The sequence below is a fragment of the Micromonospora sp. NPDC051227 genome (genome assembly GCF_044455385.1).
In the GTDB taxonomy this organism is placed as follows: domain Bacteria; phylum Actinomycetota; class Actinomycetes; order Mycobacteriales; family Micromonosporaceae; genus Micromonospora.
In genome coordinates, this window is sequence record NZ_JBITET010000003.1 from 235,409 (window position 1) to 291,415 (window position 56,007).

The window sequence follows — 56,007 nt, forward strand, 5'->3', positions numbered from 1 at the left end:
CGTCATCACGTCGCACACCGGCGTCACGGAGCAGGGTCGCCGCCATGATCAGCGGGGATCGCTCCGCCAGGCCCGGGTAGTCGGTCATCCGCCACCGGTCGACCACCCCGTCGCTGTGCATCACCAGCCGAGCACCGGGACCGAACGGGTAGTCGTACTCCCTGATCGTGGGCCGTTGGTGGCCGGCGATGCCGGGCAGCGACACCAGCCCTCGACGGCGGCCGTCACCCTCGACGACCACGCCGGAGATGTTGCCCAGGCCGGCGTAGTGCAGCACGCCGGCCTCCGGCATCAACTCGGCGACCGCGAGCGCGCTGCCACGGGTGTGCGACATGCTCCGGTGCAGGTGACCGACCACCACCGCCGGCGGGCCGGCCGGGGCGTCACGGAACGCGGCCAGCGCGGCTTCGGTGGCGGCGTTTGCCAGCGGGCCGTGCCCCAACCCGTCGCTGACCAGCACCTGGTGCCGCCCGTCGACGACCCGGACGCCGTAGCCGTCGCCGCTGACCGTCTCGCCGGTCAGCGGTCGGGTGAGAGCGCCGGCCCAGGACGGCCGAGCCGGCTCCGCCGGCCAGACCTGCACGGCGAGGACGGTGCCCCGGCCCGGCAGCGAATATCCGTCGAACCAGCTGGCCTGCCGGACTATGGCACCCAGACCGATGCCGAGGGTGCCGGTGGTGGAGTGCCCGTCCCGGGACGACACGGTCAGGTCGGCCATGCCGGGCCCGGAGTCGATGGCGATCAACTCCACGCCCGCCTGCCCGGCGCGGCGTACCGGCCGGAGCAGCAGGACACCCTCATCGGCGTGCTTGACCAGGTTGCTGGTCAGCTCGGCCGCCACGATGGCCAGGTCGGCGATGCGCGCCGCCCCCATCTCCACCTGCCTGCCGAGGCGTTCGGCGGCCCGCCGGACGGCGCTCGCCGCGCTGCTGGCCTCCACCCGGAACCAGATGCCACTGTCGGTGACCGCGTCGCCGTTCACCTGGACCACTTGGTGACCGTGATTTGCGTACCGCTCTCCGCCGACGTCTCGATCTCGAATTCGTCGACCAGCCGGCGGGACCCGCTGAGCCCGAGGCCGAGACCGCCGCCGCTGGTGTAGCCGTCGGTCATGGCCAGGTCGAGGTCGGCGATGCCCGGCCCGGAGTCGGCGAACACGATCTGCACGCCCTTGCGTCGGCCGTTGCTAACCACCGTCACCTCGACCGACCCGCCACCGCCGTACACCAGGGTGTTGCGGGCCAACTCGCTCGCCGCGGTGACCACCTTGGTCTGGTCGACGAGGGACAGCTTGACGGACACCGCCACGGCGCGGACCAGCTGCCGGACGCGCACCACGTCCTCATCGCTGCGAACCGACTGCGCCTGCGGCTGGCCCAGTTCGACGCCCGTGGTCACGGCGTGGCCGTCTCGGCGTCCGGTTCGTCGTCGAGCTGGTAGTCGAGCTCGTCGGCGTGGGCCGCCGCGATCAGCTCCATGCCGCGCTCCACGTTCAGCGCGGTACGGATGCCGTTCAGCGACAGCCCGAGTTCGACAAGGGTGATGGCGACGGCCGGGCGCATCCCGACCACCACCGTCTCCGCGTCGAGCACCTTGGAGATCGACGCGATGGTGGAGAGCATCCGCCCGACGAAGGAGTCGACGATGTCCAGCGCTGTGATGTCGATGATGACGCCGTGGCAGCCGGTGTCCACGATCCGCTCGGCCAGGTCGTCCTGGAGCTGCACGGCCGTCTGGTCGGACATGTCCAGCTGGATGGAGACGAGCAGTATGTCCCCGATCTTGAGGATCGGCACCCGCTCCATCAGACGTCCCGGCGCGGCTGGCGGCGGGCGGTCTCCACCCCGTTGAGCCGCAGCACGTGGCGCAGCGCGTCGGCGAGGCTCGCCTTGGTGGCGATGTCGCCGAACTCGATGCCGAGCGCCACGATGGTCTGCGCGATCTGCGGGCGGATGCCGGAGATGATGCAGTCGGCGCCCATCAGCCGGGCGGCCACCACGGTCTTCAGGATGTGCTGGGCAACCTGCGTGTCCACCGCCGGCACGCCGGTGATGTCGATGATCGCGTACGGCGAGCCGGTGTCGACCAGGGTCTGCAACAGCCGCTCCATGACGACCTGGGCCCGGGCCGAGTCCAGGGTGCCGACCAGCGGGACGGCGACGACACCCTCCCAGAGCTTGACCACCGGCGTGGAGAGTTCGAGCAGTTGCTCGGCCTGATCCGCGATCAGGCTCTCCCGGGTGCGGACGAAGCTCTCGAAGGTGAACAGGCCCATCTCGTCGATCAGCTTGGAGAAGGCGACGAAGTCGTGCAGCGCGGTGGCCCCGCCGGACTCCTGCACCAGCTCGGCCAGCACGTCCTTCAGGGCGAAGATGCTGATCGTGGTCTCGGTGGCGGAGAAGCCCTGCCGGGCTCGGCCACGGGACAGCTCGGAGAGCGCGGCGCGCAGTTCGGCGGCGCTTTCGGCGGACAGGTCGATGGCACCCTGCTCGCTGGTGCTGACGATGACGCTGTGCAGGTCCTGGACCTGTCGGCGCAGCTCCGCCTGGCTCAGCCGGCCCCGCAACGAACTGGTGACGATCTCAGTCCACCGAGTAGTGACCCGTTCGGCCTGCCCGATGAGCAGCGCGGCGAGCCGACCACTTTCTTCGGTGCTCAACGCCATTTCGAACCCCCTTGACCTGGACCGGGCGGACTCTATCACCGGGGTCTGACCAACTACTTGCCCCGTAGCAATGGAATGACGACGGTCACCGGATCAAGGCTCCGGTTCTACCTCCGACCATGGTCGTGGGATACCGTTCCCCCGATAACAGGAGGTCTGGCGAATGTCGTTGACGGTGCACACGGAACAACGCGGCGACGTGGTCGTCGTGGCGGTCGCGGGCGAGCTGGACATGGCCACCGCACCGCAGCTGCAGGACCAGATCACCGACCTGCTCGACAAGGGCCGCAACCGGCTGGTGTTCGACCTGGCGGACGTCTCGTTCTGCGACTCGACCGGTCTGTCGGTCTTCGTCCGCGCCAAGAACAGCTGCGACGAGGCCGGCGGCGTGGTCCGGCTGGCCGCCCCGCAGCGCGGTGTGCTGCGCATCCTTGAGGTGAGCGGGCTGGTCGAGGTGCTGCACACATACCCGACGGTGGATGAGGCAGTCGCCGGCGAACCGACGCCGGCTTCCTCCTGACCGTCAGCGTTTGTCACTCGTCCTCGACGTAACGGGGACGAGCGATCGCCATGCCCGCCGTCGTCTGCACGGCGAGGGCGCCCAGCAGGAACCCGATCGGCGCGGTCCAGCCGCCGGTGGCCTCGTAGAGGATGCCGACCATCAGCGGGCCGAGGGCGGCGATCACGTACCCGGTGCTCTGCGCGAACGCGGAGAGCGCGACAGTGCCCTCGGCGGTGCGGGCGCGTAGGCCGATGGCGGTCAGGATCATCGGGAACGCCCCCTGACCGATCGCCAGCAGGGCGACCCAGAGCAGCGCGGCCCCGTGCGGAGCGAGCGCCAACCCCAGGTAGGCCAGCGCCGACGCGGTGGTCAGCCCGAGCACCAGCGGCCGCAGGGTGCCCAACCGGCCGGCCAGGGTGGGCATCAGCAGTGCGATCGGCACACCGAGCGCGGTCACGCCGGCGAGCAGCAGCCCGGCCGACTCCGGCTGGTAACCGGCGTCGCGGAAGAGCTGGGCCAGCCAGCCCATGATCGCGTACCCGCTGAGCGACTGGGCCCCGAAGTAGACGGCCATCGCCCAGCCGAGCCGGGTCCGCGCCGGCCGGATCCGCACCGGCGTGGCGACGACCGCCGTCGGGGTCGCCCGCCGCGCCGCGGCGCGGGTCCGCAGTGCCAGCGGCACCCACGGGAGTACGGCCACCGCGGCCATCGCGGCCCAGACGCCGAGCCCGGCCCGCCACGACCCGAAGGCATGCGCGATCGGCACCGCGGAGGCGGCGGCCACCGTCGTGCCCACTGTCAACGCCATCGTGTACGCCCCGGTGACCAGGCCGGTGCGGTGCGGGAAGTGCTGCTTGACCAGCATCGGCAGCAGGATGTTGGCGACCGCGATGCCGGACAGCGCCAGCGCGCTGGTGAGCACGAAGATCAAGGCCGAGTCGGTGGCGACGCGGAGCACCTGGCCCACGGCGAGGGCGAACATGGCGACCACCAGCACCCGGGCCGGCGCCACCCGGCGGACCAGCCACGGGGTGAGCGCGCCGAGGCCGGCGAACGCGATGGTCGGCAGGGTGGTGACCAGACCGGCGGTGACGCCGGAGAGGCCCAGCCCGTCGCGAACCTCGTCGAGCAGCGCGCCGAGGCTCGTCACCACGGCGCGCAGGTTGAGCGCGACCAGCAGCATCCCGACCAGCACCAGCGCACCACCGGTCGCCGGGTGCGTCCGCCGGCCGACACCGGGGTCCCGCGTCGGGCGAGGGTCGACGGCGACGGGGGCGGGCAACGCCGGAGCGGCGGTTGGTGGCGGGGTCATGACCCTTAACCTACAATCATGGGATGAATTTGGGACCGGTGATGTAACCAGTGCCACCGTCGGTTGAATTCCCCTCCGCGCCGCCGGTGCCGCCCGGCGGCCAGCCCGCCGTGCCGCCCCGCGGTCACCGCGTCCGGCAGACCACCGAGCAACTCCGCGCCCGGATCCTCGGCGGCGAATGGCCCGTCGGCGGGCGCATCCCCACCGAGCCACAACTGGTCGCCGCGCTGGGCGTCGGGCGCAACACGGTCCGCGAGGCGGTCCGCGCCCTGGTGCACGCCGGGGTGCTGGAGTGCCGGCAGGGCTCCGGCACCTACGTGGTGTCCACCGACGAACTGGCACCCGTGGTCGCCCGCCGGCTCGGCGACGACCGGATGACCGAGGTCATCGAGGTACGCCGCGCCTTCGAGGTGGAGGCCGCCCGGCTCGCCGCGTTGAGGCGTACCCCGGAGGACCTGGCGGCGCTCGACGGCGCGCTCGCCCAGCGCGAGGCCGCCTGGCACGGCGGCCGGGTCGACGCGTTCGTCGAGGCCGACGCGGCACTGCACACGGCGGTGGTCGCCGCCGCGCACAACGCCATGCTCGCCGAGCTGTACGCCTCGGTGGGCACCGCCCTGCGCAGCACTGTCGCCCAGGCCATGGGCGGGGCACTCACTCCCGAGCGCTACGTCGACCACACCCGGCTGGTCGAGGCGATCCGGGCCGGCGATCCCGGCCGGGCGGCGCTCGAAGCCGGCGCTTTTCTGGAACCCGCCGAACGGGCATAGGTTGTGCCCGACAGAAAAGCGGACACCTCGGGAGTACGAATGCTCAAGGGCTTCAAAGACTTCATCATGCGCGGCAACGTCGTCGACCTGGCGGTCGGCATCGTGATCGGCGCCGCGTTCACCGGCGTGGTCACCCAACTCACCAAGTCGTTCCTCGAACCACTGATCCGGGTCATCGTGCTGGTCATCACGGGCAGCGACAAGGGCCTGGCCGGCACGGCGCCCGAGTTCCGTGGCATCCCGTTCGACTGGATCGCCTTCGTCAACGCGGTGATCACCTTCCTGCTCACCGCGGCAGCGCTCTACTTCCTGGTCGTCTTCCCGATGAACCGGCTGGCCGAGCGACGCAAGCGGGGCGAGGAGCCGCCGCCCTCGGCGCCGAGCGAGGAGGTCAAGCTGCTCACCGAGATCCGGGACGCCCTGGTCTCCGCCGGCCACACCACTTCCGGCCAGCAGCGTGGAGCGCTGGACGACGTGCTGGGCCGTCGCACCGAGCCGCCGACGCAGCGCTGACCCGAACGGATGCACATCGGCCCCTGTGGGATTCCCGCAGGGGCCGCACTTTCTCGTACGTGTGTTCGATAGAGTCCCGCCATGGAGCAGCGAAAGCACTGGTGGAACGGGAAGTGGGGGCGGCTGGCCCGGCGGGACGTCTTCCTACGGGTGGACGCCGACCGGTGGCACGTCGAGCAGCGGGCCGGCGGCGCCGAGGGCATCTCCCGTTTCTACGAGTACGGCAGTGCGGACGAGGCCGAGGACACCGTCCGGGCACTGCTCGACGGCCCGGACACCTGGCGGGAGCTGTCCCCCCGACCGCCCGGCGGCTGGGCCCTCCCGAACAGCTGAGTTGGGCGGGACGCCATGCGCGGGCGCGCGGGCAGCGGGCGGGCAGGCAGGCGGCGGCAGCGCGCGGGCGGGCAGCGGGCAGGCGGGCGGCGGGCAGGCGGGCAGCGGGCAGCGGGCAGCGGCGGCGTTTAGCGGCGCGCCGCCCTGGGAACCGCAGCGGGATGGACCAGCAGGACGAGCAGCAGGCGACCATCTCGCGGATCACCACCGGGATGCCGGTGATCGACTCAGCTGGCACCGAGGTCGGCACCGTGGACCTCGTCCAGCGGGGTGACCCGAACGCGGTGACCGTCCAGACACCGACCGCCGACCCGGGCAGCAGCCTGGACGAGCTGATCGAGGCGACCGCGGTCGAGGAACCGGACGTCCCGGCCGACCTGGCGGCGCGGCTGCTGCACAGCGGCTATCTGAAGGTGTCCACCGACCTGACCCGCACCGGCGCGGTCTACGTACCGGCCGACCGGATCGGGTCGGTGGCCGACGGCCGGGTCCTCCTGGCCGTCGGGGTGGCCGACCTGCCGCCCGAGGAGTGACCCCACCGCCCTGATCGACTCGGGTTCACGGAAGTCGGGGCATCCGGAGCCTCGGGACCGCCCGACTTCATGAAACCGGAGTGGATCTTCCCTGCGCGGCGGGGGTGGGCTGGTCGGGCGCGGTGGGCTGGTCGGGCGCGGCGGGTTGGTCGGGCGCGGCGGGTTGGTCGGGCGCGGCGGGTTGGTCGGGCGCGGCGGGTTGGTCGGGCGCGGCGGGTTGGTCGGGCGCGGCGGGTTGGCGGCGATGGAAGAACAGCAGCATCAGGCAGCCCGCGACCAGGCCCCAGAACGCGCCGCCCACGCCGATCAGCGTCACTCCGGACGCGGTGACCACGAAGGTGACCACGGCGGCCTCCCGGGTCGCCGGGTCGGTCACCGCCGAGGCGAGCGCGGTGGCGAGGGCGCCCAGTAGCGCCAGCCCGGCGACGGCTTCGATGAGGATCGGTGGGGCGACCGCCACCAGCGTGGTGGCCACGCCGGCGCCCAGGCCGAGCACGGCCAGCCCAGCGCCCGCGGTGACCGAGGCGATCCATCGGCGCTCCGGGTCGGGGTGCGCGTCGGGGCCGGCGGCCAACGCGGCGGTGATCGCCGCGAGGTTCACCGCGTGCCCGCCGGCCGGGGCGGCGAGCAGACTGGCCAGGCCGGTGGTCCGCAGCGCGGCGCCGAACGGCGGCCGGTAGCCGTAGCCGACCAGCACCGCCATGCCGGGCACGTTCTGCGCGGCCATGGTGACCAGGAACAGCGGCAGGGCCAACCCGACCAGTGCGGACGCGCTCCAGGCCGGCGCGGTGAGCATGACCGACGGGATCAGCGCGGCACCGGTCAGGCCGGTCGGCGGTGCGGTCAGTGCGATCGCCGCCACGGCCACCACCAGCGCACCGGGCACTGCCCAGCGTCGGGCGAACCGGTGCAGCAGCAGCCAACCGACCACCACCGAGCCGGCCACCACCGGCAGCTCGACCAGCGCGCGGACCGGGGCGGTGCACAGCGGCAGCAGCACCCCGGCGAGCATCGCGCCGGCCACCGGCTTGGGGATGGCGGCCACCGCACGGCCGAGCGGCGGGAACAACCCGGCCGCGACGATCAGCACACCGGAGACGAGGAAGGCCCCCACCGCTACCGGCCATCCGCCCGGCGGCGGCCCGGTCGCCACCAGCAGCGCCGCGCCCGGAGTGGACCAGGCCGCACTCATCGGTATCCGGTACCGCCAGCCCAGCCAGGCGGCGGCGAGCCCACTCCCCACGCAGAGAGCGAGCAGGCCGGAGGCGGCCTGTGCGTCCGACGCGCCCGCCGCTCGGAGCCCGGCCAGCACGACGGTGAAGGAGCTGGCGAAGCCCACCAGCGCTGTCACCACCCCCGCCAGCACCGGTTGCACGCGTCCGGCCACCCCACCCTCCCGACTGTTCCGTTTATGGAACGGAAGCGTGTAGCACGATAGCCGGGTGCCGCACCCACCACCAGCCCCGCGCCCGGGCCTCGACGTGGATCCCGCCGTGCTCGGGCGCCGGGTCCGTGCCCTGCGCGAGGAGCAGGGGATCTCGCTGTCCACACTCGCCCGGCTCGCCGGTGTCGGAAAGGCCACCCTCTCCGGTCTGGAGCACGGCACCCGCAACCCGACCCTGGAGACGCTCTGGGCGGTCACCGCGCAGCTCGGCGTACCACTGACGGCGGTGCTGACGGAGCCGGCCGCCGGGCCCACCGTGCACGGCACCGCGGTCACCGCCACCCTGCTGGAGGTCTTCACCGACACCGACGCGACCTATGAGCTGTACCGGATGCGGGTCGCGCCCGGCCCCGGGCAGCTCTCCCCCGCCCACCCGGCGGGAGTCACCGAGCACGTCACCGTCTTCGCCGGGGTGCTGCGCGCCGGGCCGGCCGACGCACCGCTGACCGCCCCGGCCGGCGGTCACCTCCGCTGGGTGTCGGACGTGCCACACAGCTACGCGGCGGTGGGCGATGAGGACGTCGCCGCGAGCCTGCTCCTGCGCTATCCGCGCCGCTGAGACCCCGCCGAACGGTCACGGACCGTCGGCCCCGTCGACGAAAATCGCAATCATTTCTCGACCTAGGTAGGAGGCGTAGAGACGAATGCGGGTTGTTCTTGGCAAGCTTGACCCCATGACGCTGATCCTCCGCTCGGTCATCCTCAACGACATCGGCTTGGTGCGCACCAACAACGAGGACTCCGCCCTCGCCGGTGACCGCCTGATCGCCGTCGCCGACGGCATGGGTGGGCTGCCTGCGGGCGAGGTGGCGAGCGAGATCGTGATCCGGATCCTGGACGAGCTGGCTCCGCCCACCGACCCCGACGGCGCCGCCGACGCGCTGCGTGCCGTGGTCAGCACCGCCAACCAGCGCATCCACGCCGCCATCACCGTCGACCCGAGCCGGGACGGCATGGGTACGACGCTCACCGCGGCGCTGCTGGCCGGGGAGACACTGGTGCTGGCCCAGGTGGGCGACTCCCGCTGCTACCTGCTGCGCGAGGGGGAGCTGACCCAGCTCACCCGTGACGACACGTTCGTGCAGGCGCTCGTCGATCAGGGCACCCTCTCTCCCGAGCAGGCCCGCCACCACCCGCAGCGGTCCCTGGTGACCCGGGCCGTGCAGGGCGCCGACACCCCACCCGCCGTCGGGGTGCTCACCGTGGTCCCCGGTGACCGGCTGCTGCTGTGCAGCGACGGGCTCTCCGACTACGTCGAGGACGAGGCCATCGCCGCGGCCCTGGGCATGTACGCCGACCGCCAGCAGTGCGGTGAGCAGTTGGTGAAGCTGGCCCACCACGCCGGCGCGCCGGACAACGTCACAGTCGTGGTCTCCGACGTCGTCGCCCGCTGACCCGTACGGCTCACTCGGCGGCTCACCCGAACCGACTGGTTCGGGTTCCGCTGCCACAGTAGGTGGTTGTGCCATCTAGCTTGCGCCGCTACTGTCCGACGCGTGGATTCCGACCGGCGCGGGCAGTGGCTGCGGGGGGTGCTCGACATCTGCGTCCTGGCCCTGCTGTCCAAAGGCGAGTCCTACGGCTACCAGCTCGCCCAAGCGCTCGACGCGGCGGGCGTCGGGCCCATCCAGGGCGGCACGCTCTATCCCGTGCTGCTGCGCCTACAGAAGACCGGCCTGGTGACCGCGCAGTGGCGCGAGGGCAGCGCCGGGCCGGCCCGCAAGTACTACCGGCTCACCGACGACGGGCACGCGGCGCTCCGCGCCGGCGGCAGCGCCTGGCTCACCTTCGTCCAGCCGGTGAACGACATCGTCACGAAGGGGGTCACCCGGTGAACGCCGACGATTGGCTGCGTACGCTCACAGCCGAGCTGCACCAGCGCCGGGTCGCGGCGGACGCCGCACGGCACGTGGTCGCCGAGGCCGCCACGCACCTACGCGAGGGCGGCGGCGACCCCTGGGTCGTCTTCGGCCCACCCCAGCAGTACGCGGCTGCGGTCGTGGAGAGCATCGGCGCGGCGCCCGGACCGCGCCCCGGGCCGGTCCGGCTGCACGCGGCGGGCATCACCAAGCGGTACGGGCGACGAACCGTGTTGCGCGACGCCACGCTGACCGTCCGGGCCGGACAGATCGCGGCCGTCGTCGGCGCGAACGGCTGCGGCAAGAGCACCTTCCTCCGGATCTGCGCCGGACTCATGTCACCGGACGCCGGTGAGGTGACCGTCTCCGGGCGGCTCGGCTACTGCCCGCAGTCCGGCGGCACCGCCGACTTCCTGCTCGCCGACGAGCACTTCGTGCTGGTCGGCGCCGGCCAGGGTGTGGCCCGCGGCCCGGCCCGCCGCGCCGGTCGGGCGGCGGCCCGGCAGCTCGGCTGGGAAGCGGGCGGCGACGTGCAGGCCCGCCACCTCTCCGGCGGCACCCGACAGAAGCTCAACCTGACCATGTCCACGCTCAGCGCCCCCGACGTGCTGCTGCTCGACGAGCCGTACCAGGGCTTCGACCAGGGCACGTACGTCAATTTCTGGGACCAGCTCAGCAGGTTGCGCGACGCCGGCACCGCCATCGTCGTGGTAACCCACCTGCTCAACCAACTCGACCGGGTGGACATCGTGCTCGACCTGACCCCGGCACACGAGACCGGGTGGCACGCACCCGGCATCCAGGGAGGCCGCCCGTGAACCGGCTCGTCACCGTCGCCGAGATGACAGTGCGGGAACTGCTGCGGCGTCGAGGCGTACTCCTGCTGTTGTTGTTGATGCCGTTGACCTTCTACCTGATCCGGCGGGACGCCTACCTCGGGCAGTCGGTTCGCTCGCTGCTGCTCGGCGTGGGCTGGGCGGTGAGCACAGCGGCGCTGTTCGCCACGACCGCGGCGCGCGAGTTGGAGCCGAGGCTGCGACTGGCCGGCTACCGCCCACACCACCTCTATCTCGGTCGGATGCTCGGTCTGTGGACGGTGGGGCTGGTCATCTCCGTACCGTTCTTCCTGCTCCCGATGGTCGACAGCGCGGACCTGCGGTACGGCGGCCTGGCGGCGGCGCTGCTCTGTTCCGTCGCGGTGGCGGCGCCGTTCGGGATGTTGATCGGTGCGCTGCTGCCCCGCGAGTTGGAGGGCACGCTGCTGCTGCTCACCGTGGTGACGGTGCAGATGCTGATCGACCCGGCCGGATCCGGGGCGAGGCTGACGCCGTTCTGGTCGAGCCGGGAGATCGCCACCTGGACTGTCGACAACACCGACCAGGGCTACCTCTCCCGTGGCCTGCTGCATGGGCTCGTCGTCACCGCCCTGCTGGTCCTGGGCGTGGCCGCGGTGGCCAGCGTCCGCCTGCGCCGCCGTCGCCACCTGCGGCACCTGCCGGTCGGCTGACCGCCGTGCCGGCCGCGGATCGGGCCAATCCGGTTGCTGCGACCCGCGCGGCGGGTTGAGATGGGCGAATGACCATCCGCCGGGTGACCGACGACGACCGTCTCACCACCAGCTTCCCGTTGGCCGCGTACGCCTTCGAGTCCTCGCCGCTCAGCGCCGCCCGGACCGCGGAGTTCCGCGACTACCTGCCCTACAACCAGGGCAACCGGACGCTGATCGCCGAGGAGGACGGCACCACGTTGGCCGCCGTCTCGGCCATCCCGATGCGACAGAACCTGCGCGGGGTGGTGCTGCCGATGGCCGGTGTCGCCGGGGTGGCGACCCATCCGCTGGCCCGCCGGCAGGGGCACGTCCGGACGTTGCTGCACCAACTCCTCGACGAGATGCGCGACGAGGGCCACCCGCTCAGTGCGCTCTATCCGTTCCGGCCCAGCTTCTACGCCCGGTTCGGCTACGTCGGGCTGCCCAAGCCGCGCCGGGCCACCTTCACTCCCGCCAACCTGGGTTCGCTGCTCCGGACGGACCTGCCCGGCGAGGTCGTGTGGGAACGCGTCGCCGCCGGCTATCCGACGTGGCGGGCGTTCACCGAGCGCAACCTCCAGGAACGACACGGCTTCGCGATCTTCCCGGACTACCGGGCGGTCGGAATGCGTGACCGTGACGAGTACTGGCTGCTCACCGCCCGGGTCGGCGGGGAGGTCACCGGCGCGGTGACGTACCGGATCGACGAACACGGCGGCACGTTGCACGGCAACGAGCTGTTGGTCACCGACCCGCTCGCGCGGGCACTGCTGTTGCAGTTCTTCGCCCGGCACGTCGACCAGATCGAACGGATCACCGTTCAGGTTCCCCCGGACGAGTTGCCCGAGCTGTGGCTGACCGACCTGGACGTGCACGTCGAGGCCCGTACGGCCGTGCCGGGTTCGTCCGCGCCGATGGCCCGGCTGCTGTCGCTGGACGCGTTGAGCGGGCTGCCCGCCGGCCCGGGCCGGGTGCGGATCGAGCTGACCGGGGACCGCTGGTTGGCCGGCACCCACCTGCTCGACGGCGCGACCGGCGCGCTGGAGTTGGTCGACGACACCACCGGCCGCGCGCCGACGGCCACGCTCACCGCCGCCGGGCTCTCCGCCCTCGCGTACGGGGTGCTGGACCCGACCGAGCTGCCGCTACGCGGCCTGGGTGAGGTGCCGGTGGACGCCGCCACGGAGCTGCGCGGCCTCTTCCCCCGCCGGGTGCCGTACCTCTTCGCCGACTTCTGAGCCCTCCTCACAATCGGGTTTGTCGCCTCGGCGACCGTGGGTACGGTCCCGCGAATGCCGGAGTGGTTACAGGCGGGTGGATGGGGGCTGCTGGCCGGGTCGGCTCTGCTGGTCGGGGCGGCGGTCGGCTGGTTCGCCCGGGTGCCGCAGCGCGTCATCGCGTCGATCATGGCGTTCGGCGCGGGGGTGCTGCTCTCCGCCGTGTCGTTCGAGTTGATCGCCGAGGCGCACGCGCAGGGCGGGCTGCTGCCCACCGCTCTTGGCGCTGCCGTCGGCGCACTGGTCTACACCCTGGCCAACGTGGCTCTCGCCCGGCGCGGCGCCCGGCACCGGAAGCGGTCCGGCGACCAGCAACCCTCCGAGAACGAGCAGCCTGGTTCCGGCTCGGCGCTCGCCGTCGGCGCGCTGCTCGACGGCGTACCGGAATCGGTAGTGATCGGCGCCAGCCTGCTCGGCGGCGGCACGGTCAGCCTGGTGACGGTGGCGGCCGTGTTCCTCAGCAACGTTCCGGAGGGGCTGTCCAGCGCGGCCGGCATGCGCCAGGCCGGCCGCAGCCGACGGTACGTGTTCCTGCTCTGGACCGGGATCGCGCTGATCAGTGGCGTCGCCGCACTGGTCGGCAACACGCTGCTGGGTGGCGCGCCGCCGGAGGTGCTGGCCGCCATCACCGCGTTGGCCGCCGGGGCGATCCTCGCCATGATCACCGACACCATGGTCCCGGAGGCGTTCGAGGACGCGCACCTGCTGGTCGGTCTGATCACGGTCGCCGGCTTCCTGACCGCGTTCGCCCTCTCCCACGCCTGACCACCGCTCAACCGGCGGCGGGCGTGGCTTAGCGGCGCATTAAACCGGCTCGGCGGATTCGTCGCGACACCGTCGCGGCTCCTAGCATCACGGGGTGCGCATGACGTCGCTAGCCGCTCTCCTCGTCCTCGGTGTCGCCACCGCGACCCTGCCCGCCTGCGCGGCCGACGACCCGGCCCCCGCCTTCGAGGCCGGCTCGTCCGCCTCGCCGACGGCGGCGCCCACCGGCGGTCAGGGCGAGGCTCCGGGGGCTCGCGACGGCCTCGGCGGCCCGGGGGCCAGCGCGAGCCCGAAGCCCGCCAACAAGGTGCTCGCCGCCGGCAACCCGAACGGCAGGGCCACCGTGCCGGCCGAGGCGCGGGCGGTGGACACCTCGAAGCCGACCCGGACCATCGGCACCGGCACCCCGGCGAGCTGCACCTCCGCGGCGGTCGTGAAGGCCGTCGCGGCCGGCGGTGTCATCACGTTCAACTGTGGACCGGCCCCGGTCACGATCAAGATGGCCGCCACCGCGAAGGTCCGCAACGCCAACGGGCCGAAGATCGTGCTGGACGGCGGCGGCACTGTCACGCTGAGCGGCCAGGGGCAGCGCCGCATCCTCTACCTGAACACCTGCGACGAGGCCCAGGGCTTCACCACCTCGCACTGCCAGAACCAGGATCACCCGCAGCTCACCGTGCAGAACCTGACCTTCGCCGACGGCAACTCCACCGGCGAGAAGGCCGAGGGCGGCGGCGGTGGGGCAATCTTCGTCCGCGGTGGGCGGCTGAAGGTGGTCAACTCGCGCTTCGTCCGCAACCGGTGCGACCGCACCGGCCCCGACCTGGGTGGCGCGGCCGTCCGGGTGCTGAGCCAGTACGAGAACAAGCCGGTGTACGTGGTGGGCAGCACCTTCGACGGCGGTTCCTGCTCCAACGGAGGGGCGCTGAGCAGCATCGGCGTGTCGTGGGTGGTGCTGAACAGCCTGCTCAGGGACAACGAGGCGATCGGCAGCGGCGCCAACCCGGCCAAGTCCGGTACGCCCGGCGGCGGCAGCGGCGGCGCGATCTACTGCGACGGCAACGAGTTCACCGTACGGATCGCCGGCACGATCATCGAAAACAACAAGGCCAACGAGGGTGGCGGCGCGGTCTTCTTCGTGAGCAACAACCGCACCGGCACCATGAAGATCGAAAACTCGACCCTGCGCCGCAACCCCAGCGCCAAGTTCGAGACCCGCGGCTTCCCCGGCATCTTCTTCCTGGGCGCCCGCAACCCCACGCTGACGGGCTCCAAACTGAGCTGAGGCTGCGTATCTCAGTAGGGGTTTCCCTGGCCTGGGGGCGGGCGCGGAGGAGGGCGGCGGTGCGGCCGGGCAGGTCCCGTGCGCCGGACATCGGTGGGCTCGGCGTGTGGTCGCCGTCGGCCATCCCGGCGAAGAGTTCCTTGAGCGCCGCCAGCGCACTGATCCTGGGCTGCCAGCCCAGCTCGGTCTCCGCGCGCTCGCTGGACATCAACGGGGCGTTCAGACCCAGCTCCACCCAGCCCGGGTCGACCGGTTGCAGCCGCGCCCGCCAGGTCAGCGCCGCCGCCACCCGCAGCACCGGCGCGGCGACCGGCACCGTCCAACCATGGAAGTGCCGGGCCACCAGCTCCGGAGTGAGCACCGGGTCCGCGGCGACGTTGAAGGCGCCGCGCGCATCACCCAGCACCGCCCTGGTGTACGCGTCAGCCACGTCATCGGCGTGCACCGCCTGCATCCGCAACCGGCGGTTCGTCGGCACCAGCGGGATCCGGCCGTAGCGCAGCAGCCGCACCGGCGCCAACGGGCCGAGGAAGTACCGTGTGATCTCCGCACCCGCGGCCCGCTGGAAGATCAATCCGGGTCGCATCCGCACCACCCGCAGCGTCGGCTGATCCCGTTCGACCCCGTCCAGCAGCGCCTCCACCTCCGCCTTGTGCTCGCTGTACGACGAACCGGGCACACCGGTGGCCGGCCACCGCTCACTGATCGGGTGATCCTTGGGACCGGGCGCGTAGGTGCCGACCGACGAGGCGTACACCAGGGCTGGCACACCGGCCTGGACCACCGCGTTGATCACCGCCCGGCTGCCCTCGACGTTGGTCCTGCGCAGCACCCGCTGGTCGTGGCTGGGCTGGATCTGCCAGGCCAGGTGCACCACCACGTCCGCACCCGCGAACACCTCGGCGAGCTGGCCGACCGCGCTCGGCGCGCCGATGTCGCAGGAGTGCCACTCCACCTGGTCGTACGGCTCGCCCGCATCCGGGCCGGGCAACCGTCGAACGACCCCGGCCAGCTCCACGCCCCGCTCCCGGCGCAGCCGCCGCAGCAGCGCCGTACCGACGTTGCCGCTCGCCCCCACCACCACGATCCGCATGCCCGACCCCGTACCCGCCCAGCCGCAGCTCAACCACCCACCCGCACGCCCAGCCCGCACGCCCAGCCCTCGCAGCGCACGCCCAGCCCCGCAGCGCGCCCCGGGCGCCCTGTCCCCGCAGCGCGCCCCGGGCGCCTTGATCCACTCGACTTCCTGTAAGTCGGGGCATCCCCGCGCGCAGAACACCCCGACTTCCTGAATCCCGAGTCGATCAAGGGCGCGGTGAGTCCCGTACCCAGCCGTGCTTCTCCTTCCCCCGCCGGCCGGTGGTGGCCGCCAGGCAGCGAGGGCAGATCCAGCCCACCGCGTCCGCCTCGGTGAGCACGTCCGTGCCGGAATAGTCGAACCGCACATGCGGGAAGCGACGCAGTCTGGTCCGGCTCAGGGCCAGGCCGCAGACCGTCTGGTTCTGGCCGGGCAGCCAGGCGTGCACCTCCCCACCCGGCTGGCGTACGCCATCGGGCCCGACCTCCTCCCCGGAGGCCGCCACGGCCGGCGAGCTGCTTGGTCTCATGCCCGCTCTGGTTCCCCACCGACCCACACCCATGCGCCGCCGCGCGAGGTCGCCTGATTCACCCAGCTCACCGACCCAGCGCCTCGGACCCTCTGCATCGCCCCGACAGGTGGTGATCAACTGCGGCGGACACCGGCCGGCCGCAGCCATCGACGGCCGGCCGGAAGCCGAGAGCCGTCGACGCTCACCGTCGGGTAACCTGAGCGCGCGGGCCGCTAGCTCAATGGCAGAGCTGTGGACTTTTAATCCATAGGTTCAGGGTTCGAGTCCCTGGCGGCCCACTCTTATGCAGGTCAGCGGCCTTTATGCGGCCGCTGTTGCCGTGATTCGGGCCGGTGCAGCAGCGACGTACGGCCGTAGCCGGTTACCGGTCCGGCGAATCACGGCCCGGCCGTGACGTGTCCGCCTAGGTGATCATCGGGCAAGCTGGTAAGTGATGACCCCGCTGCCCATCTTGACTACCGGACTTCCGTCGAGACCGGGTCGAGGAAGAAGAGGCACTGGGCGGCTTTGAACTCGCCTACCTCGGCGACGAAGCGGAACTTGTCGCCTACGCCAACGGTGGCGGGGATCTGCTTGCCGGTAAGTTTCAGGTCAAGGATGTTGACGTCCTCGTACTTGAAGGCCGGGCCGACCGTCGTGTTCGGCCCCTTGTCGCCTGGGCCCAGAAGGAAGTCGTAGCGGGTGTCGTAGTCACCGTGGGGCACCATGTTCACGAGCGAGCCGTTGAACGCGACCGTCTTGCCCTCGTGCCTGGTCGCGAAGGCCAGGTTCGCGTCGTCGCAACTGTCCGCCTTCAGCAGCGCGGCGAACTCCGCATTGTTCTGCGGCGTGATCACTTCAGTGGCAGCCGACTCGACAGCGGTCGGAGCCGGCGTAGCCGACGGTTTCTCACTCACAGCAGCCGTCGACTTGTCTGACTCGTCATTCTTTTCGTCTCCGCCGCTGAGTGCAGAGGCGGCGCCGATGACGACGGCCAGGATCACGAGGACGGCGGCCGCCGCACCCATAAGGAGCCACGGCTGCGGCTTCTTCGGCCGACGGAAGTCGACGGTGGAGCGAAGCGTGCCTGGGGCCTGTTGCACGAGCTCCCAGCCATCCTTCTGCATCTTCGCGATGACCCAGCCGTCGGTGCCGCGAACTGGCCGTACGGTCTTGTACTCGTACTTGATCTCGTCGGCCATGCGGCTCCGCGCCCCCTGAATGGACTGATCGCACCAACTGCCTGGCGCAGCATAGGGGACAGACACAACCGACACCGGCTCTATGTAACGCCAGGCTGATCGACGACGCCGGACGAGTGGAGATCTTGATCTCCAGTCCGGCCTTCACCGTCCTGGGAGGGCCGTCACCTGCAACGTGAGGAACCTATGCGCCCTCGTTCCCTTTCCCGCTCGATCCGACGTACCTTCTCCAGCTCGCTGGCCACCCTCGCCCTCGTCGGGGGCGCGGCTGCGCTCGCTCCGGCCGACGCGGTGGCGGCCGGGCGACTCCAGCCCGATCTGGTCGTCGATCTGATGATGACCAACGTGTTGAACCCTGCGGAGGGCGAGACCTTCAACGCCCAGATCGACATCCGGAACTACGGCACTGGCGCGTCGGACCCGATCAGCGTCACGGTCGCGGTGCCCGCCGGGCTCAGGACCACGACCCCGTCGGTCGGTGACCCGGGCTGGACCTGCACGGCAGTGAGCACGACGAGCTACACGTGCTCGCATCCGCAACTGGCGGCTGGCGGTCGGGCGAGCCGGCTGTTCGTGCCGTTCGTCGTGGCCGGCGCGGCACCGGGCAGCAGGGTGCCCGTGACCACGAGCATCACCCCGCAACGCCGCGAGATGAACACCGACAACAACACCGGCTCCGTCACGGTGGCGATCTCGGGCACGTGCGTCATCCGCGGCAGTGTGTGGCACGACCTTGACCGGGATGGGCAGCGCGACGCGGATGAGCCGGCCATCGCCGGTGGCCCGGACGGCGTGTTGGACGTGCGTTTGTGGAATCGGCAGGGACAGGCCATCGGCGGTGGCTCGGCCACCGTCAACCCGGACGGAACCTGGTCGATCACCGCCCGCACCGAGCTGTTGTACGAGGTCCGGGTGGAGGCGGCCGCCACGTACGGTCGGACTGTCGCAGACGTGGGTGACGACGCCACGGACTCGGACATCGTGACCTCGTACCAGTTCGAGCCGACTCTGCTCGTCGCCAGCGCCGAGTTCCAGGCCGTACATGGCGGAGAGTACGTGGTCGACGCCGGCCTGGTCACCCAGAACTGAGCCCCTCGCCGCCCGCCCGAGATTTTCGGGCGGGCGGCGACCCGGACAGACAGCAGCGGCTGTTGATCGCCGCGCCGTCGAGACAGCTCCAGTCGACGACGAGTTCGGCACCTGGCGCCGGGGGCTGACGTAGATATCCTCTTCAGGTGCTGGCTCGTGTGGAGATCGTTGACACGGGTCCGGCGCTGCGAAGGGACTATCGAACATGCCCCGTGTGGTACCGGCGGTCATCCGCGCACTCGACGTCCTGGAACTGTTTCTGGACTGCCCCCAACTGTCGGCCCGCCAGGTGATGGAGCGACTCGATCTGCCTCGCACGACCGTCCACGAGTTGCTCGTGACGCTTGAGGCTCGCGCGTACCTGATCTCCATACCGGGTCAGCCCGTGCAGTATCGGCTCGGCATGCCGCTGTTCCAGTTGGGCGCGGCGTTCGCGGGCCGGCTTGATCTCGTACGCGAGGCGCAGGGCGTCGCGCGGGACGTTGCCGCCGCGTGCGACGAGGCGGTTCATGTGGCGGTGCTCGACGGCGCCGATGTCATCTATCTCGTCAAGTTCGACAGCACCCACCCCGTTCGGATGGTCTCCGGGGTCGGGCTGCGGCTGCCCGCGCACTGCACGGCCGTCGGCAAGGTACTGCTGTCGGCTCTCGATCAGGCGGACCTGGATGCCGTCCTGCTGAAGGACCCCCTGCCGGGCATGACGCCGGACAGCATCACCGACCCGGATCTTCTTCGTGAGCATCTGAACCGTGTCCGGGCGGAGGGTGTCGCGGTCGACATCGGCGAGTCGGACACCGCGATGCGCTGTGTCGCTGCGGGGATCCGGGACCATACCGGCGCCATCATCGCTGGGATGAGTCTGTCCGCGCCGATCATTCGTTGGACGCCTCAGGTGCAGGTGGAGTGGACCGGGCTGGTTCGCGAGGGCGCGGCTGTGTTGTCGGCTCGCATGGGCTACCGGGCGCAGCCTCGGTAGGCCACCTCCCGCTTTCGGTTCGAAACAACATCGAAACATTGACATCGCTCATCACGCTGCCCTAGCGTCGCGACCACTCGATACGGTATATCGAACCTAGTTCGAAATCTCGAACGGCGGTGGTCCCGTGACTCGACCGAACTGGAACGTCAGCGCTGCTTCCTCGGCCCGGTCGCCGATCGCCTCGATCTCGTCGCGCTACCCGGCGAGCGACACGCGGATTCTCTCGCGCGGCCCACACGGACGCCAAGGCAAGACGACGGTGAACGGCGGCACGAGCGAGCCCGCCGTCACCGTGGCAACCCCACGCATTTCGACAACGAGCACGCGAACGCGCTGATCGATGCGGGCGACGCGTCTCTGGTCGCCGTCATGGACACGCCTGGAGCACGAGCATCGCGGTGTTCGTCAGACAGGCCTTCGGCGTGCAGTGGTGCGGAGACTTCAAGGAGGCGAATGTTCATGGAGATCAAACCGGCGTGGTCCCGGCGCGGCTTTCTGGGGATGGGGGTGGGGGTGCTCGGCGCGGCCGGTCTGGCCGCGTGTGGGGACAGCTCAGAATCGCCCACCAGGGTGCAGCCGGAGGTTCCGCAGGAGCTGATCGACGCCGCGGCGGCGATGAAGGGCTCCTCGATGGGCATGCTGTCGCAGAAGCTGTACTCGACGGCGGCGAACGAAGCCCTCGACAGCTCGATCAAGAAGTTCGCCGACACCACCGGAACGAAGATCGAGAACAGTCTGGTCCAGGCCGACGCCGGCGACGTGGTGGCCAAGATCGACGCTGAGGTCAAGGGTGGGGTGGCCCGTGACCTGGCGTTCATGACCGACTCGCGGTTCGTCGCGCAGTTCCAGGCGCTGGGCGACCTGGAGGACGTGACGGACGTCGTCAAGGCGCTGACCGCCAAGTACGGCGAACCCTGCGCCGAGGCCAAGAACTTCTGCGTCTTCGACGGCAAGTGGTTCGCCATTCCGTACCACTTCATCGGGATCGGGTCGTTCCTGCGCAAGGACTGGATGCAGGACAAGGGCATCACCCCCAAGGACATCTACAGCTGGGAGGAGCTGCGGGACCTGTGCCTGGAGATCTCCGATCCGACCAAGCGCCGGTTCGGCTGGGGCATGACGGTGAACCGGTCCGGTGACGGCAACGGCATGATCGAGGCGCTGATCAACGCCTACGGCGGGTCGATCGCCGCCAACGACGGCCGGAAGGTCACCTTCAATTCACCGGAAACGGTGCAGGCGGTGACCTTCCTCGGGGACATCTACACCAACCCCAAGTACAAGCCGATGTTGCCGCCGGGGATCGCGAGCTGGACCGACACCAGCAACAACGAGAACTGGCTCGCCGGGATCCTCGGCTACACCCGCAACCAGTTCAGCGTCTACGCGGACTCCCGGACCAAGAAGAACCCGGTGCACGCGAACACGCACGTGTTCTCCGACTGCATCGGGCCGGCGACCGACAATCCGCTGCTGCTCGGCCAGTCGCAGGGCTTCGTAGTCTTCAAGGGTGCCAAGAACCCGGCGCTCGCCAAGCTCCTGGCGCAGTACCTGGTCAGCGCGCCCGCACTGCTCGGGGTGGCGAAGGAAGCACCCGGCCTGGTGATGCCCGCCTGGGAGAAGGTCTGGGACGCCGACCCGTTCTTCACCAGCGGCGACCCGGCGTTCCCCATGCTGCGCAAGATCACCGAATTGAAGCTGCCGTTGAACACGAAGAACGGCCTGACCTTCCCGCAGAAGGCCAGCGCGGGCCAGCAGGCGGTGGGGTCGGCCTACGTCCTCACCGACATGATGCAACAGGTCGTGCAGGGCACAGCGCCGGCGCAGGCCGTGACGGCCGCCCACGCGAAGATGGTGCAGATCTTCAACCAGCAGGGGCTGCGGCAGTGAAGTCGGTCCGTCCTGCGCGGGTCCCGGCGGCGAGGAAGTCCCCGCCGCCGGGACCCGGCTCCCTCACTGCGGTCCAGCGGCGGCTGGGTCGTGACTGGCGACTGGCGGCACTGTTCCTGGCGCCGATGGCCGTGCTGGTCGGCGGGCTCGTCCTCGTGCCGATCGCCCGGTCGATCATCACGAGCACCACGGAACGGCACGGGCAGGACACCGTCTTCGTCGGCCTGGACAACTACCTAGCGCTCGTCGGCGACGACCAGTTCCACACCGGCGTGGTGAACTCGTTCGTCTTCACCGCGTACGCCGAGGTCTTCAAGGTCGTGCTGGGACTGGCCGCGGCCCTGCTGCTGCACCATCGCCGCCGTGGGCGGGCCGTGCTTGCCGGGCTGCTCCTGGTGCCGTGGGTGGTGCCGACGGTGGTGACGGCGTTCAGCTGGCGTGCGCTGCTCGACCCGATCTTCGGCAGCGTCAACACCCTGCTCACCGCCACCGGGATCGGGCCGCTGCTGGCCAGCGCGCACCTGGTCGACAGTTGGCCCGCGGGCTGGCTGTCCGACCCGTCGCTGGCCATGCCGTCGGTGATCCTCGTCAACGTCTGGAAGGGAGTGCCGTTCTTCACCGTGTGTTTCCTCGCGGGGTTGAAGGCCATCCCGGCGGACCTCTACGAGGCGGCGACCATCGACGGCGCCTCGTCGTGGCAGCGGTTCGCCAACGTGACGCTGCCCGGACTGCGCCACGTGATCACCGTGACGGTGACCCTGTCGTCGATCTGGACGTTCAACAACTTCGACCTCGTGTGGTTGCTGACGCAGGGCGGCCCGGGTGACGTGACGGCGCCGTACGTGCTCATCGCCTACTCGAAGGCGATCCTGCAGCTCCAGTACGGCGCGGGCGCGGCGGTCACGCTCGTCATGCTGCCGATCATCGGCGGGCTGGTGTTCGTCCTGGTCCGGTTGCTGCGCCAGGACACCACCATCAAACTGCCCCGGCGACGCCGGACAGCGCGGTGGATCGGGACACAGCGGTGGGCCGCGACGGCGCGGAAGGCGCTGCCGTGGGTCGTCGCCGCACTGGTCACCGGTCTGCTGGCCTGGGCGTCACCGCAGATCTTCTGGAAAGCGGCGGTGGTCCTCGGTGTGATTCTGCTGATCGCGGCGGGAGTCGGCCGGGTGGTCTCGACCCTCCAGTCCCGAGGTGGTCGCCGGTCGTCGTCAGTGGTGTCGGGCCTGGGTTCCTGGGCCGCGCTGGCCGGCTTGCTCTTCTTCGTGCTGGGCCCGCTGTACTGGATCGCCGTCACGGCCTTCAAGTCCGAGGGCCAGGTCGTCATGCGCACCGACGACCTGTGGCCGACGCCCTGGACGCTTGAGCAGTTCGGCGCCCTGTTCGACAACCAACCGTTCGGCCGCTGGTATCTCAACACCCTGCTGGTGTCCGCGGCGTCGACAGCGGTGGCTCTGGTCTGCGCCGCCCTGGCGGGGTACGCGCTGGCCCGGCTGCGGTTCCGCGGGGCGCAGGGCTTCACCGTCACGGTGCTGCTCACCTACGTGATGCCGGGCGCGCTGCTGTTCATCCCGCTGTACCAGATGCTCATCGGCGCCCGGCTCACCGACTCGTTGTGGTCCCTGGTTTTGACCTACCCGACCTTCACGCTGCCGTTCGCCACCTGGTTGCTGGTGGGGTACTTCTCGTCGATCCCCATCGAGTTGGAGGAGGCCGCGCTGGTCGACGGTTGCAGCCGCATCCAGGCGTTCGGCCGGGTGGTGCTCCCCCTCGCCAAGCCAGGGCTGCTGGCGGTAGCGCTCTTCACCCTGACCAACGCCTGGAACGAGTTCCTCTTCGCCTTCGTGTTCATCACCAAGGACGAGTACAAGACGCTCCCGGTGGGGATGCAATCGATGATCGCCGGAGACGTCGTGCCGCAAGGACAACTCGCCGCGGCGTCGCTGCTCGTCAGCATCCCCGTGGTGATCATGTACGCCCTCGGGCAGCGCTTCCTGACCGAAGGGCTCACCGCGGGCGCGGTGAAGGGTTGATCGGGGGCAGCCGACCGCTCGCGCTACCAGGCCATGTTGATGGCCCGCTCGAAGTTGACGTAACCGGCGCGGGCGAAGGCCTTTGCCATGGGTACGTTGCCCAGGTCGGTGGCCGCCCGGTTGCGTGGGACGTCCTCGGCAGCCAGGGTTCGGGTGCCTTCGGCGAGGAGCCCGTCGACGTACCCGTGGCCCCGGTGCTCCGGAACGACGCCGAGGTAGGCGATCACCGGGTGGTAGGCGTTGCGGGCGGGAACGACGCGATCTCGTCCGGCCCGGTGAGGGGACGGATCGTGACGGTGTCATGGGACGTGCTCATGCGAGCTCGTTTCCGGCCTGTGCGCGCGTGTAGGTGAGGAAGAGGGCGCCGCTGTCCAGAACGGTGTGGTCGGTAAGGCGCCAGGTGCGTGGTGCGAAGACGGCGTCGCGGCCGAACAGCGGGATGCCGGCGCCAATGGTCAACGGGGCAAGCTTGATGATCAGCTGGTCGATCTCGGGGTAGAGGGCACCGGCCAGCGCGCCGCCGCCGATCACCCAGACGTCCCTGCCGTCGTGCCGCTTCAGCTCTCGTACCGTGGCAATTGGGTCTTGGCCGATGACCTCGACGGCCGGGTCCGGGCTGCTCCCCAGCGTCCGGGAGAACACCAGGTGGCGCAGGTGTGGGTACGCGTCGGTCACGCCGGCCTTCAGACCCACCTCGTACGAGTGGCGCCCTTCCAGCACGGTGTCGAACCGGCTGCCCTGGTCGGTGATGCCGAACGCCTGCCGGGCCGGACCGGGGAGGGTCTCCGGATATTCGCTGACCAGGTGGCGCAGGTAGTCGTCCGGGATGGGCCAGAAGCCGTCGGGGCCGGTGGGGTCGGCGCCGTCGGGGCCGGCGATGAAGCCGTCCAGGGTGGCGGCGATGTAATACACGAGCTTGCGCACGACGATCTCCTCGTTCAGGCTGCCGGATGCTGTTCGGCGACGACGTCCACCAGCCTGCCCGGCGAGGCACCGGGCCACAAGATCACCACCTCAGCTCCATCGGGTAGCCCGGCTGACTCCCCCCGGCCGCGTGGTACGAATGCCGCAGAGCGCGCTCCTCGTACCGCCGATCGTGGCCGCCCTCGCCGCCGCCGCGGTCCTGGCCGGGGTCGCCATCTCGGACGCCGCTCGTACGCGGGGACACCCAACTGAGCCGCCGTCGCCACCTGAATAGCCCCCGAGGCCGTCACTGCCTGAGCTGCTTCTCGAACCAGTGGTGGGCGTAGCGCTCGGTGTTGTACGCCTCGATCTCCCGGTAACCGGTAGCCCGGTACAGGGCGATCGCCTCGGTGAGGTTGCGGTTGGTGTCCAGCCGGACCGCTGTCGCGCCGCGCTCGGCGGCGTACCGTTCCAGCTCGCCCAGCAACCGCCGTCCGACGCCGAGCCCACGTACGGTGTCGGCCACCCACACGCGCTTGATTTCGGCGGGCGCGTCGGGGTGGAGTTTGACCGCGCCGCAGCCGATCGGTTCGCTGTTGAGGGTGGCGAGCAGGAGCACCCCGTTGGGCGGGACGAGCGCTTCGTCGTGGACCGGGTTGCTCAGTGCGGGGTCGAACCCGTCGTCGAACCGTCGCGCGATGTCGCGGGCGTAGGCCCGCAGACACGCGCGGGCTCGCCTGTCGCTCGGCGGGCATGGCTCGATGACGACCATCGAGCCGATGAGCAGCCGTTCGACAGCGGCCATGGCGGTGACGAGTCGTTCACGGCGGTGTTCGGTGAGCGGTTCGAGGATCGAGGCGGCGAGATCGTCCGACCGCTGGTCGAGGTCGGCCCACTGGGTCCGGCCGGCGTCGGTGAGCGTGGCGACGCGTACCCGGCCGTCGCCGCCGGTCTGGTCCGCCGGTCCGACGGCGATGAGGCCGTCGTTCTCCAGGGTGCGCAGGAGTCGGCTGAGGTATCCGGAGTCCAGGCCGAGCCGGGCCCGCAGCGCGGCGACCTCGGCACCGGCGGGGCCGATCTCCCAGAGCAGACGAGCCTGCCCCAGGGGGCGCCCCTGGGCCATGTACTCGTCGTCGAGCGCACCCACCCGTTGGGTGACCGTCCGGTTGAACCGCCGCACGGCGGCGATGAGGGCCGAGTCCATATGCCTGACTTTAGTCAGGCTTCTTGACTACGCGCCAGCTCGGTGGCGATAGGACCGGATGCCGGCGTGGTCCAGGACGACCACCACGAGCACCACCCCGGTGGCGACCGCGCTGACCGCCAACAGCGGCAACCGCAGCACGGCCGCCGCACCGGCCAGCACGAACAGGGCGGCGACCCGGGACCAGGAGAGTCGCCGGTGGATCGCCGCCGAGAAGAGGATCCGCCCGACGAGGAACAGCGTCGGGCCACTCAGGATGACCAGGACCGCGGCCGTGTCGCCGGTCCGCAGGGGGTGGGCGATGCTCAGTTCCGCGCCGACGGCGGTGACCACCAGCCCGGCGATCATCACCAGGTGCAGGTATCCGGTGATGACACCGAGTTGGGACGGGTCGGCGCGCTCGATGGCCGGGCCGAGGCGCTGGCCGGCGGGCGTGACATAGAGCAGACCGATCAGCACGGCGATGGTGAAGACCAGCAGAAACGCGACAGTCTGTGGGAAGTGGAGGTCGGTGCCGGCGTACGACAGGCCGGCGACCAGAACGAGTTCGCCGAGCGCGATGATCATGATCTGCTGGTACCGCTCGGCGAAATGCTCACCGGCGAGGTGCAGTTCCTCCCGTCCGGTCCGGCCCATCCCCGGCGTGGGCCAGCCGAGCCGGGGACCGGTGAGGTCGAGGGCGAGGGCGAGCAGCCACAGCGGCACCCGCCACTGCGGCAGCAACCCGCCGGCGAGCCACGGTACGGCCGAGACGCTGAACCAGCACAGGATCCGCAGCGTCCGGATCTGCCGCGGATGACCGCGCAGCCCGACGGCGGTGACCACGCCCCGGGCGATGTGCACCGAGACGTACGCGCCGGCGAAGAGCAGCCCCCGCCCGTCCAACGCCTGCGGGATCGCCACCCCGGCCAGCAGGGTCCCCAGCGCGGCGCCCACCAGCAGCCACCGCACCGCCGGGCTCTCCGGGTCGTACCAGTCGGCGAACCAGGTGGTGGGCACCCAGATCCACCAGACTCCGGTCAACAGCACGGCGGTCCGCAGCGCGCCGGCCAGGGTGAGGTCGTGCAGCAGGTGGGTGGCCAGCTGACTGAGGGCGAGCACGAACGCCAGGTCGAAGAAGAGCTCCAGAAAAGAGGCGCTCAGCGGCGAGTCACTGCCCCGCAGCAGCCGTTCGGGTCTGCTCGCCATCGGCGCTCCTCCCGCTGGCGCACGCCCTGCGTCCGTGGTACCACCCGAGGCCGGCCACCGGAGGCGGAAGCGGTCAGCCTCGGGGCGACGACCCACCGCCCCCTCGTGTCGTTGATCCGGCTGCGCCCATGGTCACCGCTGACCACGGTGGGGGCACCGACTCAACGAGGAGGGACGCCGATGACCGCTCAGCGCGAGACCGTGCAGGTCGACCACGACCTGTTCCGCGCCGTGTACGACTCGCCCGCATCACTGCCCGGCCGACACCGCTGGACCACCCCCGAGTCGGACGTCCGGCGGTTGGAGAAACTGCTCGGCATGCCGGCGCGCAGCATCGGCGCCCCGCTCTGGGTCAGCGGCGACGAACCCGACTGCCCGAAGTGCCGTCGGCGGGTCACCTGGTACGACATCGTCTCGTCGGCGCTCTCCGGCCTGCACGACAAGGCCATGATCGCCACGGTCATCCTGGGCGAGCGCAAGTACGTCAACACCGAGATCCCGGATGCCATCGCCGGGGTGCGTTGCTCCGACTGTCACACCGCGATCGACGGTCTGCGCAGCTTCAAATGCCACAACTGGGCGTACGCCTTCGAGTCGCTGGAGGCCGTCCGCGAGCGGATGGCCGGCGGTCCCGCCCCGACCTGAGCCGGCGCCACGAGCCGACCTGAGCCGAGGCCGTGGCGGCCCCTGAGCCGGTCGGGGCGGCTCAGTCGGCTGAGCGGCGAGTGGGGCGGCGGCCGGGCGGGGAGGGCGGCTCCGGGCCGGGATCGGGCACCGGCGGCATCGGCAGGGTGACCGGCTCGGCGCCGGTGACCCGCAGCGACTCGCCGTGGTGCCACAGCTCGACCTCGGCATCCGCGGCGGCGTCGGGCAGCTCGTAGCGGGCCTCGGCCGGAGTCAACGTGACCCGCAGCCGGTGGCCGCACCAGCGCAGGCTGAACGCCAGCCGGTCGATCCGGCGCGGCAGCCGGGGGTCGAAGGAGAGCACCCCCCGGTCGTCGCGCAGCCCACCGAAGCCCTGCACCAGCGCCAGCCACGCGCCGGCCAGCGAGGCCAGGTGCAGCCCGTCGGCGGTCTTGTCGCCCAGGTCGGCCAGGTCCTGAAGGACAGACTCGGCGAACAGGTCGTACGCCAGATCCAGGTGCCCGACCTCGGCGGCCAGCACGGCCTGCGGTGCCGCCGACAGCGACGAGTCGCGGACCGTGCGGGCCTGGTAGTAGGCCAGGTTGCGGGCCTTCTCGTCGGCGGTGAACTCACCAGGGCAGAGCTGCATGGCCAGCACCAGATCGGCCTGCTTCACCACCTGTTTGCGGTACAGCTCCAGGTACGGGAAGTTCAGCAGCAGCGGGTAGTCGTCCTCGCCGGTGTTCGCGAAGTCCCACTCGGGCTGTTCGGTGAAGCCGGCGGCCTGCTGGTGCACCCCACGCTCGCGGTCGTACGGGACGGCCATCGCGTCGGCGGCGGCCCGCCAGCCGGCCACCTCGTCGCGGTCCACGCCGAGCCGGCCGGCCAGCTCGGGATGCGCCTCGGCGGCGTCCGCCGCGCCGCGCAGATTGCGCTTCGCCATCAGGTTGGTGAACACGTTGTCGTCGACCAGCGCGGCGTACTCGTCCGGGCCGGTCACCCCGTGCAGGTGGAAGTCGCCCTCGTCCGACCAGTGGCCGAAGCCGTGCCAGAGCCGGGCGGTCTCCACCAGCAGTTCCAGCCCCGCCTCGGCCAGGAACCGCTGGTCGTCGGTGGCCGCCAGGTAGCGCAGCACCGCGTCGGCGATGTCGGCGTTGACGTGCAGCGCTGCGGTGCCCGCCGGCCAGTAGCCGGAGCATTCCCGGCCGCCGATGGTGCGCCACGGGAAGGTCGCGCCGGCCAACCGCAGCTCGGTCGCCCGCTTCCGCGCCTCGGGAAGGTGGGCGTGCCGCCACCTCAACGCCGAGCGGGCCACGGCCGGGGCCAGGTAGGTGAGCACCGGCAGGACGTAACTCTCGGTGTCCCAGAGGACGTGCCCGTCGTAGCCGTTGCCGGTCAACCCCTTGGCCGAGATGGTCCGGTCGGAGTCCGGCCGACCGGCCTGGATCAGGTGGAACATCGCGAACCGGACGGCCTGCTGGAGCTCCGGATCGCCGTCGAGCTGCACGTCGGCGACCTGCCACGCCGCATCCAGGGCGGCGCGCTGATCGGTGAGCAGGGCGTCGAAGCCGTCCGCGCGGGCCGCGTCCGCCTCGGCGGCGACCAGGGCGGCCAGCTCGTCGGCGGGTGTCGCGTCGACAGCCGCCCACTCGTAGGCGGCGAACTTCGTCAGCCGCAACCGCTCCCCCGGGTGCAGGGGACCCGTCACGGTCACCCGTACCCGGTCCGCTGTGCAGTCACCGGTGGTGCTCACCGTGCCCGGCCCCTCCAGCAGGTGACTGACCGCGACCGCGACGCGCTGGTCGCTGCGCTCGGTGCGGTGCACCAGCACCCCGTCGAGGCCTGTCGCACGGTACGTCTCGGAGGTCAGCGGGTCGGTGGGCACCGAGGCGGCCCGAGGGTCGTCCGACCGCTCCGGCACCTCCTCGTTGGCCAGCAGATCCGAGCAGACCCGCAGCTCGACGGCGGTGTCCAGCGGCTCGACCTCGTACCGGACGGCGGCCACCGGGCGGCGCGGCAGGGACACCAACCGGGTGCTGCGGACGCGGACGCCCCGCCCGGCCGGTGAAATCCACTCGGTCTCCCGACGCAGCACGCCGGTACGCAGGTCGAGCACCTGTTCGTGGCTGCGTACCGTCCCGGTCCGGAGATCCAGCGGCTCGTCGTCGACCCAGAGCCGGATCAGTGCGGCGTTCGGTGCGCTGATGACGGTGTCGCTGGCCGACGGGAACGCGTACCCCTCCTCGGGATAGCTCAGCTCGCGCCGCTCGTGGAAGCCACTGACGTAACTGCCTGGCATCCCGCACGGAGCACCCTCGTCGAGCACCCCCCGCCAGCCGATCCACCCGTTGCCCAATGCGAAGATCGACTCGGTCTCGCCGAGCCGGCCCAGGTCGGCCTCCGTACGCCGGATCCGCCAGGTCTCGTCATTCCCCGTAGCGGCGGTGAACTGCTGTTGATCGGTGGCCGAACCGGTCTGCACGAGGTCTCCTGTCGATGTCGACGTCCTGCAACAGCCAACCAGAGCCGGCTGTGCGAATCCTGGACGAAGGTCTGACAGACCACCCGACCTTCGACAGCAGCGATGCCCTCTGGCGCGTTCCTAGGGTGTGCCCAAGGTGAACAGGGTATGAACGTGAAGTGAGGTGATGCATGCTCGACAACGGCAGCATGGACGTTCCGGAGATCAGCGCCGAGTGGTACAGCGACGTCATCGACGCCGCCGCCGGCAGCCCAGAGCCGGTGCAGTGGTTCGTCGGACACGCCACCGAGGGGGTGATCCTGCTGCTCGGCGCGCTCCTGCTGATGGCCGCGCTGAGCCGCTGGTCCGGCGGACCGCACGGCCGGGCACTCGCCCTGATCGCGCCGGTGCCGGCCCTCCTGGCGTACGTGGGCAGCGAGTCCTTCAAGACCGTGGTGGACGAGGACCGCCCCTGCCGGACGATCGGTCGGGAGATCATCGCGGGCGCCTGCCCACCGCCGGGTGACTGGTCGTTCCCCAGCAACCACGCCACCATCGCTGGCGCGCTGGCGGTCACCACGCTGCTGCTCTCCCGCCGGCTCGGCCTGATCGCGCTGCCCCTGGCGGCGCTCGGCGCCTTCTCCCGGGTCTTCGTGGGCGTGCACTACCCGCACGACGTGATCGCGGGAGTGCTGTTCGGCGCCCTGGTGGCCGTGGTGGTCACCCCGTTGCTGGCCCGCCCGACCAGCGAGGTCCTCCGCCGCCGGGCCAACCGTCCCGACAGCCCGGTCCCCAAACTGGCCAGCCGCTCCCGCCCCTGACCATCGACGCCCCTCGCCGTTCGAGCCGGGCGGGTCAGGTCGCCAGTAGGAGGGCGGCCGTTGTGCCGAGCAGCAGGAACGGTCCGAAGGGCAGGTGGGTGCTCCAGTTGGCGCGGCGGGTGGCCAACAGGCCCAGACTCACCAGGGCGGAAAGCCCGAAGGTGAGCACCAGCCCGAGCAGCAGCACCGGCCAGCCGTACCAGCCGAGCAGCGCGCCGACGCTGAGCGCCAGCTTGGCGTCGCCCAGCCCGAAGCCACGGCGGCCGAGCAGCACCGCGGTGCTGGCGAAGAAGAACGCCAGCCCGGTACCGCCGATGACTGCTCGCAGCCAGTGCCCCGGGTCGGCGTCGAGTGCGGCCACACCGAGCAGCAGCCAGGTCCCGGCCGCCGCGGGCACTGTGAGCCGATCCGGCAAGCGGTGCACGGCCAGGTCGACGAGGATCGCCGGGATGGTCCAGCCGAGCCACCAGATCAACGCCAGCAGCGCCCCGCCCGACGGACCGGCGACCGCCAGCAGCACCGCCGCCGCGAGCACGACCAGCTCGACCGTGCCCGGTGGTGGGCCGACCCGGGCGCGGCAGCGACCGCACCGGGCTGTCGGGCCGAGCGCCGGCCAGGGGCGGGTCAGGCCGACCGGCGCCCCGCAGGCATCGCAGCCGCTCCGACTGGGCAGACCCGGGCGTACGGCGTAGCGCAGCGCGGCCAACCGCATCAGCGGGCTGACCGCGAGGATCGCGAACACTGTCGAAACCCGGGCGCGTGCCACCGCCGCGGCGAGGCCCGCCGGTCGTTCGCTCGGCGGAGCGGGTGTTGCCTGGCGGACGGGTTCCGTCGGAGCACCGGACGGCTGGGGTGCCGGGCTCCGATCGGGTGGGTCCTCCCGACCGGGGACGGCCGGCGGGGGGCCGGTCAGCGCCATGTCGGCTCCATTGCGGGCAACTGCTGCCTCGCGATGGTGAACACGGATCGTGATTGAACGCTCGCTGTGGTGTAGCGGATGGCGCGGAAAGCGACCTGCCGACCGGAGCCTGCGCGGGCGCTTTCGACCGCTTCCGAGTCAGGCGCGCCGTTGGACGAGGCGGCCCGCCGGCAGGGTGCCGACGTTGGCCGAATGCCGGGATGAGACCGCGATGTCCCACTCCCGCGACCGGTGGCGCGACTCCGGTGAACCCATCCGGCCCTGCGACGCCCCATCAATAACGACAGTTCGCTCGCCCATTGCCCGGGGAGCAGTCTGGACACCGGCCACCACCACCTGCCATCACGCTTAGTGTTCGCTTGAATTGCCTCTGTTGCATCGGCGGACGTCAGCCTATGCTCGCCCCTTGGGTGTGACGCAAGCCTCACCTTCACCATCGGACGACACAGGACCCCGAGTTTGTAAAAGATCCGTAACGGTGAATGCAGAAGCGCAATGAACGGCTCCGGATGTGCTGATCCGGGCGCGCTTCCGCATGCCCGACGGCGGTGAACCGTCACCGCCCCGGGCGACCACGAGGAGGCTCGACGGTGCGCGGACGGCAGCTCAGAAGAGCGGCAATCTGCCTGCTGGTGGGCGTGGCGGCGATGCCCGTCACCGCCTGCGCCAGCGGACGGGAAACGGTCGAACGGCCGACGGAAGCCCGCGACAACGGACCCCGGACCGATTCCGACGTCGAACGACGCGCTGCCGAAAAGGCGGCACTTGACGCGTACTCCGGATATCTCGCGGCCTCGCGCACGGCGGGCCTGCGCAGTGATCCGCGCTCGCCGGAACTGTCCCGGTTCCTCGGTGATCCACTTTTGACCCGGGTTCGGGTGTCCATTCGTGAGGCTAAGGAGCACGGCGCCATGCGTACCGGGACGTTCAAGTCCGACCCGTCCGTGACCGCCGTCACCCTGGACGCAAAGCCGGCCACCGTGGAGATCCAGGACTGCCTGGACACGACCGGCTACCGGCTGGTCTACGCCAAGGACAAGCGCCCGGTCCCGGGCAGCGGCGGCGGCAGGCACCTCTCCACCGCCACCGCGAGCCGATATCCGGATGGTCGCTGGCTGATCAACTACGGTGCGACGCACCGGGACCAGCCGTGCTGAGCCGGGCCGCGACAACCCGACGGGCGCTCGCCGGGCTCGGCCTCGCGCTCCTGCTGGTAGTCGGTGCGGCCCCGCCGGCCGCCGCCGCCCTACGGGCCGACCCGGGAGCGGGCTGCCCACCCGACCAACCCGACTGCAGCGTCTGGGACGACGAGCCCGGTGATCCCGGTGATCCTGGGGGCGGCGGGGACGACGGTGGGGGCGGGGACGACGGCGGCGGTGGCGGTGGTGGCGGCTGCCAGTGGAACGGGCGGACCATCCCCTGCTACGACGAGGACCTGGGCTGGTTCAACAACGGCGACGGGTGCTACTACAAGCTGACCGAGGGTTCGGTCACGCCCCCCGAGGGTCAGCAGTGGTATCTGCAAACCTGCAACGGCGGCGACCTGGGTGCCCAGGACACGGTGTTGCTGGCCGATCCGCCGGCGGGCTTCGGCGCTCCGCCCGACCCGGAGGAGCTGGCCCGTCGCGCCCTGGCGTCGATCAGTCTGCTGCCGGCCCGGCTGAAGGTGGCACCCCGCAAGGACATCGGTCCGGGCCTGGTCGGCCTGCCCGTGTGGATGTGGGCAACCGCAGGAAAGAACTACTTCGGCCCGCTGTACGCCGACGAGTCCGACCGGGGGTTGACCGTCTACATCGAAGCCAAGGTCGACCGGATCGTCTGGGACATGGGCAACGGCGAGAAGATCCCCTGCTACGGCGCCGGCACCGAGTACAAGGCCACGGGCACGCGGGCGGGTGCCACCTCCCCGGACTGCGGCTACGACGAGGGCTACCCGAAGGCAGACACCTACGACGTCACCGCCACCACGCACTGGACGGTGAGCTGGTGGACCAACAGCGACGCCACGAGGCGGGTGATCCCGCAGACCCGGAGAAGCGGCATCGTGCAGATCAGGATCAACGAACTTCAGGTGGTCACCAGATGAGCCTCGCGACGCGCAACGGGACCCCGTCGGTGGACGCGCCCGTCAACCCGCCCACAGTGGTCCGACAGCGCCGGGTCCGTCCCGGGCTGCTCGGTCTCGCCGTCCTCCTGATCGCCCTGGGAGGGCTGGGCGCGGCGTTCGCGGTCACCTCGGTACGGGCCACCGGCAGCTATCTGGCGGTGGCCCGCCCGGTCGAGGTGGGCCGTGAGATCAGCGCAGCGGACCTGGTCACCGTGCAGGTCGCCGGCGGCCAGGGGTTGCGCCCGGTGCCCGCCGCACGGCTCGACGAGGTGGTCGGCAAACGGGCCGCCGTCGCGCTGCTTCCGGGCACGCTGCTCACCCTGGGACAGGTCACCGACGACCCGCTGCTCGGCCCCGGCCAGCAGCAGATCGCGCTCGGTCTGAAGACCGCCCAGGTGCCGGCCCGCGAACTGCACCCCGGCGACAAGGTGCTGCTGGTCAGCACTCCGGACAGCAATGCCGACGAAGACACCCCGGCCGCCGCCGGCACCCGGTTCGCGGCCACCGTCATCGACATGGTCAGCCCGGCCAACGACGACAAGGTCCTGTACCTGGCGCTGCTCACCCGTGACGTGCCGGCGGTGGTGGCGCTCGCCGCACAGGAACGACTCGCCGTCGTGCTGACCGAGGCGGCCTGAGCATGGCGATCATCGCGCTGGTGTCCGCGAAGGGTTCGCCCGGCGTCACCACCTCGGCGCTCGCCTGCGCGCTGGCCTGGCACCGGCGCCTGGTGGTCGCCGAATGTGACCCGGCCGGCGGCTCGATCCTCGCCGGATACCTCGGCGGCCAGCTGGACGGCCCGCGCGGCATCGGAGAGCTGGCCGTCGGCGAGTTGCGCGACGGCAACCTGGAGACCGCGTTCTGGTCCCAGTTGGTCGACCTGGACGCCCCCCGCCGGGAACGGCTGCTGCTGCCCGGCCTCGTCGACCCGGCCCAGAGCGGCAGCGTCACCCCGCTCTGGCAACGCTTCGCCGACTACTTCGACGCCCTCGACCGCGGCACCCCCGGCTACGACGTCCTGGTCGACTGTGGTCGGCTGCACGTGACCGGGCCTCCGTGGCCGGTGCTACGGGCCGCCTCGGTGGTGCTGTTGGTGACCCGGGCGAACCTGCCGGACCTCTCCGGCACCCGCGCGGTGGTCACCGCGATCGAACGGGACTTCGCCGAGCACCGGGTGCCCCCAGGCACCCTGCGGCTGCTGCTGGTCGGCGACGGGCACGGGCGCGCCGAGATCAGCCGAGCCCTGAAGCTGCCAGTCATCGCACGGCTGCCGCACGATCCGCGTACCGCCGGGGTGCTCGCCCTGGGCGGGACCGTGCGGGCCGGTCGGCCGTTGATGCGCGCGGCGGCCGCGCTGGAGGTCCCGATCGGGGCGCTCCTGGAGCGGCGACGGGCCCGGTTGGCGTGGCCCGTGCAGCAGGGGGTGCCGGATGCGGTTTGAGCCGGTCTCCACCGATCCGCGCCAGCAGCCACCGGCCGTGACCTCCACCGCGCCGCCCCTGGCCGTGCCGAACGGCCGGCACCACCAGTCCGGGCCGCAGCCGCAGTCGACGCCCGCGGCCAGCCCGCCGCCGGAGTCACCACCCCGGGCCCGGATGGACTTCCAGGTGGTCCGGGAGCTGCGCCGGGAACTCACCGAACGGCTCACCCTCTGGCAGCGCGGCCGGGAGTTCACCGTCGACGAGGAGGACACCGAGCGGGCCCGACTCGCCGTCACTGTGGTCGCCGCGTACGCGGACTCGGTACGCCGGGCCGGCACCCCGATGGCCGCCGGTGATGAACGCCTGCTGCTCGACCAGGTGACCGCCGAGCTGGTCGGGCTCGGCCGGCTACAGACGCTGCTTGTCGACGACACCATCGAGGAGGTGCACATCCTCGGCTGCGACCAGGTACGCATCACCCGGCACGGCGGTGGGGTGGACTGGGCCGAGCCGATCGCCGACAGCGACGCCGAGTTGGTGGAGATCCTCCAGGCGGCCGCCCGTCGTGCGGGCGCGACCGAGCGGTCCCTCTCGACCGTGAAGCCCACCCTCGACCTGCAACTGCCCGACGGCAGCCGGCTGGCCGCGGTGTTCCTGGTCAGCCACCGCCCGTACGCGGTGATCCGCAAGCACAACACCCTGGACGTGAGCCTCGACGACCTCGCGGGCGCCCGAGGTGACCTGGACGAGATGATCGATCCGCTGCTGCGCGACTTCCTCCGCGCGGCGATGCGCGCCGGTCTGAACATCATGGTCGCCGGGTTGGCCGGCGCCGGAAAGACCACTGTCATCCGGGCGCTGATGAACGAGATCCCACCCGACGAGCCGTACGTGCTGCTGGAGGAGAGTCGGGAGCTGCTCCCGGCGCGCCGCCGGGAGCGGCACCGGGCGGTGATGAGCTTCGAGGCCCGGGAGGGTCACGGCGAGCGTGGCTTCGACGGCCGCCCAGCCGGTGAGGTGACCATCGCCGACCTGATCCCACTGTCGCTGCGGATGGGCGTCCTGCGAATCATCGTGGGCGAGGTGCGGTCCCGGGAGATCGTGCCGATGCTCCAGGCGATGACCACCAGCCGGGGATCGATGTGCACCATCCACGCCCGTACCGCAGCGGGTGTGGGTGAACGGATCGTCGAGCTGGCCCTGGCGCACGGCCGCGAGATGACCGTCGACCAGGCCCGCCGGATGGCCGGCAACGCGCTCGACCTGATCGTCTACGTCACCATCGAGGACGAGACCGCGATCGGCGGGCGCAAGCACCGGTTCGTCTCGCATGTGGAGGAGGTGATCGGGGCCGGCGAAGCCGGTCGGATCACCACCACCACGGTCTTCGGGCCGGGACCGGACGGTCGTGCGGTCCCCCGGCACCTGCCGGAGCGGGTCCGCGACCAGTTGCTGCGGGTGGGTTACGACGCGCGGCTGCTGACCCGGTGGGTCGAGGCCGGTGCCGGTGCCTGGCGGCGACCTCGGCAGACCCGACTGGCCCGGCGGTGATCTGGTGCTCGACAGCCTGGAACTGATCGCGGTGGTCTCCGGTGCCTCCTGTGTCGCCGGGCTGCTGCTGGCCGTGGTCGCGCTGGTCGGGACCCGTCGACCCCCCGGGCCGCGGCCGGGCAGCGGGCCAGGGCTGAGCCGACTGTGGCGCGGACCGGGCAGCACTCCGGCCGAGCAGCGGGCCTATCAGGGGCTGCTGGTGGCCGCGCTGGTCGCCGGCGCGTTGGCGTTCCTGCTGACTGGGCTGCCGGTGGTGGGCCTGCTGGTGGCGGTGGCGGTGCCCGGCACCCCGTGGCTGTTCGGGGTGGGCAAGGCCGAACAGCGGGCGATCGCCCGGATCGAGGCGGTCGGCGAGTGGACCCGCCGACTCAAGGACGTCTCCGGCACCGGGCAGGGCCTCCAGCAGGCGATCATCGGCACGATCGGCAGCGTGCCACCCGGCGTCGAGGACGAGGTGCGGCTGCTCGCGGCCCGCCTCCAGGCCGGCTGGATGGCCCGCTCCGCGCTGCTGGCGTTCGCCGACGAGATCGCCGACCCGGTCTGCGACCAGGTGGTCGCGGCGCTGATCCTGCACCTGTCGGACCGGGGTGAGCGGCTGGGTGACGTGCTCGGTTCGATCGCCGGCGCGGCGTCCGCGGAGGTGGCGACCCGTCGGGAGATCGAGGCCAAGCGCACCCAGCCCCGGTTCGCGGTCCGCTTCCTCACCGGGATGACGCTGGCGACCCTGGCGTACGGGCTGATCAACACCGAGTACATCAGTCCGTACGGCACACCGGTGGGTCAGCTGGTGATGGCAGCCCTCGGCGCCGCCTTCATCGGCCTGCTGGCCTGGGTGCGGTCGATGAGCCAGCCGCGACGGCCGGCCCGGTTCCTGCCGGCGCCCAACCCGAGCGAGGTGATCGCGTGAGCGCGAAGAGTGCAGCGCAGCGGAGCCCCGCAGCCGCGAACGAAAGGCGGCTCCCATGATCGTGAACTGGCAGTTCGCCCTCGCGGTCTGCGGTGGCGCCGGGATCGGTCTGGGTGTGTTCCTGGTCGTCCGGGAGTTGGTGCCGGCGACACCGGCGCTTGGACCTGCGCTGCGCCGACTGCATCAGCCGCCGGGCACCGGCCGGGTGGCCGCGCCCGCGTCCCGGCGGCTCGACTGGCTGACCGGGATGTCCCGCTGGTTGCGGCCGCCGCAGATGCAGCTCGCACTGATCGGTCAGACCTCCGAGCAGTACGCGTTGTCGGTGCTGCTCTCCGCGCTGATCGGTTTGGCCACGCCGACAGTGCTCGGGGTGACGCTGTGGGTCCTCGGCATCCCGTTCCCTCTGGTCGTACCGGTGCTGGGAAGCCTCGGCCTGGCGCTGCTGGCCGGCCTGCTGGCGCACCGCGCCGTGCTGACCAAGGCCAACGCCGCCCGCGACGAGTTCCGCCAGGCCGTCTGCACCTACCTGGACCTGGTGGCGTTGCAGCTCTCAGCGGCGCACGGGCCGGTGCAGTCGCTGGAGCGGGCGGCGGCGGTCTGCGACGGTTGGGTGTTCGACCGACTCCAGGAGTCGCTGCGGATCGCCCAGATGCAGATGCACGCGCCCTGGGACGAACTGCGCGACCTCGCCGACAAGATCGGCATCCCGGAGTTGGGCGACGTCGGCGCGATCATGCGCTCCTCGGGCAGCGAGGGCGCGCAGGTGCACGAGACGCTGCGCAGCCGGGCCGACTCGCTGCGCGACCAGATCCGCACCGACAACCTCGCCCGCGCCGAAGGGGTGACCAGCAAGCTCGACATCCCGGGCGCGCTGCTCGTCTTCGTGCTGCTCGGGTTCGTCCTCTATCCGTTCATCGCCCGTGTCTGACCCCGTCCCCTGAAGGAGTACGCCATGTCCATCCTCAGCTATCTGCACGTCGTCGTGACGACGCGCCTGGCCGAGCTGCGCCGCGACGGTGAGCGCGGCGACAGCCCGGTGCCCACCGCGGTGATCATCGCCGGCCTGGTCGCCGTCGCCATGGCCGTCACCGCCTTGGCCCTGACCAAGGCCAACAACTGGATGACCGGCATCCCGGACCACACGAACCCGAAATAACCGGGATGCGTCGAGCCGCGTACCCGAGGTGGAGCCGAGCGGTCACCGCCGCCCGGTGCCACCTCGCGACCGGCGACCGCGACCGGGGTGCCAACCCGGTGGAACTGGCCGTGGTGATGCCGCTGATCCTGGTGCTGCTCTTCGCCTCGATCCAGATCGCGGCCGTCTTCCTCGCCCGCTCCACCGCGTTGCACGCTGCGCAGAGTGGCGTCAACGCGCAGCGGACGTACCAGGCGCGCGACGGCGCCGGGGTGGACAGCGCCTCCCGCTTCCTCAAGGCCGCCGGCGGTTGGCTGGTGGGCTGGGACAAGGCCGGTCCGACCTGCGTGACAACCACTACCGACGTGACCTGCACGGTGAGCGGTCGGTCCCTGTCGGTGGTGCCGGGCGTGGACTTCGCGGTACGGCAGACCGCCCACGGAACGGTGGAGAGGGTGACCCCGCCATGACCCGTACCGCCGAGCGGGGCTCGGTCTCCATCGAGGTGGCGGTGCTCGCGCCCGCGTTCATCGCGCTGATGGTGCTGGCAGGTGTGGTCGGGCGCAGCGCGGTCGCCGCGGAGGCGCTCGACGCGGCCGCGCACGACGCGGCGCGTGCCGCCTCGATCTCCCGGGATTCCGACACCGCCCGGGAGAAGGCACTGGAGGCAGCCCAGAAGCAGTTGGACTGGCACGGCCTGGTCTGTGCCAACGACCTGGACCCGGCGTTCACCGGCTCGTCGCCCGGCAATGAGTCCAGCTTCGACGAAGCCTTCAGCAGCTCGGTCGGTACGAACGCCACGGTGACGGTGACGATCAGCTGCCTGGTGTCCTTCAAGGACATTACCCTGGGCATCCTGCCCGGGATGGAGAGCGAACGGCTGATCTCCGCGCAGTTCACCTCCCCACTCGACCGTTACCGGAGTCGGCAATGACGGCCACCACGTCGGCTGCCCGGCCCTCGCGCGCAGGTGAGCAGGGCCGGGTGAGCATCTTCCTCGCGGTGACGATGGTCGGCGTACTGGCCATCATCGGCCTCTCCTTCGACGCCGCCGGGCAGCTCCGCACCCTGCAACGCGCCCAGAACCTCGCCGCCGAGGCGGCCCGGGCCGGCGGTCAGGCCATCGACCGGGCCACCGCCATCGAGGGCGGGCCGAAGCGGATCAACGAGCCGGAGGCGCGCGATGCGGTCGCCAACTACCTGGACGCCGTGGACGCCGCCGGCCACACCGTGAACTTCCCCGAGGTCGACGGGGAAACCCTGATCCGGGTGACCGTCTCCATCACCTACCACCGCTCGATGGTCGGACCGTTCGTCCAGGAGAAGACGGTCACCGTCACCGGCGAGGCGACCGCGCGTGCCATCACCGCAACACCGTAGGAAGGAAGGCAGCCATGCCCGTATCGGGTGGGTCCGTCGTACGACGGACCGGACGGATCCTCACCGGCATCGGCGCGCTGGCCGTGCTCCTGGTGCTGCTGGCCGGCGCGCCGATCGCGCTGCTCGCCTTCGCCGGTAACCCACTGCCCGATCACCTCCCCACGATCAGCGAGGTGGGGACCGCGCTGACCAGCCGGGACGACGGTCAGCTCTTCCTGCGGGCGTTGGCCGTGGCCGGTTGGATCGGCTGGGCCACGTTCGCCTTCTCCGTCCTCGTCGAGTTGGGCGCACAGGCCCTGCGCCGGCCGGCGCCGAAGCTGCCCGGGATGGGCCGCCAGCAGAAGGCCGCCGCCGCGCTGGTCGGCTCGGTCGCGCTGATCCTGGTCGCCAGCCCGGCCGCCGCCAGCGCCGCGGCGGTCTACGGAACTCCGGTGTACGCGAGTCCGAGCGCAACGGCCATCACCACAGTGGCCGCGCCGACCCGCGCCGCGACGACACCGGACACGGCCGCACCGGTGGCCCGGGGCGGGCTGCTCGGCATGGCCGGCACGGTGCCGGCCGCACCGGGTGCCTCGGCGGCGAACGACGAGGCCGCGCCGGTGTACCGGGTGGCGCGGGGCGACTACCTCGGTGAGGTGGCCGAGCGGTACCTGGACGAGTTCGGGGACTACCGACAGCTCGCCAAGCTGAACAAGCTCGACGACCCGGACCGGATCCGCCCCGGCCAACTGCTCCGACTGCCCACCGAGGCCTCCGACCAGGGGACCCGGCGGCACGCCACCGGTCGGCTCGTCGACCGGCCCGCAGCGCCGAAGCCGTCCGCGCCCCGGCCGGCGCCCGAGCGGGCCGCACCGCCGCGGGTGGCCCCGGCACCACCCAGCGGTACGGAGTCAACGGGCCAACCACCAGCGATGACGGTCGGTGCGGCCCGGGCCGGTGCCGCCGATGGGGTGAACCGTCCGCTGGCGGTCTCCGCCGTACTGGCGGTGGCGAGCATCGTCGGCGCCCAGATCGGCGCAGTCCTGGGGCTGCGCCGCCGTCCAGCCACTGCCGGGGCGGCTCCCCGACTGGCGGCGTCCTCCCGCACATCCCGGGGCGGCGCGGGCCGAAGCAGCGGTGGCGCGGGCCGGCGGGGCAGTGGCGGGGCGGCCGGGAGCGGTGCCGCCTGGGCTGCCAGCCGGGCCGCTGCGGCCATCGAAGCTCCCGCGACACCGGGCGGCGCGGCACCGGGCGGGAACGACTTCGCACCTCGCGGCGACGGAATGACATCCACCGGCAGTGGCGCGGCACCTACCGGTAGCCGGGCTGCACCTAGGGGCAGCGGGATGGCACCTACGGGCAGTGGCGCGGCACCCGCCGGCAGCGGAATGGCTTTCCCCGGCAGTACGACGTTCCCGGGCAGCGCGATGGCTCTCTCCGGCGGCACGGCACCCCCGGGCGGCGGAATGGGGACCGCCGGCCCTGGGAGCTGGAGTGCTGACGACGGCTGGGCCGGTGCTGGTGGCGAGGGCGGGCTGTTCGACGGCGGGCACGGCCTGGACTCCGTGCCCGACGGTCCGCCGGTCGGCCGACACCGACGCACCTGAGCGGGCCCGCACTACCTGTTGTCTCCGCCGCCCTGTGGAGGCTCCGCAGAACTCAGCAGGGTCGTGCCGGGTGCCAGGCCGGCGACTCGGCCACCGCATGCTGGACCAGCGACTCGGGTGGCCACCGCGCGGGCCGGTAGGACAGGCCGGTCAGGGCAGGCGGGTCTGGAGCACGCCGTTCTGGATCCGGGTGGGCAGAATCTGCTGGTCGTTGCCAGACGGCCCCTGCACGACCTCACCACCGTTGAGCCGGAAGGCGCTGCCGTGCCACGGGCAGACCACGCAGGCGTGGCCGTCGATCTCCCGCACCTCACCCTCGCCGAGCGGCCCGCTCTGGTGCGGGCAGCGCTCCAACATCACGGTCACCTCGTCACCGTGCCGGTAGAGGATGACCGAGATGTTGTCGTCCACCTCTCGGGTGATCAGGGTGCGTTGCGGCAGCGTGGCCATGTCGGCCAGCGAGTGCCAACCATCGGTCATCCGGTGCAGCTCGGAGATGCTCTGGTTGACCTGCGCCCCCTGCTTGTAGGCCAGGTGACCCCCGATGTACGCGCCAAGGCTCACGGTGGAGAGCCCGAGGAAGCCGAGGGCGCGACCCATGCCGTGGCGGCCGGACAGCCGGGCGGCCAACGAGCCGGCGTAGAGCGTCATGCCGACGGTGTTGGCGGCGGCGTGCACCAGGCCGACCCTGCGCTGGTCCCGGGCGAGTGCCGCCCAGTCGTTCAGACCGGCGACCGCTGCTGGCAGCGCGCTGACGGTGCCCAGACCGACCAGCACGGTGGCGGGCCGGCGCTGCCCGGGCATGAGGTCCAGCACCGCGGCGCTGATCCACGCGCCGACCGGCACCTGCACCATCGCCGGGTGCAGCGGATGCCCGAGGGTCACCCCGTGCAGCAGGTCGCGCAGCCGGCGTGGACGCAGCGTCCCCAGGACGACCTTCTGCAACCGGTCACCCGCGCGGTCCAGCCGGGAGTCCTGCTCAACTTTCGTCAAAAGTGCTCGCACGAGTACCGACTTCCCGGCGATCGCCGTCGCAAACCGGTCGGCGGCGACAAACCTGCCGCACCGCCCGACGCCGCCGATCTTGCAGTTCCTGCTCCGAGGATCCGGGGCACAAGCCGCATAACGCCAACCGGAAGTGCAAGATCGACGGGGATTGTGGGGGTGCGGCGGGGCGGGCATGCTGGCCTGATGGGTGTGCGGGTGGAACGGCGCGGGGCGGTCAGCACCGTTGTGCTGGATCGGCCGGCGGCTCGGAACGCTGTGGACGGGCCGACAGCGCGAGCGTTGGCGGACGCGTTTCGGGCCTTCGACGCCGATCCGGACGCGTCGGTGGCCGTGCTCTGGGGCGCCGGTGGCACGTTCTGCGCCGGCGCCGACCTCAAGGCGATCGGCACACCGAGCGGCAACCGGGTCGAGCCGGAGGGGGACGGCCCGATGGGTCCGACCCGGATGACGCTCAGCAAACCGGTGATCGCGGCGATCTCCGGTTACGCGGTGGCGGGCGGGCTCGAACTGGCGCTCTGGTGTGACCTGCGGGTCGCCGAGTCCGACGCGACCTTCGGGGTGTTCTGCCGCCGCTGGGGAGTGCCTCTGATCGACGGTGGCACCGTCCGGCTGCCCCGGTTGGTCGGCGAGAGTCGGGCCATGGACCTGATCCTCACCGGCCGCCCGGTGGCGGCCGACGAGGCGTACACGATGGGGTTGGTCAATCGGTTGGTGCCACCCGGCCAGGCGCGGGCCGCGGCCGAGGAGTTGGCGGCGGCGATCGCCCGGCATCCGCAGACCTGCCTGCGCAACGACCGGGCGGCGCTGCTGGCCGGCGCGGGGCGAGGAGAGCCGGAGGCGCTGGCGACCGAGTTGGCGTACGGGATGGAATCGCTGGCCACGGACGCGGCGGCCGGCGCGGCCCGGTTCGCCGCGGGCGAGGGCCGACACGGCGCGACGCCGCCGGGAGGGGTACGCCCCCCGGCGGCGTCGGCTACCGGCTAGCTCAGTTGCGGTTGATGGTGAAGGTTGTCGTGGGGTTCTGGATGTCCACCGCGTTGTTGCTCAACCGGAGGTTGTTGAAGGTGACCGACCCGACGGCCGGCCCCTGCCCGGCCTCCGGCATCGGGTTCGCCCAGATGGCGAAGCCGGACTTCGCGTCGTAGGCGTCCCCGCTCTTACGGGCACCGCTGATGAAGATGTTCGTGAAGACCGTGTCGGTGATCGGGTTCTGCGGCTGCCCGCCGACGTAGTTGGTCTGGAACATGATGCCGCTGTAGGTCGGATCGATGATGTCGACGTCGCTGACCCGGATGCCCTGGAACACCTTCGAGGCGGAGAAGACCCAGATCGCCGGGAAGGTTTGTGAGCCCCAGAAATGCCCACCGGCCCGCACGATCGAGATGTTCTCGAACCGGGTGGGCGGGCTGGCACCGAAGCCGTTCATCGGATAGCCGAAGTCGAGCGAGCTGATGGTGATGCCCGAGTAGACCAGGGTGTCCGCGATGTAGATGTTGCGGAACGTGTTGCCGTAGCCGCCGTACACGGCGACACCGGCGGCCCGCCAGGTCAGGGTCGAGGTCAGGTTCTCGTAGATGTTGTCCTTCATGTCGGCGCCGCCCGCGTCGATCGCCGAGAACAGCGCGAAGCTGTCGTCGCCGGTGGCCCGGGCGTCGTTGTTGCTGACCAGGTTGTTGGTGCTCCCGTTGGTCATGTTGATGCCGTCGGCGAACATGTTCCGGATCCGGGAGTTCTTGATCGTCATGTAGTCGGTGTTCGCGCCCCAGTAGAGGCACACCATGTGCTCGTTCCAGATGTTGTCGATCACGATGTTCGACACGTTGGAGAAGTCGAACACCTTGCCCGGGCCGTCGATCCGCGAGGTGTAGTTGCCGAAGTACGCGAAGTTCTTGAACGACGAGTTGGCCGCCGAGTTCTCGGCCCGGAAGCCGATGTCGGTGTTGTCCTGGCCCGACGGCGCGTTGAACCGGGTGTACCAGGGGCCGGCGCCGGTCACCTGGACCGCCTTGCCGTACACCTGGAACTTCGACGAGGTGGAGTAGTTACCGGCCGGCAGGTACACCCCGATCAGGGTGCCGGTGGTGTCCATCCGCACCCGGTCCAGGGCGTTCTGCACGTCCTGGTGGGTGAAGCCGGTCGGCGTGGTGTAGCGCGCCGGGTCCGGGTTGGCGATCGGAGCCACCTGCTCCGTGTTGACGAAGTCGATGGCGTACGTGGTGGTGTTGGCCGGGTCCTTCTGAAGGCGGATCTTGCTGCCGGCCGGAACTGTGGAGTTGAGCATGACGTTGGCTTCGTCGTAGATGTGCCGCGGACCGCCAGCGCTCGGCGAGTTGCCCGGGCTGGTCTCGTTGCCGTACAGCCAGGCGTACCGGGACGTCAGATCGATGGCCTTGTGGAACGTGCCGTTGACGTAGACGTTCAGCGTCGAGTTGATCCCGCCACCGCCGAGGGCGTCCGGGATGGAGAAGCGGGTGACCAGCGTGTTGGTGCTGGCCCGAGTGGTGAACTCGACGTAGCTGCCGTTCGAGTTGAGGGTCACCGCCCGCCGACCGGACGCCTCGCCGGCCAGGTCGCCGACCTCCCGGTTCGGTCCGACGACGGCGGCGCCGCCGCCGATCACGCCGTCCTCAGCCTCGTACATGTCGTACGGCATGTTGGCACCGCGACCGACGAAGAGCGGCCGGTCACTCGTGTTGTTCGCCTGCTTCACCGGCAGCTCGTTGCCGTCCACGGCGAGCACCACCCGGACGGTGTACTTGCCGTTCGCGGCGGTCCAGGTGCCCAGGCTGATCGGGCCGACCGTGGCACCGGCGTTGATCACGCCGGAGTGCGAGCCGGTCAGGGTACGGACCACGGTGCCGGACTCGTTGAGCACGGTCAGGGTGATGCCGTGCGCACCGGAGGCGGAAGCCTGGTTGCCGGCGTTGCGGATGGACACGGAGAAGGTCACCGTGTTGCCCGCCGAAGGGTTGCCCGGCGACCAGGCGACCGCCGAGGCGACCAGGTCGGAGCTGGCGACCGCGGCGACGACCAACGGGCTGGGGTTGGTGTAGCTGTTGTTGGTGTCGTCCTGCTCGACGACGGTGTTCGACTCGTCGACCTTGGCGCTGAGCGGGTAGCTGCCCGAGTCCCGGGTGCCGATGCTGGCGCTGACAGTGGTCGAGGCACCGGCCGCGAGACCGCCGACCGAGGCCGTGCCCACCCGGGTGGAGCCCAGGTAGAAGTTGACGTTGGTCGCGCCGGAGGCCGCCGAGCCCGCGTTACGCACCGTCGCGGAGAGCGTGATGGTGCTGGTCTCCACCGGTGCGGACGGGCTGAACGACATGCCGGTCACGGTCAGGTCCGGGTTCGGGGCCGGGGTGCCGAAGACCTGGAACTCGGCCACCTGACCGGCCGGAGCGCCGGTGTTCGAGGCGATCGAGAGCCGTATGTCGGCCGCCGCGCCGGTGACCGGGATGGTCACCGTATTGCCGCTGCCCGGGTTGAAGCTGTAGTTCGCCGCGCCGACCAGCGTGGTGAAGCTCGACGAGCCCTGGTCCCGGCCGAGCACCGTGATGTTCTGGGTACGGGTGCCCCACGCCGAGTCCGGGTTGAGCTTCACGACGACCTGGCTGAGGCTGGCGTTCGCGCCGAGCTGCACTGTCAACGTGCTCGGGTTGCCGTTGCCCTCCCAGTAGGTGGCCACGTTGTTGTCGTTGGCGTTGGTGGCCACGAACGTGTGCACGAACCCGGAGGCGGTGATCGGCTTGCCGACAGCCAGGTTGGAACCGGTCGGCGGGTTGCCGGTGCCGGTGCGGGTCACGGTGTTGCTGTTCGCCGACTGGTTGCCGGCCGCGTCCTTGGCCCGGACGTAGTACGACACAGTGGCACTGGTCGGCTGGCTGTCGGTGTACGTGAGCGTCGAACCGTTGACGCTGCCACGCAGCGCGCCGTTGGCGTAGACGTCGTAGCCGGTCACCCCGACGTTGTCGGTGGACGCCGACCAGGCGAGCCGGATCTGCCCGCTGACCGGCTGGGTGTAGGCCAGGTTGCCCGGCACGCTGGGCGCCTGGGTGTCGGTGCTGCCGGTGGCGCCGTACACCTCGACCTCGGACAGCTGCGCGGCCGGCCAACCGGTGTTGCCGGTGACCTGCACGCGTACGTAGCGGGTGCTGGCGGCGGTGAAGCTGACGGTCGCGGTGTTGCCGCTGCTCGGGTTGAAGGTGTAGCCGGCGGACGCCTTCAGGGTGGTGAAGGACGAGCCGTTGGTCGAGCCCAACACCGACAACGTCTGGGTACGGGTCTGCCAGTCCGACGCGGGCGGCAGCTTGAGCACCAGCCGGTCCACGCTGACAGTGGCGCCCAGGTCCGCCTGGATCCACTGCGGGAACGCGTTGTTGGCGCTCTCCCAGTAGGTCGACGCGTTGCCGTCGTTGGCGTTGCCCGCCACGTAGTTCTGGTTGTAGCTGCTGGCGGTCATGGTGGCGGAGAGCCCGGCCAGCATGGCCACCCGGGCGGCGGCCGTGGACGGGTCGGCCGCCGGTGCCGCGCTCGCCATTGGGGTGACGACCGGGGCGGTGGCGAGGAGCATCCCGGCGAGCGCGCCGGCGAGGAGCCGTCGGTGGCCGGTTCGGGCGGTGCGGGGGACGGTGGTGGGCGCGCCGGTTGGCGGCGTGCCTCGTCTGGTGCCGGTCCTGGACATGGGGTCGCTACACCTCTTTCGGGGGTGGGTGTGGGTGCGTTGCCCGGCGACGGGTGCAGGGGTACGCCCGTCGATCCGCGACAGGTGGGGGCCGGTGCGTTCTCCCTTCCTGGTGGTGTGGTGGCGGCGGCCGGGACGGGCCGCCGGCACCACGGCGAGCAGAGTCAGGTCAGGCCGGGCCGTCCGCCGCGCGCGGCCCGTCGGTGGATTCGGCGGTACGCAGCCAGACCGCGGTGTCGGACGGCAGCAACCCGTCGTCGAGCGGCCCGCTGGCCAGCAGCAACTCCCCCTGAGCTGGCATCGGCACCGGCGCGGCGGACAGGTTGACCAGGCAGGTGAAGCCGCCACCGCGGCTGAACGCCAGCACCCCGTCCGGGGCGGGCAACCAGGTCAGCTCACCGTCACCGAGCGCCGGGTCGGCCTTTCGGGCCTGGATCGCCGCCCGGTACAGCTCCAGCATCGAGGCCGAGTCGCCGGTCTGCGCGCTGGCCGTCCGGTCCTTCCAGTCGGCCGGCTGCGGCAGCCAGGGCGCCGCAGCACCCTCGGGGCTGAACTCGAACGGCGGCTCGTCCCCGGCCCACGGCAGCGGTACGCGGCAGCCGTCCCGACCGGGGTCGATCCGGCCGGACCGCTCCCACATGGGGTCCTGCCGCATCGCGTACGGGATGTCCTCGACCTCGTAGAGGCCCAGCTCCTCGCCCTGGTAGACGTAGGCGGCACCGGGCAGCGACAGCGAGAGCAGCGCGGCGGCGCGGGCCCGGCGGGTGCCCAACTCCAGATCGGTGGGGGTGCCCTCGCGTTTGGCGGCGAAGCTGAACCGCGTGTCCGCGCGACCGTAGCGGGTGACGTGCCGGGTGACGTCGTGGTTCGAGAGCACCCAGGTGGCCGGCGCGTTGACCGGCGCGTGCGCGCTCAGCGTCCCGTCGATGCTTTCCCGCAGCGCCGCGGCGTCCCAGGCGCAGCCGAGGAAGTCGAAGTTGAACGCGGCGTGCAGTTCATCCGGGCGCAGGTAGTTGGCGAACCGCTGCCGGTCCGGCAGCCACACCTCACCGATCAGCGCACGGTCGGCGTACTCGTCGGCGACCCGACGCCAGCCCCGGTAGATCTCGTGCACCCCGTCGAGGTCGTGGAACGGGTGCGGCTGGTCCTCGCAGACCTCGGGCAGCGTCCCGTCCTTGACCAGGAGCCCGGCCGAGTCGATCCGGATGCCGTCAACGCCCCGGTCGAACCAGAACCGCAGGATGTCCTCGAACTCCTCCCGCACCCGGGGGTGGTCCCAGTTGAAGTCGGGCTGCTGGGGGGCGAACAGGTGCAGGTACCAGTCGCCCGGGGTGCCGTCCGGGTTGGTGGTGCGGGTCCAGGTCTCGCCGCCGAACTCGCCGACCCAGTCGGTGGGTCGTTCGTCGCCGTTGGGACCCCGACCGGGTCGGAACCAGAAGAGGTCCCGTTCGGGCGCGCCGGGTCCGCCGGCGAGCGCGGCCTGGAACCAGGGGTGCGCGTCGGAGCAGTGGTTGGGCACCACGTCGACGATGGCCCGGATGCCCAGCGCGTGCGCCTCCGCGATCAGCGCCTCGACCTCGGCCAGGGTGCCGAAGACCGGGTCGATGTCGCGGTAGTCGGAGACGTCGTAGCCGGCGTCGGCCATCGGGGACGGGTACCAGGGGCTGAACCAGATCGCGTCGACGCCGAGCGCGGACAGGTGGTTCAGCCGGGACCGGATGCCGGCGATGTCACCGATGCCGTCGCCGTTACCGTCGGCGAAGCTCCGGGGATACACCTGGTAGATCACGGCTCCACGCCACCACGGACTTCTGTCAGCTGTGGACACGAGCACCTGCTTTCTGCGTCAGTACGTCGGCGGGTTCGCCGGACCTGGTTATGTGTCGGGCGAACGGTCGTTGTTCGCCGCGCGGGAGGACCGGTGGTCGCTATCCCTTGATGCTGCCCGTGGTCAGACCGGACATGATGTTCCGCTGGAAGATCAGGAAGATGATGACAGTGGGGATCGCGGCGATGACCGACGCGGCGATCACCACGTTCATCGGTGTGCCGCCCGCGAAGGTGTAGATGCCGACGCTGACCGTCCGGGTCTCGGGCGACGGCATGACCAGCTTCGGCCAGAGGAAGTCCTTCCAGACCGCCGTCACGGCGAAGATCGAGACGACGCCGAGGATGGGGCGCGACAGCGGCAGGATGATCGACCAGAGCGTGCGCAGTGAGGACGCCCCGTCCATGAGGGCGGCCGCCATCAGCTCCTCGGGAATCGAGTCGAAGAACCGCTTCAACAGGAAGATGTTGAACGCGTTCGCGACCATCGGCAGCCAGATCGCGAACGGTGAGTCGAGCAGGTTGATGTGCAGGATCGGCAGGTCGAGCACCGTCACGTACTGCGGAACGATGAGGACCATCGCCGGGATCATCAGGGTCCCCAGCATCAGGGCGAGGATCGTGTTGCCGAAGATCGGTCGAAGTTTGGACAGCGAGTACGCCGCGGCGCTGTCGAAGACGAGTTGGAACAGCACCGCGCCGATCGCGTAGTAGAAGGTGTTGAAGAGCAGCTTGGCGAGGGCCAGGTTGTTCCACGCGTCGATGTAGTTCTGCGGCTGCGGGTCCTTCGGGAACAGCGACGGTGGGGTCTGGGCGATCTCCTGGCCGGATTTGAGCGCGCCGGTGACCATCCAGTAGAGCGGTCCGAGGAAGACGAGCGTGAACCCCGCCACGACCACGGCCAGCAGCGTCCAGTAGATGACCCGGCCGCGCCCCCGGCTGAGCTGGGATTGGGAGATGAGGGTCCGGGTTCCGGAATCCTGTGCCATTCCTCGCCGTCCTAGTCCTGTTTCGCAGTCAGCCGCACGTACACGGCGGAGAAGCCGGCCAGCACCACGAGCATGATCACGCCCAGGGCGGCGGCGCCGTTGAGGTCGTTCTGGAAGAACCCGTGCTGGTAGATGAGGTACGCCACCGAGGTCGCCGAGTCCTCCGCGCCCGCGCCGTTGGCGAGGATCAGGGGCTCGATGAAGAGCTGCATGGTGGCGACGATCTGCAACATCGCCAGGAGCGCGAGGATCAACCGGGTCTGCGGGATCGTCACGTGACGGATCCGCCGCCAGATCCCGGCGCCGTCGAGCTCCGCCGCCTCGTAGAGCTCGCCGGGGATGTTCTGCAACGACGCCAGGTAGATCAGCACCGCGCCGCCCATGTTCATCCAGGTCGACGCGAGCACCATGGCCGGCATCGTCATCTCGGGCGACTGCATCCACTGCGAGGTGGGCAGGTGCAGTGCCTTGAGGATCGCGTTGAAGAGCCCGGCCTCGCTCGGGTCGTACGCGTAGAACTTGAAGAGGAACAGCGCCGAGGCCGGCGGCAGCATCACCGGCAGGTAGACCAGGATCCGCAGGTATCCCTTGGCGTGGCGGAACTCGTTGAGCAGGATCGCCACGAAGAACGGCACCACGTAGCCGAGGGCCAGCGCGAGGACGGTGAAGTAGAACGTGTTCTGCCAGGCCGTCCAGAAGCTGGGGTCGGCGATGATGCGGGAGTAGTTGTCCCAACCCACCCAGGTGGTCTCGCCACGCCGGGTCCGCTGGAAGCTCATGATGATGCCGCGGACCATCGGGTACCAGGAGAAGACGACGAAGCAGAGCACCGCCCCGATCAGGAACGCGTGACCGGTGAGGTTGTCCCGTACCTTGCGGCCGAGGCTGGTGCGCTGTGGCCTCGCCGAGTACGGCGACGGCGGGCGGCCCGGTTTCCTGGGGGTCTCCGGGACGGTGGTGATCGCCAAGGCAACTCCTGAGTGAGTCGGTGACGTCGAGATGTGGTGCGAGTGGCGTGGGGGTCGGGTCGGCGTCCCGACCCCCACACGATCGGTCAGCTCTCGGCGGCGAGGAGCTGGTTGACCTTCTCCTCGGCGGTCTTGAGCAGTGCGTCGATGTTCGAGTTCGGGTTGGTCAGCACACCTGACATCGCGGCGTCGAGCACCGCGTAGACGGCCTGGGCGTTGCGCGGCTCACCCTTGATCGGGACCGGGGTGGCCTCGAAGAGCGCGAAGTTCGCGGTGTCGACGTTCGCGTTCGCCTTCCGCAGCTCCAGTTCCTGCTTCTGCGCGTCGCTGCCGTTGGCGAAGAGCAGCGGCTGGGGCAGACCCACCGGGTAGTTCTGCGGCTTGGCCCGGACGTAGTCGAACTGGCCCTTGCCCGGGGTGAGCTTCTGGTACGCGATCCACTTCAGACCGGCCTTGACCTGCTCGGGAGTGAGGTCCTTCTTGAAGAAGTAGCCCTCGCCACCACCGAGCGTCCCCTTCGCCGCGCCGTCCTGGCCGGGCAGCGGGGCCATCGCCCAGTCCTGGAACTTGCCCTGGAACTGGCTGACGATCGCCTGGGTGGCGTCCGGCGCGCCGATGAACATGCCGACCTTGCCGGCGCCGGCGTTCGTCAGCAGGTCGCCCCACTGGAGCAGCTGGCGGGCGCCCATGCTGTTGTCGCCGTACCGCATGTCCTTGAGGTTCTGCAGGACCTGCTTGCCCATGGGGTTGTTGAAGTCGGCCTTCTTGCCGTCCTCGGTCAGCACCCGGCCGCCCTGTGAGTAGAGCAGGGAGGTGAAGTGCCAGCCGCCGGTGTTGCCGGCGCTGTACTCCGAGTAGCCGGCGATGCCGTTGCCGAGCGCGGAGATCTTCTTGGCGGCGGCCCGGACCTCGGCCCAGGTCTTGGGCGGGTTGTTCACGTCCAGCCCGGCCTGCTGGAACAGGGCCTTGTTGTAGACCAGGCCCATCGAGTAGTTCTTCACCGGAACGGCGTAGAGCTTGCCGCCGTCGGTGAAGACCTCCTTGAGCACCGGGTCGACGCTGTCCCAGGTCGGGATCGCGTCCTTGTTGACGTGCTGACTGATGTCCATCGCCTGACCGGAGTCGAGCACCTGCTGGAGATCGGTCATGTACCCGTAGAAGACGTCGGTCACGGTGCCGCCGGCGAGGCGGGCGGTGAAGTCCGGCGGGTTGTTGCACTGCTCGCCGACGCTGACGCTCTTGATGATGATGTCCGGGTTCTGCTTCTGGAACTCGGCGACGTCGTCGTTCCAGTTCTGCAGCAGCTCTTTCTGGGCGCCGACCGGCTGGCAGTCGACCGTGATGGTGACCTTGCCGCTGGCGTTCGAGCCCTTGTCGTCGCTCTTCGTGGAGCATGCCGTGAGGCTGAGCCCCAGGCCGGCCACGAGCGCAACCGCCGCAGCCTTTCGGTATTGCGGTACGGACATCTGTCCATCCCTTCGGGAACGGGTGTCTCCAATGACCTTCGCTGATCTGCGGTGATACGACCTGACGCCCAGTAGCTGCGTCGGAGCCAGGTGTGAGTGGAGTCACTGTAGCGAGGCCGACTCATTTCGGCAAGGTATCGACCCTGCTCCGAAAGGACACGACGTGATTACGACAGATGTTGGCAATGCACTGAAAGTGGTCCGGTTTGCCGGCTCTTGATCCCTTATGGCCAGTCATTCGGTGCGGTCAATGCCGACCGGGGCGAGCAACGACGAAAACGGCCGCCGACCGCGAGAGGCGGTCGACGGCCGAAGCGTCGTTCGGTGTGGTGCCTAGCGGCCGGGGGCGGGCGCGGTGGAACCCCGCACGACCAACTCCGGCTCGAACAGCAACTCGTCCTGAAGGACGCCGGCACCCTCGATCTGGGTGACCAGCAGATCCACGGCGGCCTGCCCCATCGTCTCGATCGGCTGCCGCACCGTGGTCAAGGGCGGATCGGTGCACGTCATGAAGGCAGAGTCGTCGAAACCCACCACCGACACGTCGGCCGGCACTGAACGGCCCAGCCGTCGGGCCGCCCGGATCGTGCCCAGTGCGAGCACGTCGCTGGCGCAGATGATGCCGGTCACGCCCCGCTCAACCAACTTCGTCGCGGCGACCCGCGCCCCCTCCATCGAGAAGCTGGAACGCTCGACGCACTCGGCGTCACCCTCGTCCCAGCCGGCAGCCTGGACCATCGCGTCGAGCTTGCGCCGCGACGGCACATGCCCCTCCGGGCCGAGCACCATGCCGATCCGTTCGTGCCCGAGCGAGCGCAGATGGCCGTACGCCTGCTCCACCGCCACCGCATCGTCAGTGGAGACCCGGGGGAAACCCAGCTCGTCCACACCGGCGTTGACCAGCACGACCGGAAGCCCCCGGTCGGTCAGCCGACGGTAGTGGTCGTGTCGGGCGTCGGCGAGCGCGTACGAGCCACCGGCGAAGATCACTCCGGAGACCTGGTGGTCGAGGAGCATCTCCACGTAGTCCATCTCGGAGACCCCGCCGATGGTCCGGGCACAGAGCGCCGGGGTGTAGCCGCGCTGGGCGAGAGTGCCGGTGACCACCTCGGCCAGCGCCGGGAAGATCGGGTTCTGCAACTCGGGCAGCACCAGCCCGACCAGCCGGGCGCGTTCGCCGCGCAGCTTGGTCGGCCGCTCGTAACCGAGCACGTCCAGCGCTGTCAGCACGGCGGTGCGGGTCGCCTCGGAGACCCCGTCGCGGCCGTTGAGCACCCGGCTGACGGTGGCCTCGCTGACGCCCGCCTTCTTGGCAACTTCAGTCAACCGCTTGGTCACGGTCGCAATCGTACGTCACCTGAATGAAAGAAATGAACAGCAATCTGCCCGTCGTTTGCTGGTCGCCTGCCGCATTCTTCCCACGGTCGACCATTCCGACCTTCACGATCCGCACACCAAACGCCGAGTCCGCCCTTGCCGGCGCCCGGTCACACGAGCACTCTCGTCCGGCCACACGAGCGGAGACGGCCATGATCGACTCGGTTTCAGTGATATCGCGGGGTTGCGATGCCCCGGATACCCCGACTTCCTGAAACGCGAGTGGATCATGCCCAGCCGCCGCGCGCGGGGCATCGCCAGGCGCGGGGCATCGCGAGGGCCCTTGGGTGGGGCTGGGGTCAGGACAGGTCGCGTAGGGCGGTTTCGATGGCCCGGTGGAAGGTCGGGTACGCGTAGATCATGTGCCGGAGCTGACTCAGCGGCACCGCCGCGTGCACCGCCACCACCAGCGCGGACAGCACTTCGCCGCCGGCCGGGCCGGCCGAGGTCGCGCCGATCAGCACGCCCTGGTCGGCGTCCGCCACGAGCTTGATGAAACCGTCGTCGCCGACCCGGTGGATCCAGCCGCGGGTCGAGCTGGCGAGTTTGGTGAAACCCACCTGCACGTTGATGCCGCGTTCGCGGGCCTGCTGCTCGGTCAGCCCGACCGCGCCGATCTCGGGATCGGTGAAGGTCACCCGGGGCAGCGCGCGGTAGTCGGCTCGCGGGACAGTGCCGGCCGATCCGCTCGATCCGCTGGCGGCCAGCGAGCTGGACGCGCCCATCGCTCCGCCGACCACGCTGGAGGTGCCGCTCGCGTCCGCCCCCGCCTTCGCCTGCCGAGCGCGGGCCAGGACGTCGGCGATCACGATCCCCGCCTGGTACATGGCGATGTGCGTGAAGGCGCCCTCGCCGGTGATGTCGCCGACCGCCCAGACGTGGTCGGTGACGTGCAGACGGTCGTCGACCGGAAGGTAACGCTGGCTGGCGTCCAGGCCGATCGTGTCCAGGCCCAGCTCGGCGAGGTGAGCCTTGCGCCCGGTCACCACCAGCAGCCGGTCGGCGGTGAACTCCGCGCCGCCGTCACCGCGCAGTGTGAACCTGGCCCCGTCGTGTTCAACCCGTTCGGCGCGTACCCCGGTGTGGATCTCCACGCCGTCGGCGCGCAGCGCCGTGGCGGCGACCTCGGACGCCTCGGGTTCCTCGATGGCCAGCACCCGGTCGAGCGCCTCGACCACTGTGACCCGGACCCCGAAGCGGGCGAAGACCTGCGCCAACTCCAGGCCGATCGCGCCGCCACCCAGCACGAGCAGCGACTCCGGCAGCTCCTCGACCTCGATCGCCTGGTGGTTGGTCCAGAACGGCGTGTCGGCGAGGCCGTCGATCGGCGGTACCGACGGACGGGTGCCGGTGCCCAGCACCACCCCGTGTCGGGCCTCGAACACCTGGTCACCGACGCGGACCCGGCGCGGGCCGTCGAGCCGGCCGCTGCCCCGCACGAGTCGGCCACCCTTGCCGACGAACCGCTCGGCAGCGACCGTGTCGTCCCAGGTGTCGGTGGCTTCCTCGCGGATCCGCTTGGCCACCGGCGTCCAGTCCGGTTGGACCTGCGCCGTCCCGGCGAGCCCGTCGACCCGGCGAGCCTCGGCGAGAGCGTTGGCCGCTCTGATCATCATCTTGCTCGGGATGCAGCCCCAGTACGGGCACTCCCCGCCGACGAGATCCCGTTCGACGCCGACGACGTTCAGGCCGGCCTCGGCAAGTCGCTCAGCCACCTCCTCGCCGCCAACCCCGAGCCCGACCACGACCACATCCACCAGCTCCGGCTCCGCCACACCGAACAGCATCCCTCAGCGACACCACCCCAACCACCGGGGTCGGCGGAAAAGTCGGCACGCGCACCGGCCCGGACGCTTACCGTGGCCGGATGCACGCACGCTTCGCTCCGGTCCGGGACTGCTTCCACGACCTGCTCACCT

General features: G+C 70.7%; 54 protein-coding genes, 1 tRNA gene and 2 pseudogenes (2 of these 57 only partly in view). 34 read left to right on the plus strand and 23 right to left on the minus strand.

Going from position 1 to position 56,007, the window contains the following annotated elements; all coding sequences use genetic code 11:
• The 4 genes in view from ACIA47_RS09055 to ACIA47_RS09070 are tightly spaced (each overlapping or abutting the next) and all read right to left on the minus strand, a layout consistent with a single transcriptional unit that may run on beyond the window.
• A protein-coding gene (locus ACIA47_RS09055) for a SpoIIE family protein phosphatase (protein WP_396707335.1) crosses the window boundary here: on the minus strand, positions 1–982 show its 5' portion. Its footprint begins 32 nt before the window's first position; only the first 982 of its 1,014 coding nucleotides appear in the window; it begins with the start codon at positions 980–982; the stop codon falls past the left edge of the window.
• Positions 979–1,398, minus strand: a complete 420-nt coding sequence (locus ACIA47_RS09060; RefSeq protein WP_396706724.1) for an anti-sigma regulatory factor — start codon at positions 1,396–1,398, stop codon at positions 979–981. The genes ACIA47_RS09055 and ACIA47_RS09060 overlap by 4 nt, the downstream gene beginning before the upstream one ends.
• Complete coding sequence (locus ACIA47_RS09065) at positions 1,395–1,805, minus strand: STAS domain-containing protein (RefSeq protein WP_366333822.1); 411 nt, start codon at positions 1,803–1,805, stop codon at positions 1,395–1,397. The genes ACIA47_RS09060 and ACIA47_RS09065 overlap by 4 nt, the downstream gene beginning before the upstream one ends.
• The gene (locus ACIA47_RS09070) at positions 1,805–2,665 is read right to left on the minus strand and encodes an STAS domain-containing protein (protein WP_396706726.1); all 861 of its coding nucleotides are present in this window, start codon (positions 2,663–2,665) and stop codon (positions 1,805–1,807) included. The genes ACIA47_RS09065 and ACIA47_RS09070 overlap by 1 nt, the downstream gene beginning before the upstream one ends.
• A 163-nt stretch (positions 2,666–2,828) precedes the next feature.
• Between ACIA47_RS09070 and ACIA47_RS09075 the strand changes: the two genes are divergently transcribed.
• The gene (locus ACIA47_RS09075; RefSeq protein ID WP_030332365.1) at positions 2,829–3,185 is read left to right on the plus strand and encodes an STAS domain-containing protein; all 357 of its coding nucleotides are present in this window, start codon (positions 2,829–2,831) and stop codon (positions 3,183–3,185) included.
• Positions 3,186–3,198: 13 nt separating this feature from the next.
• On the opposite strand, the gene ACIA47_RS09080 is transcribed toward ACIA47_RS09075, so the two are convergent.
• Positions 3,199–4,479, minus strand: coding sequence for an MFS transporter (locus ACIA47_RS09080; protein ID WP_396706728.1), 1,281 nt, complete (start codon positions 4,477–4,479; stop codon positions 3,199–3,201).
• Positions 4,480–4,565: 86 nt separating this feature from the next.
• On the opposite strand from ACIA47_RS09080, the gene ACIA47_RS09085 reads away from it, so the two are divergent.
• The 4 genes from ACIA47_RS09085 (at position 4,566) to ACIA47_RS09100 (ending at position 6,625) form a co-directional block, all read left to right on the plus strand.
• Positions 4,566–5,246, plus strand: a complete 681-nt coding sequence (locus ACIA47_RS09085) for a FadR/GntR family transcriptional regulator (protein WP_238661694.1) — start codon at positions 4,566–4,568, stop codon at positions 5,244–5,246.
• Between the two features lie 39 nt (positions 5,247–5,285).
• Positions 5,286–5,759, plus strand: a complete 474-nt coding sequence (gene mscL, locus ACIA47_RS09090) for a large conductance mechanosensitive channel protein MscL (RefSeq protein WP_396706730.1) — start codon at positions 5,286–5,288, stop codon at positions 5,757–5,759.
• 81 nt (positions 5,760–5,840) lie between these two features.
• The gene (locus ACIA47_RS09095) at positions 5,841–6,092 is read left to right on the plus strand and encodes a hypothetical protein (protein WP_124854584.1); all 252 of its coding nucleotides are present in this window, start codon (positions 5,841–5,843) and stop codon (positions 6,090–6,092) included.
• Between the two features lie 161 nt (positions 6,093–6,253).
• Positions 6,254–6,625 carry a hypothetical protein gene (locus ACIA47_RS09100; protein WP_091395802.1) on the plus strand — a complete coding sequence of 124 codons (372 nt, stop codon included), beginning with the start codon at positions 6,254–6,256 and terminating at the stop codon, positions 6,623–6,625.
• Positions 6,626–6,692: 67 nt separating this feature from the next.
• On the opposite strand, the gene ACIA47_RS09105 is transcribed toward ACIA47_RS09100, so the two are convergent.
• Positions 6,693–8,012 carry a benzoate/H(+) symporter BenE family transporter gene (locus ACIA47_RS09105; RefSeq protein ID WP_396706733.1) on the minus strand — a complete coding sequence of 440 codons (1,320 nt, stop codon included), beginning with the start codon at positions 8,010–8,012 and terminating at the stop codon, positions 6,693–6,695.
• A gap of 55 nt (positions 8,013–8,067) precedes the next feature.
• Between ACIA47_RS09105 and ACIA47_RS09110 the strand changes: the two genes are divergently transcribed.
• From ACIA47_RS09110 to ACIA47_RS09145, 8 genes are all read left to right on the plus strand, one after another.
• Positions 8,068–8,628, plus strand: a complete 561-nt coding sequence (locus tag ACIA47_RS09110; protein WP_396706735.1) for a helix-turn-helix domain-containing protein — start codon at positions 8,068–8,070, stop codon at positions 8,626–8,628.
• A 115-nt stretch (positions 8,629–8,743) separates the two neighbouring features.
• The gene (locus ACIA47_RS09115; protein ID WP_112586332.1) at positions 8,744–9,463 is read left to right on the plus strand and encodes a PP2C family serine/threonine-protein phosphatase; all 720 of its coding nucleotides are present in this window, start codon (positions 8,744–8,746) and stop codon (positions 9,461–9,463) included.
• Positions 9,464–9,565: 102 nt separating this feature from the next.
• Positions 9,566–9,904, plus strand: a complete 339-nt coding sequence (locus tag ACIA47_RS09120) for a PadR family transcriptional regulator (protein ID WP_112677569.1) — start codon at positions 9,566–9,568, stop codon at positions 9,902–9,904.
• Positions 9,901–10,746, plus strand: a complete 846-nt coding sequence (locus ACIA47_RS09125; RefSeq protein ID WP_396706737.1) for an ATP-binding cassette domain-containing protein — start codon at positions 9,901–9,903, stop codon at positions 10,744–10,746. The genes ACIA47_RS09120 and ACIA47_RS09125 overlap by 4 nt, the downstream gene beginning before the upstream one ends.
• The gene (locus ACIA47_RS09130) at positions 10,743–11,435 is read left to right on the plus strand and encodes an ABC transporter permease (protein WP_396706739.1); all 693 of its coding nucleotides are present in this window, start codon (positions 10,743–10,745) and stop codon (positions 11,433–11,435) included. Before ACIA47_RS09125 ends, ACIA47_RS09130 begins: the two co-directional genes overlap by 4 nt.
• Positions 11,436–11,503: 68 nt before the next feature.
• Complete coding sequence (gene eis / locus ACIA47_RS09135) at positions 11,504–12,694, plus strand: enhanced intracellular survival protein Eis (RefSeq protein WP_396706741.1); 1,191 nt, start codon at positions 11,504–11,506, stop codon at positions 12,692–12,694.
• A gap of 54 nt (positions 12,695–12,748) precedes the next feature.
• Positions 12,749–13,498, plus strand: coding sequence for a ZIP family metal transporter (locus tag ACIA47_RS09140; protein ID WP_396706743.1), 750 nt, complete (start codon positions 12,749–12,751; stop codon positions 13,496–13,498).
• A gap of 100 nt (positions 13,499–13,598) precedes the next feature.
• Entirely contained in the window at positions 13,599–14,783 is a 1,185-nt protein-coding gene (locus ACIA47_RS09145) for a hypothetical protein (protein ID WP_396707337.1), read from the plus strand.
• Positions 14,784–15,216: 433 nt separating this feature from the next.
• Here the strand turns inward: ACIA47_RS09145 and ACIA47_RS09150 are convergent.
• Positions 15,217–15,876 (minus strand): annotated as a pseudogene (locus ACIA47_RS09150) (NAD-dependent epimerase/dehydratase family protein); the annotation flags it as partial.
• A gap of 211 nt (positions 15,877–16,087) precedes the next feature.
• Complete coding sequence (locus tag ACIA47_RS09155; protein ID WP_396706744.1) at positions 16,088–16,390, minus strand: hypothetical protein; 303 nt, start codon at positions 16,388–16,390, stop codon at positions 16,088–16,090.
• Positions 16,391–16,599: 209 nt separating this feature from the next.
• On the opposite strand from ACIA47_RS09155, the gene ACIA47_RS09160 reads away from it, so the two are divergent.
• A tRNA-Lys gene (locus ACIA47_RS09160) sits at positions 16,600–16,671 on the plus strand.
• Between the two features lie 177 nt (positions 16,672–16,848).
• On the opposite strand, the gene ACIA47_RS09165 is transcribed toward ACIA47_RS09160, so the two are convergent.
• Positions 16,849–17,574 carry a DUF4839 domain-containing protein gene (locus tag ACIA47_RS09165; RefSeq protein ID WP_396706746.1) on the minus strand — a complete coding sequence of 242 codons (726 nt, stop codon included), beginning with the start codon at positions 17,572–17,574 and terminating at the stop codon, positions 16,849–16,851.
• A gap of 186 nt (positions 17,575–17,760) precedes the next feature.
• On the opposite strand from ACIA47_RS09165, the gene ACIA47_RS09170 reads away from it, so the two are divergent.
• The 4 genes from ACIA47_RS09170 to ACIA47_RS09185 all read left to right on the plus strand — a co-directional run bounded on the left by ACIA47_RS09170 (position 17,761) and on the right by ACIA47_RS09185 (position 23,565).
• Positions 17,761–18,663 carry an SdrD B-like domain-containing protein gene (locus tag ACIA47_RS09170; RefSeq protein ID WP_396706748.1) on the plus strand — a complete coding sequence of 301 codons (903 nt, stop codon included), beginning with the start codon at positions 17,761–17,763 and terminating at the stop codon, positions 18,661–18,663.
• A gap of 205 nt (positions 18,664–18,868) precedes the next feature.
• Positions 18,869–19,639, plus strand: coding sequence for an IclR family transcriptional regulator (locus tag ACIA47_RS09175; protein ID WP_203122243.1), 771 nt, complete (start codon positions 18,869–18,871; stop codon positions 19,637–19,639).
• A 462-nt stretch (positions 19,640–20,101) separates the two neighbouring features.
• Positions 20,102–21,532, plus strand: coding sequence for an extracellular solute-binding protein (locus ACIA47_RS09180; RefSeq protein ID WP_396706751.1), 1,431 nt, complete (start codon positions 20,102–20,104; stop codon positions 21,530–21,532).
• Positions 21,529–23,565: an ABC transporter permease subunit gene (locus ACIA47_RS09185; RefSeq protein WP_396706753.1), complete on the plus strand. Its 2,037-nt coding sequence runs from the start codon at positions 21,529–21,531 to the stop codon at positions 23,563–23,565. Before ACIA47_RS09180 ends, ACIA47_RS09185 begins: the two co-directional genes overlap by 4 nt.
• Positions 23,566–23,588: 23 nt before the next feature.
• Here ACIA47_RS09185 and ACIA47_RS09190 read toward each other — a convergent pair whose 3' ends face one another.
• The 4 genes from ACIA47_RS09190 to ACIA47_RS09205 all read right to left on the minus strand — a co-directional run bounded on the left by ACIA47_RS09190 (position 23,589) and on the right by ACIA47_RS09205 (position 26,860).
• A complete protein-coding gene (locus ACIA47_RS09190; RefSeq protein WP_396706755.1) occupies positions 23,589–23,792 on the minus strand; it encodes a hypothetical protein in 204 nt (67 codons plus the stop codon).
• An 85-nt stretch (positions 23,793–23,877) separates the two neighbouring features.
• Positions 23,878–24,489, minus strand: a complete 612-nt coding sequence (locus tag ACIA47_RS09195; protein ID WP_396706757.1) for a dihydrofolate reductase family protein — start codon at positions 24,487–24,489, stop codon at positions 23,878–23,880.
• Positions 24,490–24,775: 286 nt separating this feature from the next.
• Positions 24,776–25,672, minus strand: coding sequence for a GNAT family N-acetyltransferase (locus ACIA47_RS09200; RefSeq protein ID WP_396706759.1), 897 nt, complete (start codon positions 25,670–25,672; stop codon positions 24,776–24,778).
• Positions 25,673–25,699: 27 nt separating this feature from the next.
• The gene (locus ACIA47_RS09205; RefSeq protein WP_203122234.1) at positions 25,700–26,860 is read right to left on the minus strand and encodes a low temperature requirement protein A; all 1,161 of its coding nucleotides are present in this window, start codon (positions 26,858–26,860) and stop codon (positions 25,700–25,702) included.
• A gap of 180 nt (positions 26,861–27,040) precedes the next feature.
• Between ACIA47_RS09205 and ACIA47_RS09210 the strand changes: the two genes are divergently transcribed.
• Positions 27,041–27,505, plus strand: coding sequence for a hypothetical protein (locus ACIA47_RS09210; protein WP_203122232.1), 465 nt, complete (start codon positions 27,041–27,043; stop codon positions 27,503–27,505).
• A gap of 61 nt (positions 27,506–27,566) precedes the next feature.
• Here ACIA47_RS09210 and ACIA47_RS09215 read toward each other — a convergent pair whose 3' ends face one another.
• Entirely contained in the window at positions 27,567–29,966 is a 2,400-nt protein-coding gene (locus tag ACIA47_RS09215) for a glycoside hydrolase family 65 protein (protein WP_396706761.1), read from the minus strand.
• Positions 29,967–30,136: 170 nt separating this feature from the next.
• On the opposite strand from ACIA47_RS09215, the gene ACIA47_RS09220 reads away from it, so the two are divergent.
• Positions 30,137–30,766 carry a phosphatase PAP2 family protein gene (locus tag ACIA47_RS09220; RefSeq protein ID WP_396706763.1) on the plus strand — a complete coding sequence of 210 codons (630 nt, stop codon included), beginning with the start codon at positions 30,137–30,139 and terminating at the stop codon, positions 30,764–30,766.
• 34 nt (positions 30,767–30,800) lie between these two features.
• Here the strand turns inward: ACIA47_RS09220 and ACIA47_RS09225 are convergent, their stop codons facing one another.
• Positions 30,801–31,478 (minus strand): prepilin peptidase, encoded by a 678-nt coding sequence (locus tag ACIA47_RS09225; RefSeq protein WP_396707339.1) that lies wholly within the window; start codon positions 31,476–31,478, stop codon positions 30,801–30,803.
• A 797-nt stretch (positions 31,479–32,275) separates the two neighbouring features.
• Here ACIA47_RS09225 and ACIA47_RS09230 point away from each other — a divergent pair.
• The 12 genes and pseudogenes from ACIA47_RS09230 to ACIA47_RS09285 all read left to right on the plus strand — a co-directional run.
• A complete protein-coding gene (locus ACIA47_RS09230; protein ID WP_396706765.1) occupies positions 32,276–32,842 on the plus strand; it encodes a hypothetical protein in 567 nt (188 codons plus the stop codon).
• Entirely contained in the window at positions 32,836–33,771 is a 936-nt protein-coding gene (locus tag ACIA47_RS09235; RefSeq protein WP_396706767.1) for a hypothetical protein, read from the plus strand. The genes ACIA47_RS09230 and ACIA47_RS09235 overlap by 7 nt, the downstream gene beginning before the upstream one ends.
• A complete protein-coding gene (locus ACIA47_RS09240; RefSeq protein ID WP_203122224.1) occupies positions 33,768–34,430 on the plus strand; it encodes an SAF domain-containing protein in 663 nt (220 codons plus the stop codon). The genes ACIA47_RS09235 and ACIA47_RS09240 overlap by 4 nt, the downstream gene beginning before the upstream one ends.
• 2 nt (positions 34,431–34,432) lie before the next feature.
• Entirely contained in the window at positions 34,433–35,233 is an 801-nt protein-coding gene (locus ACIA47_RS09245) for a ParA family protein (RefSeq protein ID WP_112586267.1), read from the plus strand.
• Entirely contained in the window at positions 35,223–36,764 is a 1,542-nt protein-coding gene (locus ACIA47_RS09250; protein ID WP_112586265.1) for a CpaF family protein, read from the plus strand. The genes ACIA47_RS09245 and ACIA47_RS09250 overlap by 11 nt, the downstream gene beginning before the upstream one ends.
• 4 nt (positions 36,765–36,768) lie before the next feature.
• Positions 36,769–37,671, plus strand: coding sequence for a type II secretion system F family protein (locus ACIA47_RS09255; RefSeq protein WP_396706769.1), 903 nt, complete (start codon positions 36,769–36,771; stop codon positions 37,669–37,671).
• Positions 37,672–37,726: 55 nt separating this feature from the next.
• The gene (locus ACIA47_RS09260) at positions 37,727–38,599 is read left to right on the plus strand and encodes a type II secretion system F family protein (RefSeq protein WP_203122220.1); all 873 of its coding nucleotides are present in this window, start codon (positions 37,727–37,729) and stop codon (positions 38,597–38,599) included.
• A 24-nt stretch (positions 38,600–38,623) separates the two neighbouring features.
• Entirely contained in the window at positions 38,624–38,827 is a 204-nt protein-coding gene (locus ACIA47_RS09265; protein ID WP_203122218.1) for a hypothetical protein, read from the plus strand.
• Between the two features lie 5 nt (positions 38,828–38,832).
• Complete coding sequence (locus ACIA47_RS09270) at positions 38,833–39,276, plus strand: TadE family protein (RefSeq protein ID WP_203122216.1); 444 nt, start codon at positions 38,833–38,835, stop codon at positions 39,274–39,276.
• Entirely contained in the window at positions 39,273–39,740 is a 468-nt protein-coding gene (locus ACIA47_RS09275) for a TadE/TadG family type IV pilus assembly protein (protein ID WP_203122213.1), read from the plus strand. Before ACIA47_RS09270 ends, ACIA47_RS09275 begins: the two co-directional genes overlap by 4 nt.
• On the plus strand, positions 39,737–40,186 hold the full coding sequence (locus tag ACIA47_RS09280; RefSeq protein ID WP_396706772.1) for a pilus assembly protein TadG-related protein: 450 nt from the start codon (positions 39,737–39,739) through the stop codon (positions 40,184–40,186). The genes ACIA47_RS09275 and ACIA47_RS09280 overlap by 4 nt, the downstream gene beginning before the upstream one ends.
• Positions 40,187–40,200: 14 nt before the next feature.
• Positions 40,201–41,244: pseudogene (locus ACIA47_RS09285) on the plus strand (LysM peptidoglycan-binding domain-containing protein); the annotation flags it as partial.
• A 678-nt stretch (positions 41,245–41,922) separates the two neighbouring features.
• On the opposite strand, the gene ACIA47_RS09290 reads toward ACIA47_RS09285, so the two are convergent.
• Positions 41,923–42,777 (minus strand): Rieske 2Fe-2S domain-containing protein, encoded by an 855-nt coding sequence (locus ACIA47_RS09290; RefSeq protein WP_203121959.1) that lies wholly within the window; start codon positions 42,775–42,777, stop codon positions 41,923–41,925.
• A gap of 186 nt (positions 42,778–42,963) precedes the next feature.
• Here ACIA47_RS09290 and ACIA47_RS09295 point away from each other — a divergent pair, with 186 nt between their 5' ends.
• The gene (locus ACIA47_RS09295; protein ID WP_396706774.1) at positions 42,964–43,764 is read left to right on the plus strand and encodes a crotonase/enoyl-CoA hydratase family protein; all 801 of its coding nucleotides are present in this window, start codon (positions 42,964–42,966) and stop codon (positions 43,762–43,764) included.
• Between the two features lies 1 nt (position 43,765).
• On the opposite strand, the gene ACIA47_RS09300 is transcribed toward ACIA47_RS09295, so the two are convergent.
• The 7 genes from ACIA47_RS09300 to ACIA47_RS09330 form a co-directional block, all read right to left on the minus strand.
• The gene (locus ACIA47_RS09300; RefSeq protein WP_396706776.1) at positions 43,766–47,461 is read right to left on the minus strand and encodes a discoidin domain-containing protein; all 3,696 of its coding nucleotides are present in this window, start codon (positions 47,459–47,461) and stop codon (positions 43,766–43,768) included.
• A gap of 169 nt (positions 47,462–47,630) precedes the next feature.
• Entirely contained in the window at positions 47,631–49,250 is a 1,620-nt protein-coding gene (locus ACIA47_RS09305; protein WP_396706778.1) for a glycoside hydrolase family 13 protein, read from the minus strand.
• Positions 49,251–49,389: 139 nt separating this feature from the next.
• Entirely contained in the window at positions 49,390–50,277 is an 888-nt protein-coding gene (locus tag ACIA47_RS09310; protein WP_396706780.1) for a carbohydrate ABC transporter permease, read from the minus strand.
• Positions 50,278–50,288: 11 nt separating this feature from the next.
• On the minus strand, positions 50,289–51,245 hold the full coding sequence (locus tag ACIA47_RS09315) for a carbohydrate ABC transporter permease (protein ID WP_396706782.1): 957 nt from the start codon (positions 51,243–51,245) through the stop codon (positions 50,289–50,291).
• 86 nt (positions 51,246–51,331) lie between these two features.
• Positions 51,332–52,711, minus strand: coding sequence for an ABC transporter substrate-binding protein (locus ACIA47_RS09320; RefSeq protein ID WP_396706783.1), 1,380 nt, complete (start codon positions 52,709–52,711; stop codon positions 51,332–51,334).
• 333 nt (positions 52,712–53,044) lie between these two features.
• Positions 53,045–54,049: a LacI family DNA-binding transcriptional regulator gene (locus ACIA47_RS09325; RefSeq protein WP_112677526.1), complete on the minus strand. Its 1,005-nt coding sequence runs from the start codon at positions 54,047–54,049 to the stop codon at positions 53,045–53,047.
• A 338-nt stretch (positions 54,050–54,387) separates the two neighbouring features.
• Positions 54,388–55,875, minus strand: coding sequence for a dihydrolipoyl dehydrogenase family protein (locus ACIA47_RS09330; RefSeq protein ID WP_396706786.1), 1,488 nt, complete (start codon positions 55,873–55,875; stop codon positions 54,388–54,390).
• An 80-nt stretch (positions 55,876–55,955) separates the two neighbouring features.
• On the opposite strand from ACIA47_RS09330, the gene ACIA47_RS09335 reads away from it, so the two are divergent.
• Positions 55,956–56,007: the 5' portion of a serine hydrolase domain-containing protein gene (locus ACIA47_RS09335; RefSeq protein ID WP_396706788.1), read on the plus strand. 1,025 nt of this gene lie beyond the right edge of the window; only the first 52 of its 1,077 coding nucleotides appear in the window; the start codon lies at positions 55,956–55,958; the stop codon falls past the right edge of the window.

Excerpts from the sequence above, each read along its gene's own strand:
- ACIA47_RS09115 (WP_112586332.1), top strand. The coding sequence starts at position 8,744 with ATGACGCTGATCCTCCGCTCGGTCATCCTCAACGACATCGGCTTGGTG.
- ACIA47_RS09250 (WP_112586265.1), top strand. The coding sequence starts at position 35,223 with ATGCGGTTTGAGCCGGTCTCCACCGATCCGCGCCAGCAGCCACCGGCC.
- ACIA47_RS09265 (WP_203122218.1), top strand. The coding sequence starts at position 38,624 with ATGTCCATCCTCAGCTATCTGCACGTCGTCGTGACGACGCGCCTGGCC.
- ACIA47_RS09180 (WP_396706751.1), top strand. The coding sequence starts at position 20,102 with ATGGAGATCAAACCGGCGTGGTCCCGGCGCGGCTTTCTGGGGATGGGG.
- ACIA47_RS09225 (WP_396707339.1), bottom strand. The coding sequence starts at position 31,478 with ATGCGGTTGGCCGCGCTGCGCTACGCCGTACGCCCGGGTCTGCCCAGT.
- ACIA47_RS09200 (WP_396706759.1), bottom strand. The coding sequence starts at position 25,672 with ATGGACTCGGCCCTCATCGCCGCCGTGCGGCGGTTCAACCGGACGGTC.
- ACIA47_RS09100 (WP_091395802.1), top strand. The coding sequence starts at position 6,254 with ATGGACCAGCAGGACGAGCAGCAGGCGACCATCTCGCGGATCACCACC.
- ACIA47_RS09095 (WP_124854584.1), top strand. The coding sequence starts at position 5,841 with ATGGAGCAGCGAAAGCACTGGTGGAACGGGAAGTGGGGGCGGCTGGCC.
- ACIA47_RS09155 (WP_396706744.1), bottom strand. The coding sequence starts at position 16,390 with ATGAGACCAAGCAGCTCGCCGGCCGTGGCGGCCTCCGGGGAGGAGGTC.
- ACIA47_RS09075 (WP_030332365.1), top strand. The coding sequence starts at position 2,829 with ATGTCGTTGACGGTGCACACGGAACAACGCGGCGACGTGGTCGTCGTG.
- mscL (WP_396706730.1), top strand. The coding sequence starts at position 5,286 with ATGCTCAAGGGCTTCAAAGACTTCATCATGCGCGGCAACGTCGTCGAC.
- ACIA47_RS09240 (WP_203122224.1), top strand. The coding sequence starts at position 33,768 with ATGAGCCTCGCGACGCGCAACGGGACCCCGTCGGTGGACGCGCCCGTC.
- eis (WP_396706741.1), top strand. The coding sequence starts at position 11,504 with ATGACCATCCGCCGGGTGACCGACGACGACCGTCTCACCACCAGCTTC.
- ACIA47_RS09165 (WP_396706746.1), bottom strand. The coding sequence starts at position 17,574 with ATGGCCGACGAGATCAAGTACGAGTACAAGACCGTACGGCCAGTTCGC.
- ACIA47_RS09080 (WP_396706728.1), bottom strand. The coding sequence starts at position 4,479 with ATGACCCCGCCACCAACCGCCGCTCCGGCGTTGCCCGCCCCCGTCGCC.
- ACIA47_RS09145 (WP_396707337.1), top strand. The coding sequence starts at position 13,599 with ATGACGTCGCTAGCCGCTCTCCTCGTCCTCGGTGTCGCCACCGCGACC.
- ACIA47_RS09220 (WP_396706763.1), top strand. The coding sequence starts at position 30,137 with ATGCTCGACAACGGCAGCATGGACGTTCCGGAGATCAGCGCCGAGTGG.
- ACIA47_RS09140 (WP_396706743.1), top strand. The coding sequence starts at position 12,749 with ATGCCGGAGTGGTTACAGGCGGGTGGATGGGGGCTGCTGGCCGGGTCG.
- ACIA47_RS09205 (WP_203122234.1), bottom strand. The coding sequence starts at position 26,860 with ATGGCGAGCAGACCCGAACGGCTGCTGCGGGGCAGTGACTCGCCGCTG.
- ACIA47_RS09295 (WP_396706774.1), top strand. The coding sequence starts at position 42,964 with ATGGGTGTGCGGGTGGAACGGCGCGGGGCGGTCAGCACCGTTGTGCTG.
- ACIA47_RS09170 (WP_396706748.1), top strand. The coding sequence starts at position 17,761 with ATGCGCCCTCGTTCCCTTTCCCGCTCGATCCGACGTACCTTCTCCAGC.
- ACIA47_RS09330 (WP_396706786.1), bottom strand. The coding sequence starts at position 55,875 with ATGCTGTTCGGTGTGGCGGAGCCGGAGCTGGTGGATGTGGTCGTGGTC.
- ACIA47_RS09275 (WP_203122213.1), top strand. The coding sequence starts at position 39,273 with ATGACCCGTACCGCCGAGCGGGGCTCGGTCTCCATCGAGGTGGCGGTG.
- ACIA47_RS09320 (WP_396706783.1), bottom strand. The coding sequence starts at position 52,711 with ATGTCCGTACCGCAATACCGAAAGGCTGCGGCGGTTGCGCTCGTGGCC.
- ACIA47_RS09270 (WP_203122216.1), top strand. The coding sequence starts at position 38,833 with ATGCGTCGAGCCGCGTACCCGAGGTGGAGCCGAGCGGTCACCGCCGCC.
- ACIA47_RS09260 (WP_203122220.1), top strand. The coding sequence starts at position 37,727 with ATGATCGTGAACTGGCAGTTCGCCCTCGCGGTCTGCGGTGGCGCCGGG.
- ACIA47_RS09280 (WP_396706772.1), top strand. The coding sequence starts at position 39,737 with ATGACGGCCACCACGTCGGCTGCCCGGCCCTCGCGCGCAGGTGAGCAG.
- ACIA47_RS09245 (WP_112586267.1), top strand. The coding sequence starts at position 34,433 with ATGGCGATCATCGCGCTGGTGTCCGCGAAGGGTTCGCCCGGCGTCACC.
- ACIA47_RS09065 (WP_366333822.1), bottom strand. The coding sequence starts at position 1,805 with ATGGAGCGGGTGCCGATCCTCAAGATCGGGGACATACTGCTCGTCTCC.
- ACIA47_RS09175 (WP_203122243.1), top strand. The coding sequence starts at position 18,869 with ATGCCCCGTGTGGTACCGGCGGTCATCCGCGCACTCGACGTCCTGGAA.
- ACIA47_RS09300 (WP_396706776.1), bottom strand. The coding sequence starts at position 47,461 with ATGTCCAGGACCGGCACCAGACGAGGCACGCCGCCAACCGGCGCGCCC.
- ACIA47_RS09210 (WP_203122232.1), top strand. The coding sequence starts at position 27,041 with ATGACCGCTCAGCGCGAGACCGTGCAGGTCGACCACGACCTGTTCCGC.
- ACIA47_RS09070 (WP_396706726.1), bottom strand. The coding sequence starts at position 2,665 with ATGGCGTTGAGCACCGAAGAAAGTGGTCGGCTCGCCGCGCTGCTCATC.
- ACIA47_RS09310 (WP_396706780.1), bottom strand. The coding sequence starts at position 50,277 with ATGGCACAGGATTCCGGAACCCGGACCCTCATCTCCCAATCCCAGCTC.